The sequence below is a fragment of the Janthinobacterium sp. SUN033 genome, assembly GCF_030397595.1.
In the GTDB taxonomy this organism is placed as follows: Bacteria; Pseudomonadota; Gammaproteobacteria; order Burkholderiales; family Burkholderiaceae_D; genus Janthinobacterium; species Janthinobacterium kumbetense.
Window position 1 is genome coordinate 1,423,068 of record NZ_JAPQNV010000001.1, and the last position, 57,671, is coordinate 1,480,738.

General features: G+C 65.0%; 46 protein-coding genes (2 of these 46 cut by a window edge). 16 read left to right on the forward strand and 30 right to left on the reverse strand.

Annotation, left to right across the window (positions count from 1 at the left end; all coding sequences use genetic code 11):
* Window positions 1-563, forward strand: partial view of a serine hydrolase domain-containing protein gene (locus tag OX460_RS06560; RefSeq protein ID WP_251348961.1) — the 3' portion only. The gene continues 628 nt to the left of window position 1, outside the view; 563 of the gene's 1,191 nt are visible here — the last part of the coding sequence; its start codon lies beyond the left edge, outside the window; its stop codon occupies window positions 561-563.
* Here OX460_RS06560 and OX460_RS06565 read toward each other — a convergent pair.
* Window positions 560-943 carry a DUF1232 domain-containing protein gene (locus tag OX460_RS06565; protein WP_099664192.1) on the reverse strand — a complete coding sequence of 128 codons (384 nt, stop codon included), beginning with the start codon at window positions 941-943 and terminating at the stop codon, window positions 560-562. The genes OX460_RS06560 and OX460_RS06565 overlap by 4 nt on opposite strands.
* A gap of 92 nt (window positions 944-1,035) precedes the next feature.
* Here OX460_RS06565 and OX460_RS06570 point away from each other — a divergent pair, with 92 nt between their 5' ends.
* The gene (locus tag OX460_RS06570; protein ID WP_289898127.1) at window positions 1,036-2,085 is read left to right on the forward strand and encodes a DNA topoisomerase IB; all 1,050 of its coding nucleotides are present in this window, start codon (window positions 1,036-1,038) and stop codon (window positions 2,083-2,085) included.
* A 5-nt stretch (window positions 2,086-2,090) separates the two neighbouring features.
* Here OX460_RS06570 and OX460_RS06575 read toward each other — a convergent pair whose 3' ends face one another.
* On the reverse strand, window positions 2,091-2,321 hold the full coding sequence (locus OX460_RS06575) for a hypothetical protein (RefSeq protein ID WP_289898128.1): 231 nt from the start codon (window positions 2,319-2,321) through the stop codon (window positions 2,091-2,093).
* 264 nt (window positions 2,322-2,585) lie between these two features.
* Here OX460_RS06575 and OX460_RS06580 point away from each other — a divergent pair, with 264 nt between their 5' ends.
* A complete protein-coding gene (locus OX460_RS06580; protein WP_289898129.1) occupies window positions 2,586-6,008 on the forward strand; it encodes a hypothetical protein in 3,423 nt (1,140 codons plus the stop codon).
* A 26-nt stretch (window positions 6,009-6,034) separates the two neighbouring features.
* Here OX460_RS06580 and OX460_RS06585 read toward each other — a convergent pair whose 3' ends face one another.
* From OX460_RS06585 to OX460_RS06630, 10 genes are all read right to left on the reverse strand, one after another.
* A complete protein-coding gene (locus tag OX460_RS06585) occupies window positions 6,035-6,847 on the reverse strand; it encodes a ferritin-like domain-containing protein (RefSeq protein WP_289898130.1) in 813 nt (270 codons plus the stop codon).
* Between the two features lie 43 nt (window positions 6,848-6,890).
* On the reverse strand, window positions 6,891-7,814 hold the full coding sequence (dsdC, locus tag OX460_RS06590) for a DNA-binding transcriptional regulator DsdC (RefSeq protein WP_289898131.1): 924 nt from the start codon (window positions 7,812-7,814) through the stop codon (window positions 6,891-6,893).
* The gene (locus tag OX460_RS06595) at window positions 7,814-9,133 is read right to left on the reverse strand and encodes a D-serine ammonia-lyase (RefSeq protein ID WP_289898132.1); all 1,320 of its coding nucleotides are present in this window, start codon (window positions 9,131-9,133) and stop codon (window positions 7,814-7,816) included. The genes dsdC and OX460_RS06595 overlap by 1 nt, the downstream gene beginning before the upstream one ends.
* A 121-nt stretch (window positions 9,134-9,254) precedes the next feature.
* Window positions 9,255-9,686, reverse strand: a complete 432-nt coding sequence (locus tag OX460_RS06600) for a hypothetical protein (RefSeq protein WP_289898133.1) — start codon at window positions 9,684-9,686, stop codon at window positions 9,255-9,257.
* A 284-nt stretch (window positions 9,687-9,970) separates the two neighbouring features.
* A complete protein-coding gene (locus tag OX460_RS06605; protein ID WP_289898134.1) occupies window positions 9,971-12,058 on the reverse strand; it encodes a TonB-dependent receptor in 2,088 nt (695 codons plus the stop codon).
* Between the two features lie 88 nt (window positions 12,059-12,146).
* Window positions 12,147-12,542 (reverse strand): DUF2946 domain-containing protein, encoded by a 396-nt coding sequence (locus OX460_RS06610; protein ID WP_251348970.1) that lies wholly within the window; start codon window positions 12,540-12,542, stop codon window positions 12,147-12,149.
* Window positions 12,543-12,597: 55 nt separating this feature from the next.
* Window positions 12,598-13,605, reverse strand: a complete 1,008-nt coding sequence (locus OX460_RS06615) for a substrate-binding domain-containing protein (protein ID WP_289898135.1) — start codon at window positions 13,603-13,605, stop codon at window positions 12,598-12,600.
* On the reverse strand, window positions 13,602-14,627 hold the full coding sequence (locus tag OX460_RS06620) for a substrate-binding domain-containing protein (protein ID WP_289898136.1): 1,026 nt from the start codon (window positions 14,625-14,627) through the stop codon (window positions 13,602-13,604). Before OX460_RS06620 ends, OX460_RS06615 begins: the two co-directional genes overlap by 4 nt.
* Window positions 14,617-15,312 (reverse strand): hypothetical protein, encoded by a 696-nt coding sequence (locus tag OX460_RS06625; RefSeq protein WP_289898137.1) that lies wholly within the window; start codon window positions 15,310-15,312, stop codon window positions 14,617-14,619. The genes OX460_RS06620 and OX460_RS06625 overlap by 11 nt, the downstream gene beginning before the upstream one ends.
* Window positions 15,312-17,456 carry a TonB-dependent siderophore receptor gene (locus tag OX460_RS06630; RefSeq protein ID WP_289898138.1) on the reverse strand — a complete coding sequence of 715 codons (2,145 nt, stop codon included), beginning with the start codon at window positions 17,454-17,456 and terminating at the stop codon, window positions 15,312-15,314. Before OX460_RS06630 ends, OX460_RS06625 begins: the two co-directional genes overlap by 1 nt.
* A gap of 255 nt (window positions 17,457-17,711) precedes the next feature.
* Here OX460_RS06630 and OX460_RS06635 point away from each other — a divergent pair, with 255 nt between their 5' ends.
* Window positions 17,712-21,164, forward strand: coding sequence for a DUF748 domain-containing protein (locus tag OX460_RS06635; RefSeq protein WP_289898139.1), 3,453 nt, complete (start codon window positions 17,712-17,714; stop codon window positions 21,162-21,164).
* 21 nt (window positions 21,165-21,185) lie between these two features.
* Entirely contained in the window at window positions 21,186-22,277 is a 1,092-nt protein-coding gene (locus OX460_RS06640; protein ID WP_289898140.1) for a hypothetical protein, read from the forward strand.
* A gap of 64 nt (window positions 22,278-22,341) precedes the next feature.
* Here OX460_RS06640 and OX460_RS06645 read toward each other — a convergent pair whose 3' ends face one another.
* Window positions 22,342-24,792: a membrane-bound PQQ-dependent dehydrogenase, glucose/quinate/shikimate family gene (locus tag OX460_RS06645; RefSeq protein ID WP_289898141.1), complete on the reverse strand. Its 2,451-nt coding sequence runs from the start codon at window positions 24,790-24,792 to the stop codon at window positions 22,342-22,344.
* A 312-nt stretch (window positions 24,793-25,104) separates the two neighbouring features.
* Between OX460_RS06645 and OX460_RS06650 the strand changes: the two genes are divergently transcribed.
* The 7 genes from OX460_RS06650 (at window position 25,105) to OX460_RS06680 (ending at window position 33,788) form a co-directional block, all read left to right on the forward strand.
* Window positions 25,105-26,784 carry a methyl-accepting chemotaxis protein gene (locus tag OX460_RS06650; RefSeq protein WP_289898142.1) on the forward strand — a complete coding sequence of 560 codons (1,680 nt, stop codon included), beginning with the start codon at window positions 25,105-25,107 and terminating at the stop codon, window positions 26,782-26,784.
* 49 nt (window positions 26,785-26,833) lie between these two features.
* Window positions 26,834-27,478, forward strand: a complete 645-nt coding sequence (locus OX460_RS06655; protein WP_099664208.1) for a hypothetical protein — start codon at window positions 26,834-26,836, stop codon at window positions 27,476-27,478.
* A gap of 139 nt (window positions 27,479-27,617) precedes the next feature.
* Entirely contained in the window at window positions 27,618-28,244 is a 627-nt protein-coding gene (locus OX460_RS06660) for a response regulator (protein ID WP_099664209.1), read from the forward strand.
* 34 nt (window positions 28,245-28,278) lie between these two features.
* Window positions 28,279-28,641 (forward strand): Hpt domain-containing protein, encoded by a 363-nt coding sequence (locus OX460_RS06665; RefSeq protein ID WP_289898143.1) that lies wholly within the window; start codon window positions 28,279-28,281, stop codon window positions 28,639-28,641.
* Window positions 28,638-30,101, forward strand: a complete 1,464-nt coding sequence (locus OX460_RS06670) for a response regulator (protein WP_289898144.1) — start codon at window positions 28,638-28,640, stop codon at window positions 30,099-30,101. Before OX460_RS06665 ends, OX460_RS06670 begins: the two co-directional genes overlap by 4 nt.
* A gap of 84 nt (window positions 30,102-30,185) precedes the next feature.
* On the forward strand, window positions 30,186-33,629 hold the full coding sequence (locus tag OX460_RS06675) for a response regulator (protein WP_289898145.1): 3,444 nt from the start codon (window positions 30,186-30,188) through the stop codon (window positions 33,627-33,629).
* A gap of 33 nt (window positions 33,630-33,662) precedes the next feature.
* On the forward strand, window positions 33,663-33,788 hold the full coding sequence (locus tag OX460_RS06680; RefSeq protein WP_257218626.1) for a hypothetical protein: 126 nt from the start codon (window positions 33,663-33,665) through the stop codon (window positions 33,786-33,788).
* A 3-nt stretch (window positions 33,789-33,791) separates the two neighbouring features.
* Here OX460_RS06680 and OX460_RS06685 read toward each other — a convergent pair whose 3' ends face one another.
* The 9 genes from OX460_RS06685 to OX460_RS06725 all read right to left on the reverse strand — a co-directional run bounded on the left by OX460_RS06685 (window position 33,792) and on the right by OX460_RS06725 (window position 46,215).
* A complete protein-coding gene (locus tag OX460_RS06685) occupies window positions 33,792-35,003 on the reverse strand; it encodes an NnrS family protein (protein WP_289898146.1) in 1,212 nt (403 codons plus the stop codon).
* 110 nt (window positions 35,004-35,113) lie between these two features.
* Window positions 35,114-35,776, reverse strand: a complete 663-nt coding sequence (locus OX460_RS06690; protein ID WP_034781594.1) for a response regulator — start codon at window positions 35,774-35,776, stop codon at window positions 35,114-35,116.
* Window positions 35,777-35,800: 24 nt separating this feature from the next.
* Complete coding sequence (locus OX460_RS06695; RefSeq protein WP_354669818.1) at window positions 35,801-37,687, reverse strand: type IV pili methyl-accepting chemotaxis transducer N-terminal domain-containing protein; 1,887 nt, start codon at window positions 37,685-37,687, stop codon at window positions 35,801-35,803.
* Between the two features lie 41 nt (window positions 37,688-37,728).
* Window positions 37,729-38,715, reverse strand: a complete 987-nt coding sequence (moaA, locus tag OX460_RS06700; RefSeq protein ID WP_251348986.1) for a GTP 3',8-cyclase MoaA — start codon at window positions 38,713-38,715, stop codon at window positions 37,729-37,731.
* A gap of 88 nt (window positions 38,716-38,803) precedes the next feature.
* Complete coding sequence (locus tag OX460_RS06705; protein WP_289898147.1) at window positions 38,804-39,550, reverse strand: peptidylprolyl isomerase; 747 nt, start codon at window positions 39,548-39,550, stop codon at window positions 38,804-38,806.
* A 15-nt stretch (window positions 39,551-39,565) separates the two neighbouring features.
* Window positions 39,566-40,252: a respiratory nitrate reductase subunit gamma gene (gene narI, locus OX460_RS06710; protein ID WP_289898148.1), complete on the reverse strand. Its 687-nt coding sequence runs from the start codon at window positions 40,250-40,252 to the stop codon at window positions 39,566-39,568.
* A gap of 34 nt (window positions 40,253-40,286) precedes the next feature.
* Window positions 40,287-40,943: a nitrate reductase molybdenum cofactor assembly chaperone gene (gene narJ / locus OX460_RS06715; protein ID WP_289898420.1), complete on the reverse strand. Its 657-nt coding sequence runs from the start codon at window positions 40,941-40,943 to the stop codon at window positions 40,287-40,289.
* A gap of 21 nt (window positions 40,944-40,964) precedes the next feature.
* Complete coding sequence (gene narH, locus OX460_RS06720; RefSeq protein ID WP_251348990.1) at window positions 40,965-42,515, reverse strand: nitrate reductase subunit beta; 1,551 nt, start codon at window positions 42,513-42,515, stop codon at window positions 40,965-40,967.
* A gap of 1 nt (window position 42,516) precedes the next feature.
* On the reverse strand, window positions 42,517-46,215 hold the full coding sequence (locus OX460_RS06725) for a nitrate reductase subunit alpha (protein ID WP_289898149.1): 3,699 nt from the start codon (window positions 46,213-46,215) through the stop codon (window positions 42,517-42,519).
* Between the two features lie 245 nt (window positions 46,216-46,460).
* Here OX460_RS06725 and OX460_RS06730 point away from each other — a divergent pair, with 245 nt between their 5' ends.
* On the forward strand, window positions 46,461-46,832 hold the full coding sequence (locus OX460_RS06730) for a ribonucleotide reductase subunit alpha (protein ID WP_099393481.1): 372 nt from the start codon (window positions 46,461-46,463) through the stop codon (window positions 46,830-46,832).
* Here the strand turns inward: OX460_RS06730 and OX460_RS06735 are convergent.
* The 3 genes from OX460_RS06735 to OX460_RS06745 all read right to left on the reverse strand — a co-directional run bounded on the left by OX460_RS06735 (window position 46,818) and on the right by OX460_RS06745 (window position 50,201).
* Window positions 46,818-47,513 carry a carbonic anhydrase gene (locus tag OX460_RS06735; RefSeq protein WP_077403725.1) on the reverse strand — a complete coding sequence of 232 codons (696 nt, stop codon included), beginning with the start codon at window positions 47,511-47,513 and terminating at the stop codon, window positions 46,818-46,820. The genes OX460_RS06730 and OX460_RS06735 overlap by 15 nt on opposite strands.
* A 61-nt stretch (window positions 47,514-47,574) precedes the next feature.
* Complete coding sequence (locus OX460_RS06740) at window positions 47,575-48,960, reverse strand: NarK family nitrate/nitrite MFS transporter (protein ID WP_289898150.1); 1,386 nt, start codon at window positions 48,958-48,960, stop codon at window positions 47,575-47,577.
* Complete coding sequence (locus OX460_RS06745; RefSeq protein ID WP_289898421.1) at window positions 48,957-50,201, reverse strand: nitrate/nitrite transporter; 1,245 nt, start codon at window positions 50,199-50,201, stop codon at window positions 48,957-48,959. Before OX460_RS06745 ends, OX460_RS06740 begins: the two co-directional genes overlap by 4 nt.
* Window positions 50,202-50,484: 283 nt before the next feature.
* Here OX460_RS06745 and OX460_RS06750 point away from each other — a divergent pair, with 283 nt between their 5' ends.
* Together OX460_RS06750 and OX460_RS06755 are read left to right on the forward strand one after the other, a co-directional pair.
* A complete protein-coding gene (locus OX460_RS06750) occupies window positions 50,485-50,931 on the forward strand; it encodes a GNAT family N-acetyltransferase (RefSeq protein ID WP_289898151.1) in 447 nt (148 codons plus the stop codon).
* An 87-nt stretch (window positions 50,932-51,018) separates the two neighbouring features.
* Window positions 51,019-51,396, forward strand: coding sequence for a SirB2 family protein (locus tag OX460_RS06755; protein WP_289898152.1), 378 nt, complete (start codon window positions 51,019-51,021; stop codon window positions 51,394-51,396).
* Between the two features lie 4 nt (window positions 51,397-51,400).
* Here the strand turns inward: OX460_RS06755 and OX460_RS06760 are convergent, their stop codons facing one another.
* The 3 genes from OX460_RS06760 to OX460_RS06770 all read right to left on the reverse strand — a co-directional run bounded on the left by OX460_RS06760 (window position 51,401) and on the right by OX460_RS06770 (window position 55,435).
* Complete coding sequence (locus OX460_RS06760; RefSeq protein ID WP_289898153.1) at window positions 51,401-53,863, reverse strand: TonB-dependent receptor; 2,463 nt, start codon at window positions 53,861-53,863, stop codon at window positions 51,401-51,403.
* 85 nt (window positions 53,864-53,948) lie between these two features.
* Window positions 53,949-54,923 carry a FecR domain-containing protein gene (locus OX460_RS06765; RefSeq protein ID WP_289898154.1) on the reverse strand — a complete coding sequence of 325 codons (975 nt, stop codon included), beginning with the start codon at window positions 54,921-54,923 and terminating at the stop codon, window positions 53,949-53,951.
* A complete protein-coding gene (locus OX460_RS06770) occupies window positions 54,923-55,435 on the reverse strand; it encodes a sigma-70 family RNA polymerase sigma factor (protein ID WP_289898155.1) in 513 nt (170 codons plus the stop codon). The genes OX460_RS06765 and OX460_RS06770 overlap by 1 nt, the downstream gene beginning before the upstream one ends.
* A 247-nt stretch (window positions 55,436-55,682) precedes the next feature.
* On the opposite strand from OX460_RS06770, the gene OX460_RS06775 reads away from it, so the two are divergent.
* Window positions 55,683-56,195, forward strand: a complete 513-nt coding sequence (locus OX460_RS06775; protein WP_289898156.1) for a hypothetical protein — start codon at window positions 55,683-55,685, stop codon at window positions 56,193-56,195.
* 10 nt (window positions 56,196-56,205) lie between these two features.
* On the opposite strand, the gene OX460_RS06780 is transcribed toward OX460_RS06775, so the two are convergent.
* Both OX460_RS06780 and OX460_RS06785 read right to left on the reverse strand, forming a co-directional pair.
* Window positions 56,206-57,522, reverse strand: coding sequence for a DUF3472 domain-containing protein (locus tag OX460_RS06780; protein ID WP_289898157.1), 1,317 nt, complete (start codon window positions 57,520-57,522; stop codon window positions 56,206-56,208).
* A gap of 127 nt (window positions 57,523-57,649) precedes the next feature.
* Window positions 57,650-57,671, reverse strand: the final stretch of a protein-coding gene (locus OX460_RS06785; protein ID WP_289898158.1) for a Gfo/Idh/MocA family oxidoreductase. 1,370 nt of this gene lie beyond the right edge of the window; the window shows 22 of its 1,392 coding nt (coding positions 1,371-1,392); its start codon lies beyond the right edge, outside the window — the gene reads right to left on this strand; its stop codon occupies window positions 57,650-57,652.

Genomic DNA, 57,671 nt, shown 5'->3' on the forward strand with positions numbered 1-57,671 from the left:
CCGATGGCCTCGACGCCTTTACGCACGAGCACCTGTTCGAACCGCTGGGCATGGACCATACGGCGTGGAGCCTGGCAGGCTTGCCGCGGCGCGCCGTCGTCGCCCAGCCGTATGTGCACAAGGAGCCGGGCCTGCAAGTGCTGCCGCCCGTCGGCTATCCGGACTGGCCGGCCGGCCTGCTGCGCAGCTCGGCGCATGACTTCGCCCGTTTCCTGGCCATTTTCAGCAATGGCGGCCGGGTCGATGGCCACCGCTACCTGCAAGATGCCACCCTGCAACTGTTTTTCGCCCCGCAAGCGGCCCCCGTCGTGCCCGCCGATTCATCCGTGCGCCAGGCCTTGGTGTGGCTGCTGCGCGACGTCGACGGCAAGCCGCTGGCCACGCACAGCGGCGGCGACCCGGGCGCCGCGTCCGTCGTCTGCGTCGACCGCGCCAGCAAGACGGCCGTGCTGGCCTTCGCCAACGTCAGCGCGGACAAGGAATTTCGTTCATTCCAGAAAGAAGTCGTGCTGCGCCTGCTGGCCCATGGGGGCAGCGGCGCGCCGGCGGCAAAGAAAGCCTAGGCGCCGAACCAGCCGCGCAGTTTCTCGGCGGCCCGTTCCTTGACGTCGGCCGTGATGTAGGTGGCGACCGTGGCGACGGCCGCCGCCAGCACGGCCAGGTCATCCGCATAGCCGACGACGGGCGTGATGTCGGGAATCGCGTCGATGGGCGAAATGAAATAGCCGAGCGCGCCGTAGATGGCCGTCTTGGCCCACAGCGGGGTGTTCGGCTGCTGTGCCGCGTAGTACAGCCACAGGGCTTTTTCGATGACTTCGCGCCCCGCCGTCTTGGCAAACTTGACGACCTTGTCCCAGAAGCTGTCATCCGTGTATTTCTTTTCATACTGCTTGTCGGCCTGGGGGGCGTGGTCTTCTTCCAGATTCTTTTTTCTGCCAAACATCTGCTGCTCCTGTCTGCCGCGCACGGCGTTACGAATGCGCACCTTAGCATAACGGCGCGCCGGGCGCGCGGCGTGCAAGGTAAGCTAGCGTCATGGAAATATCCGCCACCACCACGGCCCGCGCCGCCGGCCTGCGCTACACGGGCGACCACCAGCGCGGCATCGCCCGCCTGGGCAAACCCGGCAAATTCCGCTACCGCGACGGGGACGGCCAGTTCCTGCGCGATGCCGCCGCCTTGACGCGCATCAAGGCACTGGCCATACCGCCCGCCTGGACGGACGTGTGGATCTGCCCGCACGCGACGGGACACCTGCAGGCGACGGGGCGCGATGCGCGGGGCCGCAAGCAATACCGCTACCATGCGCGCTGGCGCCAGGTGCGCGATGAAGTGAAATATGAGCGCATGCTCAGCTTTGGCCGCGCCCTGCCCGCCATCCGCGCCGCCGTCGCGCGCGGTATGCAGCTGCCCGGCTTGCCCCGTGAAAAAGTGCTGGCCACCATCGTGCACTTGCTGGAATTGACGATGATGCGCATCGGCAACGAAGAATATGCGCGCACCAATAAATCGTTCGGCCTGACGACCCTGCGCACGCGCCACGTGCAGCTCGACGGCAGCGCCGTGGCCTTCCGCTTCAAGGGCAAGAGCGGCGTGCGCCACGATATCCGCCTGAGCGACCGGCGCCTGGCCAGGGTGCTGCAGCGCATGCGCGAGCTGCCGGGGCAGGAACTGTTTCAATATATCGATGAAGATGGCGCGCGCCACGGCGTCGATTCGGGCGACGTCAACGATTACCTGCGCGAAGTGACGGGCGAAGACTACACGGCCAAGGATTTCCGCACCTGGTCCGGCACCCTGCTGGCCGCGCTGGCCCTGCAGGCGTTCGAGCAAGTCGATTCCGAGGCGCAAGCGAAGAAAAACATCGTGCAAGCGATCGAGTCGGTGGCAAAAAAACTGGGCAACACGCCGACGATCTGCCGCAAGTGCTATGTGCACCCGGCCGTGCTGGAATCGTATCTGGATGGTAGCTTATGGGAAGGCATGCGCGCGCGGGCGCGGCAGCAATTACAGGACGACTTGCCGGCGCTGGCGCCGGAAGAAGCGGCCGTGCTGGCCTTGCTGCAGCAGCGCCTGCAGGCTTGACCCCATCAAGCCTGGCGGGCCGGCTGGGGCTGGCACTGGGCCGACAGTGTGAGGGCGTCGCTGCGGCAGACGGGCAAGGCGCCGTGGCCAACGTCGCGCGCCACGGGCGCCGGGGCGGCATCGTCCGTCCGCGCCTCGTCCGTATTCATCAAGGTGGCCGCCAGGGTCGAGAAAGTAAACAGGCAAATCAGCAGGAACGGCTTGTTCACGTGGATGGACTGGACTGGCTTTTGCATCGCATACTCCGTCGGACTGGTTGGCTGTTGCAGCATGAACATCATCATCGCGTGTTTCCGCAGGGCATACAATCAGACAGTTTCGACAAGATAAGTAGGACAGCGCTGACAGACTCAGCCATAAAAACCCGTGTCGGCGGATTTGACACCGGCACCACCCCGCCTCAGCCAAGTCATTGTTTTTACAGCACATTTTGTACGGGAACGCTTCCTGCTTGACCTCTTGCCTGGGCACGCTTGGCGCCAGTCAACGGGGGAACGATCATGGGTTTTATCAAACAGGCGCTGCTGGCGCTGCTGCTCTGCGCCATGTCCGCCGCGCACGCCACCCACATCGGCTACACGGCAACCGCGCTGGGCGGCACGCAGTGGCGCTACGACTATACCGTCAGCAATACCACCCTGGGCGTGCCCATCGGGGAATTCACCTTGTTCTTCAACGTGGGCCGGTATGCCAGCCTGCACAACGTTTCCACGGCGCCCGGCTGGGACGTGCTGCTGGTGCAGCCCGATCCCGCCATCCCCGCCAGCGGCTACCTCGACGCGCTGGCGCTGGCCGGCGGCATCAATCCCGGTGCCACGGCCACGGGCTTTTCCGTCACCTTCGACTACCTGGGCGCGGGCAGCCCCGGCGCCCAGCCGTTTTCCATCCTCGACCCCGTTTCCTTCATCGAACTCGACTCCGGCAGCACGCAGCCGGCCGCCATCACCCTGCCCTCCACGCCCTGGCTGCTGCTGGCCGGCGTGCTGGCCATGCTGTGCCTGCGGCGCCGGCAGCTGGCCGCCGCCGTGCTGGCCCCATTGCTGACCCTGAGCCTGTGCGCCTGCGGCGGTTCGAACGATCCGACGCAGCCGCCTACGCCGAAAGTCATGCTGGCGGCGGATGCGGATACGCTGGGGCCGGACACGGCCGTGCCCCTGGCGGCCAGCGCGGACGCCGGCCAGGCTGCCGGCCCCTTCACGGTGACGGCACTGCGCAAGGTGGGCGAGCAGCGCATCAACCGCCGCACCTACGACTACACGTTCCGCATCAGCATCCGCAACAATGGCAGCGAAGCGGCAAGCAACGTGCGCGCCATCCTGGCCAGCGTGCCTGCCGGCGCCAGCATCGTGGACGACAGCGTCCTGGCCGGCGGCATCGACGCGGGCGCGACGGTCACTCCCGACGACACCATCACCCTGCGCATCGACCGCACGCGTCCGTTCGAGCTTGGCGGCCTGGCGTGGAACATCACGTCCGGCGCCAGCGTGGCGCTCGACCCCGTGCGCCCGGCGCAGGTGGTCAGCTTGCCGCTGGCCGAACTGGGTTTTCCCGCCGGCGCCGACAAGGTCGCGGCCAGCGGCGCCGTGACGGACGTGCTGCTGAAAGATGGCAGCCTGCGCTTTTCCACCCCGGGCGACACGGGCGAAGACCAGCACGCGCAGTTTTTTGTCACCAAGGGCAACATCGTCACCACCCTCGACCTGCTGATCCAGAGCGAGCTGCCGACCGCCCTGCACGTGTATGTCGAGCCGCTCGAGAACGGCTCGCTGCCGCCCGCGCCGCCGAAGCTGGCCATCGGCGGCCTGGGGCAGAACAATACGCTGCAGCCCGGCGGCCTCTCCTTCCGCCTCGAGGGCGTGGCGCCGATGAACCTGCGCAACGACAGCGGCGGCTTCCTGGCGGCGCAGAGCGGCGCGACGGTGGCCATCCATTCCTACTGGGTCTTTCATGCGGACACGGGCAGCTTCAGCATCAGCGCCACGGCCATGCAGCAGCTGCTGAACGTGCTGCCGGCCGGCGCGCTGCAGCTGCACCTGAATTTTGTCACGCAGGATGGCGAATTTGCCGTGTCGTACGCGCTCACCGTCATCAAGGCCGCCACCGTGCTGCAGGGCCAGATGCGCACGCCGGCAGGCGGCAACGCCAGCGGCCTGGCCGGCAAGAAAATCTTGCTCACAGGCTATAACTTCCACCTGCGCCGCGTGGCCGTGATCGACGCGGCGGGCGCCTTCCATTTCGACAGCGTCATTCCCGACACCTACCAGCTGACCCTGAACGATCTCGACCATCCGAATGTCGTCGGCATCAGCACGGCCATCTTCCCCACCAGCACCATCGTCAACGTCAGCATCACCTACCCGTATGCCGCCGGCCCCGGCTTGCAGGCGGCGACGGCGCCATGGACCGCCGCTCCCGTGACGCAGGATGGCGCCGCGCCGCCGGCGCGGCAAGCGGCGCAGGCCATGGCCGTGCCGGCGCCGGCCACGCCGCAGGATGAGGACCTGGACGGCACGCAGTCCTTCACCGCCACGGCCGGCCCGCAAAACCAGACCGTCGTGCGGCCCTTCAGCTACACGGTACCGAAAGGCACGCAGGACGTGGGCGTGAAAATCACCGTCAGGACGGCGGAATATCCCACCTATACGACCCAGCAAAGCCAGTACAACGACACCTGGTCCTACGTCGTGGTCGGCTTGCCGGGCGTCGACCTGGCAAACATGGGCGCCGTCAACCAGTCGCATTTCACGCAGGGTACTACCGTCAGGACGGAATGCGTGGATGTCAGCCAGGAAACCAGGGCGGGGCCGCTCCTCATCACGGGCGCCGCCAGCGCCACGAATATCGGCGACAGCCTGCTGGCCACGCTCACTACGGTGGAACTGAGCCTGGCCTGCAAGGGCTTGAAGATCACGCGGGCGCGCTTGTTCCCCATCAATGCGGACCTGCATCCCGTGCTGCAGCCGCGCAATCTCGCGCACAACCTCCCCGGCCCCTACGTGTCCGTGCCGCAGAACACGCCCGACCGGCACACCATCTCACTGGAAGTGCGCTATTCGCCGGAGCGGGTCAACTTGACCGAAGTGAATATCGGCATGTCGGCCGACGGCGCCAACCCGGCCTTCAGCACGGTCAATCTGCTCGACCAGGCCAACATCCGCGGCAAGGACAGGATCACCTTCCCGCGCCTGAAACTGCCCGACTTCCCGGGGCCGAAAATCGACAGGAAAGCCGTGCTCACCGTCCGCCTGAAGGGACGCGTCGGCAATGCCAACGCCGTGTCCGACCCCGCGGAAGGGGGGCAAGTGGCGCTCAAGGGCGACACGGCGTTCATCCCGCTGTATCTTGCCAACAACGAAGCGGCGCTGGCGAAGCGGCGCTACGGGCCGCGCGATGACGGCGGCGATTCGTGGGCCACGCGCCTGACCATCGCCTGGCTGGCGGGAAAACCCTACCGTTTCAACGATATCAGCGGCCAGCACGTGACGCAGGAGGCGTCAGGCCGTTCCATCCTCGACCACGACGGCCACAGCGATGGGCAGCAGATCGACATGCGCTACGCGGATGGCGCGGGCGGCTATTCGGACGAGCTGGGCGGCCTGGGCAATGGCGCCGCCATTCTGCAGCTGATCAACGATGCGGAAGCGGAAGTGGCGGCCGGCTTGCCGAAAAAGCCGAAACTGGCCAGGCTGGGCGCGTGGATCACGGCCAACCGGGCCATGCTGACCCTGGAAGCGGGCGCCGCCAGCACGCGCGTCGTCTACATCGGCCACCGTTTCATCAAGCTGGCCCTCATCGACGGCTGTTTCGCCAGCCCGCCGCACGCGCGGATACCGGGCGTGCCGGTGTGGACCAAACCCCTCAAGGTGAGCATCGACCCGTCCCACTTGCACCACTGGCATCTGAGCATGACGGCCCATCCTTGAACAGCCGGGCGGCGCCCCGGGCGTGTTCAGGCAGGCAAGTCGGACAGTTCCAGCTCCGAAAACCCCGCCCGGCGCCGCGCTTCCAGATTGAACGGGCCGCGCAGGGTGGGCGCTTCGTAGCGCAGCGCCAGCTCCGCATAGGTGGCGCGCAGTTCCAGCCCCCGCTGATCGCACAGGTAGCCGTACCAGCGGTTGCCGATCTCGACGTGCCCCACTTCATCGCGCAGGATGATGTCGAGGATGGCGGCGGCGGCCATGTCTCCCGCCTGCGCCAGCTTGGCGCGCAGCGGCGGAATCGCGTCCAGACCCCGCGCTTCCAGGGTGCGCGGCACCAGCGCCATGCGCGCCAGCACGTCGCCGCGCGTCTTGTCGACCATTTCCCACAGGCTGTCGTGGCCGGGAAAGTCGCCATACGTGTGGCCCAGCACCTGCAGGTGCGCCTGCAGCATGGCGAAATGCGTCGCTTCCTCCTTCGCCACGCGCAGCCAGTCCGTGTAGTACTCGGCCGGCAAATCAGGGAAGCGCCACAGGGCGTCGAGCGCCAGGTTCATCGCATTGAATTCGATGTGCGCCAGCGCGTGGACGAGCATGGCGCGTCCTTCCGGCGTGATCATCGAGCGCCGTCCCACCAGGCGCGGCGGCACCAGCTCCGGACGTGCGGGCCGGCCCGGCACGGCGCCGGACGGCGCCAGCGGCGCCTTGACGTCCAGCGCAAGCTCGGCTGCGGCCATGGCCGCCACCATCGCCACCTTCGTCGCCGGGTCGGGTTCGAGCAGGCAAGCGAGCGCAGATGCACGCAATTCCGCTGGCGCGGTGGAGGTCAAGGGAGATGGTTGCATGGGGCTGCTTTCTGGCGCGTTGCTTGGTAAGGGGCGCAGTGTATCAAATAGCCTGCCCCACGAGCCAGTCGGACAGCGCCTGCACTCGTGCCGGCAACGGTGTGCGCGCGGCGTGCACGAGGTAATACGCCTGCGGGCTGGCCAGGTTGAATCCGCCGAACGGCAAGACCAGCTGACCGCTGGCCAGCCACGGTTGCACCAGCTGACGCCGGCCCATGGCCACGCCCGCGTGGTGGATGGCCGCCTGCGCGCACAGGTCGGCGCGGTCGAAGCGCAGGCTGCGCGCGGGCAAGTCCACGCCGGATGCCTGCCCGTCCAGCCACAGGCGCCACTCGGCATCGGGCGCGCAGGCGGGCCAGGCCAGGGTGTCGTGCAGCACCGTCGCGCCGGACAAGTTGTGTGGCGCATCGAGCAAGCCGTGCTCGCGCGCATACTGCGGGCTGCAGACGGGCGCCAGCCATTCATCCATCAGCTTGCGCGATACGAGGCCGGGAAAGTGGCCGTCGCCATAGTGCAAAGCCAGGTCGACCTGGCCGGCGCGAAAGTCGACGGCGTCATTGCCCACGCGCAAGTCGATCGACACATCCGGATACTGCGCAGCGAAGCCCGCCAGGCGCGGCACCAGCCAGCATTGCGCGACCGACGGACGCGCATGCACGGTGACGCTGCCCGTCAGCGCATCGCCGCCGGCAAGGGCCGCATGCAGGCTGTCCCAGCCCGTTTGCAGGGCCGCGAAGATGCGCTCGCCGTCTTGCGTCAGCCTGACCTGGCGCGTCAGGCGTTCGAACAAGCGCAGACCCAGCCCCGCTTCCAGCCGCGCGATGCGGTGGCTGACGGCGCTGGGCGTGAGCGCCAGTTCCTGCGCCGCCAGCGCGAAACTGGCATGGCGCGCCGCCACGAGAAAGGTATGCAGGTTGGCGAACTGGCTGGCCGTGAGCGTGGCCCTGATCGGCGCGCCGGCCGGCATCAAGCGGCTCCGGCCGCCAGCAAGGCGCGGCCGCGCGCCACGTAGGCGGCCATCTCTTGCTCCGGCACCATGCTGCCGCCCGTGCCCCACACCAGATGCGTGGCCGTTTCCAGGTGCTGCTGGTATTGCGGCGCGGCCAGCACGGGCTGGATGCCGGCGAAACCGGCCACGGCGGACGGTTCCAAACGCAAGCCTTGCGTTTGCTCAAGCGTCGCCAGCAAACGGTACAGTTCTTCATCCGTGACGGTGGCGTAGCCGTCGATCAGCCTCTGCATGGCGCGTCCGACGAAACCGGACGGGCGTCCCACGGCCAGGCCATCGGCGGCCGTGACATTGTCGATGCCGATCTCCTGCACGCTGATTCCCTCGTGCAAACCCGTGTGCACGCCCAGCAGCATGCACGGCGAGTGGGTCGGCTCGACGAAGACGCAGTGGACGGCATCGCCAAAGGCCAGCTTCAAGCCGAAGGCCACGCCGCCGGGGCCGCCGCCGACGCCGCACGGCAAGTACACGAACAGGGGGTGGGCCGCATCGACCGCGACGCCGCTTGCGGCAAACTGGGCTTTCAGGCGCTGGCCCGCCACCGCGTAGCCGAGAAACAGGTCGTGCGAATTTTCATCGTCGACGAAGTGGCAGGTCGGGTCGTTCTCCGCCTGCTTGCGTCCCGCTTCCACGGCCACGCTGTAGTCGGTTGCGTATTCGACGACGGTGACGCCGTGGCTGCGCAACTTGTCCTTCTTCCATTGCCGCGCGTCAGCGGACATGTGCACGGTGGCGCGAAAGCCCAGTCGCGCGCTCATGATGCCGATCGACAAGCCCAGATTGCCCGTGGAGCCGACGGCGATCGCATACTGGCCAAAGAAGGCGCGCACGGCGTCGCTGGCCAGCACGCTGTAATCATCGCCCTTCTGCAGCAAGCCGGCGTCGAGCGCCAGCATTTCCGCGTGCTTCAGCACTTCATAGATGCCGCCGCGCGCCTTGATGGAACCGGAAATGGGCAGATGGCTATCCTGCTTGAGCCATAGCTGACCGCTCGTCATGCCAAGCGCCGCCTGCATGACGGGCAGCGGCACGACGGGCGACTCGATGACGCCGCCGCTGGCCTGCGTTTCCGGAAACGCCTTGGCCAGATATGGCGCAAAGCGCGCCAGGCGCGCGCTGGCCTGCGCCACATCGTCCGCCGTCAAGCCCACGTCGTGCAAGGCCTCGGCCGCCGGCGCAATGCGGGGATTGAACCAGCTCAAGGGCTGCAAGGCCATCAGTTCTGTAATCAGGGGAAATTTTTCGCACAGCGCGGCGATGGCGGAAGTGGGCAGCATGGCAACCTCGGAAAGGAACAAGCCATGATTAGACCGCATCCGGACGCGCCTGGCAAAGGATGGTTGATCAGCCAACAGGTGACGGGAGATCACCTGTCATGCCGCAATAGAAAAAACAAGGCTATTCGCCAGGAGCAAGTGCCCTGGATTTTTTGCTGTTTAAGAACGAGGCGATGAACACGGCTGGAAAACAGGCCAGCCAAAGATAGCATCCGGCGCCGAATCCCAGCACCGTGTAGGAAGCATTATCACTGGGAATTTCTTTAATGCCAAAGGTGGTCAGTGCCAGCACAAAGCCAAAAAAAACGGCCAGCATCGCGGCACTGGGCTTCTCTTTCGAAAAATACATGGCAAAAATAAGCAGCGGATTGGCAAACCAGGCAAAACTGCCGGCCAGCGGCCCTAGCCAGCCGAGCAATAACACGCCCCCGCCCAGCAAGACTTCGTGGGAGTCCACGATTGCCCTTAAAAACAGGGATGTCACATATGCAACAACGCTCAGGGACAGCACGATGGCGGCGGCATCTTCGCCGAGTATTTTTTGATATTTCACAGGTTTCCGATGGCATGAACGGGTGAAACAGGACGACGATGAATTAACCAGGAAAAGTAATCCCCTTACGGCTTTAGCGGCACGGCGCCCACTTCCGACCACCCCCGCAAGCCTCGCCATCGCCCGCCTGTGCGGCAAACGCCGAAAACCGGACGCCATGCAGCATAACAAATTACCAAGAAGAAACATGCGCACATTGTCACAAGCACCTGGCCAGCGCCGATGCGGTGCACTTGGCAGGCGCCTTCCCCTCCCGCGCCGGCAACGGGAAGGCGCCATTGCTGTTAGAACTTCAGCTGCAGCCCCAGATCAATCGACCGGCCCTCGGCCGGCAAGGCTTGCAGCGCCCCGCCATTCGCCTTCAAGCCCGACAGGTACACGCCGCCCAGCGGGTCCGCGTAGGCGCGGTTGAACAGGTTGCTCACGCCCGCGCTCAGGCTGGCCATCTTGTTCAATGCCACGCTGCTGCGCAGGTTGACGAGGGCATAGCCGCCCGTTTCCGGTTCGAAGCGGCGCGCATCGACCTTGTCCTTGCGGGCCACGATCTTCGTTTCGATGCGGTTGCTCCAGGCGCCCAGCTTGTGCTCGACGGCCAGCAAGGCGTTGAACGGCATCATGCGGTACAGGTCGCCGCCATCGCTGCGCTTGCCCCGCGTATAAGCGGCATTGCCCATCGCCATGAAACGGCCCCAGCGGGCACTGCTGGCCAGCGGCAGCTGCCATGCCACATTGGCGCCGTACAGCTTGGCGTCGTGGTTGGCAAAGCGCAGCAAGTTGCCATTCGCACCCATTTTCATGTACGGATGGAAAGACGCCAGCACGTCGACATCGATGTAATTGTCGACCTTGCTGTAATAGGGATTGACGCGCACGAACCAGCCTTCCTCGCCGCCGCCATGCCAGTCGACCGTCAATGCTGCCGTGTAAGCCGTCTCGGGCTTGAGGTCGATGTTGCCCACATAGCCGTTGCCGTCGCCAAACCAGTTGGTCATGGTCATGGCCATCGAACCGCGGCCCCAGGAATAACGCTCGTACAGATTGGGCGAGCGCACCTTGCGCGCCAGCGCGAATTCATAGCTGCTGGCCGCATCGGGCGTGAAAGTGGCTTGCGCCGAGGCATCGATATTCGTGTCGCGCTGGCTGCGGCTGCGCGCATTGAAAGCCTTGGCGGCCATCAGGTCCGGCATGTTCATCATGTTGGTGCCATACGATTGCACGTCGCCCGTGTCCATGCGCACGGATTCGCCGCGCACGCCCAGCACGCTGGTCCAGCGCGCATCGTGGCGCGTTTCCAGTTCGCCAAACAGCACGGTGCGGTCGCGCTTGCCGTCGTTGATGTTCAGGTAGGTGCGCGGACCCATCATCATGGAGCCGGGCACGGCCGGCCAGTAGTCGTCGAGGCGGAAGCCGTGCCACTCCTGGCCCAGGCGCAACTCGCCCGCCGCCGTCGGCAAGCTGGCCATCAGCGCATAGCCCGTGTTGCGTCCATGCGTGAGCATCGGCATCGAGCCCTTGCGCTCGCTGCTGAAAAAGCCCATCTCATGGTCCGTCTGCTGCCAGTAGGCGCGCGCGTCCAGCACGCCCCAGCCGAATTCGCCCTTGTACGCGAGATTGGCGAACTGGCCGTGGTTGTCCGTCATATCCATGTACTGGTTGGGAAAACCCTGGTACGGGATGTGCTGCACGCCGGCGCGCAGGGTCAGCTGCTGGCCCTGGCCTTTCGCCGCCAGCACGATGGACTGGTTGATGCTCTCGAACATGCTGGCCAGCACGGTGTTGCCATGCCCGTCTTCATAGCTGTGGCCGCGCGTGTAAGCGCCGCTGTAGCCGACGCTCAAGGTATCGCTGGCGGCCGACGCATTCACGCTGGTCGCCACGCTGTTGTTGACGCTGCGTCCCGAGACGGCAAAGCTGCCTTGCGTCAGCAAGCCTGCGCCGGGCTGGGCGAACACGGGCGCGTTCGACTGCACCTCGATGGTGCCGGCGATGCTGTCGCCGCCCGCGCTGACGGGCGTCACGCCCGCGATCAGGCGGATGCGCTGAACTTGTTGCGGATCAATGTAGGACAGCGGCGCATTCATATGATTGGCGCAGGCCGACGTCAGTTCCATGCCGTCGATGCGAATCTTGATGCGGTCATCCGCGAAACCATTGACTACGGGCAAGCCGGACACGCCGCCACCTGCCGCCACGCTGTAGCCGGGGGTGCTCGACAGCATCAGCGCCGTGTCGGCGGCAGGACGGTAGCCGTCGCCTATGGCCGTGACGATGACTTTCATTTCCGGCAGCACGGTGGTGCCGGCTTCGCTACGCGTTTGCGCCACGGCAGGCATGGCGATGGCGAGGGAAATCAATAACGGTAAATGTTTCATGGTGCTGCTTTCAGTTTCTGTATGGGCAAGACGAACAGGCGCCAGCGCACGACAAGTGCGAGGCAAGGCCGTTCAGGGAAAGGACAGATCAGAAAGCGGCGGGCGGGCCACGGGGCTGGACGGGCGTCCAGGCGAACAATGGCGTGGCGGATTGGTAGAACAACTCGGGCAGCAAGCCCGTGATGAGTTCGCCGGAAGCGAGCACGAGGGAGGTGGGCGGTATCGCCAGGGTATCGGCATGCATGCTGCAGCACGGGCAATCGCCCATGCGCATGCCGTCCTTGGCGGGATCGGGTGTGTCCGTGGACAATTTCACGGGCAGCATGTTCATGCCGCCCGCCACGGAACAGATCTCGAAGCTGGGCACGGCCTGCCCGCTGGCGACCGTGAACGCGCGCGACAAGGTGGGGGCGAGCGCGGCCATGAGGATGGCGAGGCACGCGATCCACAGGACGACGACGGCGCGGCCTTGGCGAATAAACATGGCGGCATTATAGCGGCCGCCCTGCCCTGCAGCCAGCCATGTGGTCAAAGAAACTTTACAAAGCGTCCAGTTTCTTGATCTCGGCCTGCAAGTCCTGTTCGCTGAGCGGCAAGTAGCCCTCTTCGCTATCCTGCTGGGCCAGAATGATGGCTTGTCCCTGCGGCGACAGGGCCAGCTGCAGGTACGCTTTCACCAGCGGATCGAGCCTCTTCCCCGGCGCGCGGTTCACGTACAGCTGCACGGGCATGGTCAGCGGGTAATTGCCGGCGCGCACGGTGGCCTTATCGGGACCGTAGTATGGCGCGCCCCGGGCCGCCGCCAGCGGCAGCACGCGCACCTGGTCCGAGATGGGTGCCGCATTGACCCAGCCCAGCACGGCAATACCATAGCGGTCGGCGGCCACGGCGCGGATCACGGCTTCGCGCGAGGCCAGCGCCTCGTACCTGGCGGCAAACGGACGCTTGCCGAAACGCGCATGGCGCAAGCCCGTGGCGAAGCCGCCATCGTCGCGCAAGCCGTAGGCGTGGATGCGGCGCGGCGCCCAATCCCCTGTCGCGCCCAGCTGCGACCACAGGTTGGCGTCGCCTCCCGGTGCGCCTGCCGTGAATACCTGACCCAGCTGCTCCATCGTCAAGCCCGCCAAGGGGTTGTCGCGGTGCACGTACACGGCGGGCGGCGTCTTGGCCGGCGGACGGGGACCGTGGCCGTTGTAGCCGATGCGCACGGGAGTGGCGTCGTAACCGAAGACTTGCCGGAAGGCCGCCTGGTCGCCCGGCCACATGTCGCGCGTCAGCGGCGCAAACGCCGTGGCGCCCGCCGTCAGTGCGGGCATGCCGGCCGACGAGCCTTCCATGCGCAAGCTGAAGCGCACCTGCGGATGCTGACGCGTAAACAGCGCGTTCAACTGCGTCATCACTTCTTCCAGGCCATCATTGCCGACGATGGCCACCGTGCCGTCACGGTTCACATAGGTTTGCGCGGGATCAACGCCCAGGGGCGCGGCCTGCACGGCGGACGCCAGCACGCAGCAAGCGGCCAGTGCGGTCTTGTTCAACAGCGTCATTCGAGTTTCTCCAGTTCAGCCCTGGCTTGCGCGGCCGTCAGGGGCAGATAGCCGCCCGGCTGCGCGGCGATGATGGCCTGTCCCTCGCGCGACAGCACCAGGCGCAGGTATTCCTTTGCCAGCGGATCGACGGCGTGGCCCGGCAAGCGGCGCACGTACAGGTACACGTAGCGGCCGTACGGGTAGCGTTGCGCGACCACTTCCTCGTCCGTGCCCGTCGTCGCCCGGCCATCCGCGCCCACGATGGCCACCTGGCGCAGCTGCGGGTGCTGCACACCGAGCGCGGCCACGCCGATGCCGGCCGGGTCTTGCGCGATGCGGCCCGTGATGGCGGCCGTGTTGCCCAGCTCTTCGTGATTGAGTGCCAGCGCCCTGCCCTGGAAATGTTCACGCTGCAAGTAGTCGCCAAAGCCCGTGTACGCGGCCGTGCCGTACGGGTGGATCGCGCGCTCGCGCCATTCGCCGCTCAAGCCCAGCTGCCCCCAGCGGCTGAAGTCGCCGCCTGGATTGCCGACAGATAAAATTTGCGACACTTGCGCCGCCGTCAGCCGCATCAATGGATTGGCGCGGTTCACGTACACGGCCAGGGACGTGGCCAGGTGCTCGCCCGGCGTGGATGCCGTGTGCGCGATGCGGATTTCCAGCGCGTCGCGCCCCACGATCTTGCGGTATGGCACCAGCTCGATGGGATTGATGGCGCGGCCCATGGCGCCGAACAACAGCTTGTCGTGCATCAATAGCGGCACGGCGCTGCTGGTGCCCTTGCCGTCAAACCCCAGGACGATGCCCGGGTGGCTGGCCGCAAACAGGGCATTCCACTGGCCAACGACGGAAGCCACGTGTTCGGCGCCGCCTATCATGGCCGCGCCCGTCTTGCGGTCCAGGTAACCGGCCGTGGCCGGCACCTTGACGGGCTGCGGCACGTAGGCGGGCAAGGCGGGGTCGAGTGCGGCTGCGCCCGCTGCCGGTGCGGACATGGCCAGCATCAGCGCCGCCAGCGTCAAGGATGGGCTATTTGCCATCGCTGGCCCAGTCCACGGCCGCGTCGAACAGGCGCAAGCCGGCCGGCGACAGATTCGTGAAGGTTTCATTGTCGAGGAAGAAGCTGACCCGGCGCGCAGGCGCCAGGCTGTCGTAATCCATGGTGGCGCCCTTTTCATAGCCGAAGATGGCAGCTTTTTCCGGTTCGCCATAGATGGTGGCGATGGTCGTCGCGCCCAGGCCAGGCTTGCCCCAGCTCATGGTGGCTTGCTTTTGATAAATATCTACCGTGCCGGCCGGCAAGCCGCCCGCCAGCGCGTGGGGAGCGTTGACCAGCCACACATAGCGCGACTTTTCCACCGTGCCATAGTCCACGCCGGCCCGCTTGCCCGTCATCGACAGGTCGTCATACAAATCGTTTTCCCACGTCAGCACGGGCACCGTGACGTTGCGGTAAGCGCCCAGCAAGTCGCGGCCCCGGATGGTCGACGACAGGATCACCAGGTCCTTGCCTTGCGCGCCGGACACGGGCGCGTACTGGCTGTGCAGCGTGACGGCATAGCCGCGCGCCTCCAGGTGTTCCCTGATTTTCTCGTCAAAAGGCAAGCTCTTGCCTTCCAGGCGCACCACCAGCAACACTTGTTTGCCAGCAACAGCCTCCGCCGCCTGCACATGCAACGTTCCCGCCAGCAAGGCCGTCGCCAATGCGGTGTTGAGCAGGCGCATCACAGGTCCACCTTCATGCTCAGCTTGATGGCGCGCGGCGCACCGGACGCCAGGCGCGTGCCGGCGCCAGCCCAGTAGCGCTTGTCGGCCGCGTTTTCCACGTTGAGCTGCCACACGACGGATTTCTGCATCAGCGTGCTGGCATAGCGGGCGCCGGCGCTGAACAAGGTCACACCGCCGAGGAATGCCTGGTTCAGGTCGTTGACGGGACGGGCGCTGTAGTAATACGCGCCGCCATTGACGGACAGGCCAGGCACGGCGTCGAGGGCGTAGGCGAGGAAGGCGCTGGCCGTGCGCTTGGACGCGTTTTCAGGCGCCTTGCCGTTGTAGTCGGCGTTGATGTGCTCGAATTTCGGGTCGAGGAACTGGGCCGACGTTTGCCACGACAACTGGCGCGTCAGCTTGCCCTGGGTCGACAATTCCAGGCCGCGGTAGCGCTGTTCGCCATCCGAGGTGAACACATTGCTGCTGTTGGTGTAATAGCCGGGGCGCGTGATGTCGAACAGCGCGGCCGACACCAGGGTGCCGCCCGGCGTCAGCCAGCGCGCGCCCAGTTCCTTCTGTTTGCTCACGCCGGGCGCCATCTTGACGTTCTGGTTGACGGTGCCCGTCGGGCCCGTCTCGCCCTCTTCCAGGCCCCGCGCCGACGAGGCGTAGAACGAGATCGCCGGCGTCAGCTTGTAGACCAGCGATACCATCGGCGTCGTCTTGCTGACGTCATAGTGGCTGGCACCCTGGTCGCTTTGATAGCTGGTGCGGCGCACGCCGATGACGCTTTGCCACTGCGGGCTGAAGACCATGCGGTCGAGCGCATACAGGCCCGTGTCGCGCGTGTCCAGCGCGGCCGTCGTCGGCGAAGTCGGCTTCGGGCCGAACACGACATTTGTCACGGGCACGGGGTTGTACAGGTTTTGCGAGGCGATCGTATAGTTGCTCTGGTAGATAGGATCTTGCGACTTGTCCGTGCGCGAGGCGCCCAGGGTCAGTTCATGGGCAATGAAACCCGTATTGAACGTGCCGGCCAGTTCCGCGCGCAGCAAGTCCGACACCGTCACGTGATGCTGCATATTGCCCGTGATGCGGCCCGCTCCCGTGGCCAGCGCCGCCGCATTGTTCAGGCGGAAGATGGCCAGGCGGCGGTCGCGCGCCGTTTCCGAGTGACCCGCCTCGACCGTCAGGGCCCAGCCATCCGTGATGGCGTAGTCGGCGCGCAATTGCGCGTTTTTCGTCTGCGCCTCGAAATTCGACCAGTCGGGGCCGATCAGCTTGCGCGGATCGACGGCGCGCGGCAAGCTGATCACGCCTTTCACGGCGGCCGGCAAGGCCACGCCCGCCTGCTCCGTCACCCGGCGGCGGTCGTATTCCAGGTCCGCTTTCAGCAGCAGCTTGTTCGTCACGCGCCAGTCCAGCGCCGTGGAAATGAAACTGCGGTTGCCGTTGCCGACATTGTCCAGCCAGGAACCCAGGGTGCCGCCGGCTGCATTCACGCGCACGCCGAATTCCTGCTCCGCGCCAAAGCGGCGGCCGATGTCCACGTTTGCCACGGCACTGCCCCGGTCGTCGAGACTCAAGCCCATGCTCGTGACGGGCTTGCTGCCGGCGCGCTTGGTGACGAAGTTGACGACGCCAGCCGGCGAGGTGAAGCCGTAATACAGGGCAGAAGCGCCCTTCAGCACTTCCACGCGCTCCTTGTTTTCCATGGGTACTTGCGAAAAGTTCATGATGGGCAACGAGCCATTGAGGCGGTAATTCGTGCGGTTTTCCACGGCGATGCCGCGCACCACCAGCTGATCCCAGGTATCGCCGCCGTTTTGCTGGCGCGTCACGCCAGCCGTATTGCGCACGGCGTCATACAGGCCGGACACGGCTTGCTGTTCCAGCAGTTCGCGCGTGATCACGTTGACGGTCGATGGCACGTCCATGATGTTGGCGCCACGGAAGCTGCCCGCCTCGGTGGTGGTGGGCACCAGGCCTTGCGCGCGCGCACCCGTCACCTGCACCGCCTGCATGACTTTCTCATCGCCAGCCGTCAAGTCGTCCTGCCCGTTGGCGCCATTGGCGGCGCAGGCCGTGTGGGAAGCGAAAGCCAGCGACAAGGCGGCTGCCACTGGAAGTAGTTGCAAGGAAGGAAAAGCTGCGCGCATATAAACGGGTCTTTCAACAGAGAACAGTGATAGAAGGAAACTTCAAGTTACCGCGCATAATATCCGTAACGAGAATCATTCGCAATAAATAAGTGACAATTCGTGAGAATCTGAGAATTTCATAAGATAAACAGTCCGCCAGGCCGCCTGTTATCACTTGAACACGTTTGGATTTTGCAGACACAGCCGCAAAGAGGCATACTGACAGTCACGGCGTGCAAGATGTGCCGCCCAACAAGATCAAAAGGTAAGTTCGTGAATACAATCGACAACAAAAGCGTGCAGACGAAAACATTTCGCTGGAAACGCTGGCAGCGCTGGGCCGTTGGCACAGGCTGCGCCCTGGCCGCCTACAGCGCGGCCGGCTTCTGGCTGGTGCCCTACGTCATCAAGCACCAGCTGCCCAAATTTGCCGAGAAAGAACTCGCGCGCCAGGCCAGCATCGCCGACGTGCGCTTCAATCCGTTTACCCTGCGCCTGGAAGCGGACCAGATCGCTTTCAAGGAAGCGGCCAGTGCGGATGGCAAGGGCGGCGCACCGCTGCTGTCCATCGGCGCCCTGGCCGTGCAGCTGGAATGGAAATCCATCGTGCGCCGCGCCTGGAGCCTGGCGGAAATCCGCATCACGGCGCCGCAAGCCCAGCTGACGATCACGCCGGACGGCAAGTTCAACCTGGCCGAAGTGCTGGCCACCTGGCAACGCAACCATCCGGAAAAAAGCGAAGGCGGCATGCCGCGCCTCGTCATCGCCCACTTTGCGCTGGAACAAGGCAAAGTGGATTGGCACGATCAGAAGGCGGGCTATGCGGACAACTTCACGCCCATCAACTTTACGCTCGACAATATTTCGACCCTGCCCGACGCCAACGGCAGCTACAGCCTCAGCGCCGACGCGGCGCGCGGCGGCAAGCTGCACTGGCGCGGCACGGCCTCGCTCAGCCCGATCCGGGGGGAAGGCGAACTGATACTGAACGACGCTTCCCTGCCCGGCCTGGCCGCGTATCTGAAAGCCTATACGCGCGCCACGGTGACGAGCGGACAATTGTCGGCGCGCCTGCCCTACGCCTTTTCCTATGCGGACGGCAAGCTGGAAGCGAGCGTCAAAGGCGCGGGCCTGGCCCTGCACGACCTGGCGCTGGTGCGCGACGGCAAGGGAGAAGCATTTACTTCGCTCAATACTTTGGGCGTCGCCGGCGTGAACGTGGACCTGGCGCGCCAGAGCGTGACCGTGGATAAAATCAACTTGTATGGCGGCAAAGTGGCCGTGCGCCGCGACAGCAAGGGCGAGATCGACGTGGCGAACCTGATGCTGCCGGGTAATCCCGCGCCCGCCGCCACCGCGCCAGCCGCACCAGCCAAGCCTGGCAAATGGAAGGTGGACTTGAAACAGCTGGCACTGGCCAATGTGGACGTGTCCGCCATCGATGAAACCATCTCGCCAGCCTTGCAGCTGAGCGCGAAACAATTGCAACTGCAGCTGCAACTGGGCTTGCAACAAGGTCCAGCGGGCATGGCCACCGTGATCGACGGCGCGAGCTTCAGCCTGGCCGACCTCGCCATGCAGCGGGGCGCACAAACGCCGTTCAAGCTGGCCCAGTTGGGCTTTACAGAAGGCAAGATCGACCTGGCGGCGCATGCCGTGCACCTGGGTTCCGTGACGGCCAGCGGCGCGCAAATCGACCTGGCGCGCAACCGCCAGGGCGAATTTGCGATTGCGCAAAAGCTGCCCGTGTTTGCCTCCGGCAAAACCGACCCGGCCAAGGATGCGCCATCCGCGCCGTGGTCCACCAAAGTAGACAAGGTAGAGCTGAGCAAGTTCGGCGCCCGTTTCGATGATGCGGGCACGGGTATCAAGGGTAATCTGCAGGATGCCAGATTGTCCCTGCAGAACGTCAGCAACGACATGCAGCAGGCGCTGCCGTTCGAGCTGGGCGTGGGCCTGCGCGAAGGCGGCTTGCTCACTGCCAACGGCAAGTTCGTGCCGGGCACGGGCGCCGTCGATGCGCAATTGAATTTGAAACAACTGACCCTGGCCCCCGTGCAACCCTTGCTGGCGCAGCATCTGAAACTGAAACTGGCGGGCGGCTCGCTCTCCGGCAGCGGCCGCCTGACGACGGGCGGCGGCGCGCCGAAAGCGCCGAAAGTGCGCTATGTGGGCGGCGTGGACATCGCGGGCCTCGTGCTCAATGAAACGGATGGCAAGCGCTTTGCCTCGTGGAAAAGCGTGCGCGCCGACAAGCTGACGGCCAGCGTGGGCCCCGATTTTGTCGACATCCCCGAATTGCGCGTGGTCGAACCGAACGCCCAGCTGATCATCGAAAACGACCGCAGCCTGAACGCGCAGCGCTTGCTGGTGAAAGCGCCGGAACCGGCCGCGCCCGCGCCGTCGGCCACCGCCACGCCGGCCGCCGATGCCGCCTTCCCCGTGCGCGTGCGCCGCGTGCGCCTGCAGAATGCCAAGCTGGACTTTGCCGACCTGAGCTTGCGGCCCCAGTTCGCCGCGAAGATATATGAATTGAATGGCGTCGTCACGGGCCTGTCGACGAAGCGCGATGCGCGCAGCCAGATCGAACTCGACGGCCGCATCGACGAATTCGGCCTGGCCCGCGTGCGTGGTCAATTAAATCCGTTCGCCCCGACCGACAATACGGACTTGAACGTGGTGTTCAAGAACGTCGACATGGTGTCCGCTTCGCCGTACACGATGAAGTTCGCCGGCTACAAGGTGGCTGAAGGCAAGATTTCGCTGGACTTGCAATACAAGGTGCGCAACCGTCAGCTGGACGGCACCAACCAGATCGTGCTCGACAAGCTGACCCTGGGCGAGCGCATCGACAGCCCGGACGCCTTGAAACTGCCGTTGGAACTGGCGCTGGCCATCCTCAAGGATAGCGACGGGCGCATCGACCTGGGCTTGCCCGTGTCGGGCGACATGAACGACCCGCAATTCAGCTACGGCGCCCTGATCTGGAAAGCCGTGGGCAATGTGCTGACGAAAATCGTCACGGCGCCGTTCCGCGCGCTGGGCAACTTGCTGGGCATCAGCGCCGACAAGCTCGAAGCCATCGATTTCGATGCGGGCAGCGCCGTGCTGCTGCCGCCGGAACGGGAAAAGCTCAAGCAGGTGGCGCAAATCCTCGCCAAGCGCGAACAGCTGAAGCTGGCCGTGCCGGGCCAGTACAGCGACACGGATGCGGCCGCCCTGCGCGCCCAGGCCGTGCGCCGCACCGTCGCCGCCAAGGCCGGCATCAAGCTGGAAGCGGGCGAGGAACCGGGGCCGTTGAACTTGGGCGAACGCAAGATACGCGGCGCCCTGCGCGACCTGTACGGCGAACGCTTCGGCAAGGCCGAGCTGGACAAGCAGAAAAAGGCGGCGGAATCATCCGTACCAGCCACAGCGGCGGCAGCCTCCGCTCCGGCGGCGGCGAAGATTCCCGTCTTCCAACGCCTGGGCAAGCTGATCGAGGGCGAGCCGCAAGTGGCCGACACGGGCGCCTTCTACAACGGCTTGCGCGAGCAGCTGGAAGCCAAACAGCCCCTGCCTGCCGACGCCTTGAGCAAGCTGGGCGCCCAGCGCAGCGCGGCCATCCTGGCGGCCCTGCAGCAGGACGGCACGCCGGCGGCCAGGGTCAGCGCGGGCGCGCCGGAAAAAACGGAGGCTGCGCCGGGCAAGCTGGTGGGCTTGAAGCTGGGACTGGCCACGCAATAAGACACGGAGAGAATCTGACGCATGAAAAACCTCGACAAGGTAGCGCCCTATGCATCGTCTGTTACACAGGGCGACTTGTGCACCATGACAACGCTCGTCGCTGAGACACAGGTATCGGCAAAAGACAGCATTGCATTTGCTGAAAAGACGCTGCTGGCGAACTATGTATACGGGAAAAATGGCACGTACAAGCTGATTTATACGGTGGTCGAGATTGATGGCAATATCGACAACTACATCGAGGATGACGGCATCTTGCCGACACTGTTCCTGAGTCCGGATCAGGACAACTATGTCTCCGTCATCCCTTATCATCCTGACAATGAACTGGAAATCAGCATTCCCATCTTTAATCGTGAAGACGTGGAAATACCGAAGGGCAGCCGTCCATTGACAGGAACCTTCATTGGAACAACGGAAACCTGTTCGATATTTCACGATGTGGATTTCTATGACAGCAAACCCGATAAGATCCTGGCCATCGAATTTATCAATGGAAAACTAAAAAAGAAAAACAATATCAAGATCCCATTGCCCGCAAATAACAGAATCAGCATTGCCAACAAGGCGATTCATTTGCTGGCCAATGAAGACAGCCTGCTCCTGCACCGGGAGCTTGATGAAAAAGGCAATGTGATTCGCCATCGCGAAATCGACTCGGATGGCATCTATGTCTTGCAGATATTAAGCGCTTCCTTCGATGGGAATTCTTATCTGCTGGCGCAGGAAAAAGACAAGCTCGTTATCCAGAAAATAGATGAGAATGGTGCAAGTGCCGTCATTGAATTGGTGGATTTTGCTGACCCATTGTTCAATACATGGCAACCGGTCAACATCGGCGACGACACTTTCATCACCCGCTTCAATAGCGAGTTTGGAAATGGCTGGCTGACCACGAAAAATGATCAGTTATTGGAAATCTTCTATAGCAAAGATGAGCAAGGCTACAGGAACTTGCTGACCAACGAGCTTTTGTCTATACCCCGTGACAACTTGATCATTTCAAGCATCAACAAGACGAGCGATCGTGCTTATGCGGTAGTGCTCTACCCGATGGCAGACGATAACGCGGGCAATGCCGAACTGATCGTCTTGAATCGCCGCTTGCAATAAGGTCGAACGCTTCAATGGCAGCGCATCCGCGGCATGGCCGATCCATGCCGCGGATGCGTAGCGCTTACTTCCCTTTCCCCGCCTCCTTCACCGCCTCGTCCGGCAAGGCAAACGCCACCAGGCTATCGCCCATCTTCGTGCCCAGCGAACCGTGGCCGCCGGCCATCACCACCACATATTGCTTGCCCGTCTTGTCGGAGACATAACTCATCGGCGTAGCCTGGCCGCCGGCCGGCAGGCGGGCTTTCCATACGGTCTTGCCGTTGCGCACGTCGTAGCCGCGGATGTAGTAGTCGAGCGTACTGCTGAGGAAGGCCACGCCGCCGCCCGTGGTGCTGATGCCGCCCAGGCTGGGCACGCCCAGCGGCAAGGCGATGGGCACGGGAGCGCTGTCGCGCGTGGTGCCGTTCTTGTGCATCCACACTTTTTTCATGGTGCGCAAGTCGACGGCGGCGATATAGCCCCAGGGCGGCGCCTGGCATGGGAAGCCCAGCGGCGACAGGAAGGGCTTGATTTCCACGGCAAACGGTACGCCCGTCTGCGGCTGCAAGCCCATTTCCGTGCCCGTGCCGCCCGGCGCATTGGCTTGCGCGCGCGGCACCAGGCGTTCCAGGAAGCCCATGTAGTCGGGGTTGACCAGCAGCAACTGACGCACGGGATCGACGGCCGCCCCGCCCCACTCGAAGATGCCGAGCGGACCGGGCGAAATGATGGCGCCCTTGATCTTGCCTTCGGCCACCGTTTGCGGCGTGAACGGCCCTTCATAGCGGTGCTGGCGGAAGATGATGCGGCACGCCAGCTGGTCGAACGGCGTCGTGCCCCACATATCCGTTTCGCTGATGTTTTTCTCGGGCAAGAACGTGAGGGCCGAGAATGGCTGCGTGGGCGACAGCTTGTCGCCGGGGGCCGCGTTGGCCGTCGGCACGGGTTTTTCCGGCGCCGGCACGACCAGGCTGCCGTCGCGCCGGTCGATCACGTAGATGTCGCCCCGTTTCGTCGTGGCCACCACGGACGGTACCTTGCCTTTCGGCGTGTCGATGTCGACCAGGGTCGGTTGGCCGCCGATATCCATGTCCCAGATGTCGTGGTGCACGGTCTGGTACACCCAGCGCACCTTGCCCGTCGCCAGGTCGAGCGCGACGATGGCGCTGTTGTATTTCTCGCCATGGGGGTTGCGGTTGCCGCCCCACGTATCGGGCGTTTCGTTGCCCATCGGAATGTAGACCATGCCCAGCTTTTCATCCACGCTGGACACGCCCCAGGAATTCGGCGAATTGTTGGTGTAGGTTTTCCCCTCGGCAATCGGCGCCGTGTCGTCCGGGTTCGAGGCATCCCAGTTCCACATCAGCTTGCCCGTGACGGGGTCGTAGCCGCGGATCACGCCAGACGGCTCTTCCGTGGAAAAATTGTCGGTCACGCTGGCGGCCATCACCACCACGTTTTGCGCCACGGCCGGCGGCGACGTCGGCATCAGGAAGCCCCGCTTCTTCATGCCCATGCCGTGGTACAGGCCGATGACGCCATTTTCGCCAAAGCTCTTGCACGCTTCGCCCGTATCGGCATTGACGGCGATCAAGGTCGCATCCATGGTGGGCGCGAAGATGCGGCGCGGGCATTCCATGCCGGCCGCTTCCGGCGCCGGGCTGTCCTTGGCGCGGCCCGCGTTGACGTCCCAGTAGGCGACGCCGCGGCAGATCATGTGCTGGTAGCTGGAGGCGTCGCGGTTGATCTTCGGATCGTGGCGCCAGAGCTCCTTGCCCGTGTCCGGATCCAGCGCGATGACGATGTTATGGGGCGTGCACAGGTACAGCATGCCGTTCACTTTCAGCGGCGTGACTTCGTTGGCGATCTCGCCCGGATCCGTCGGCCCCTTGAAGTCGCCCGTGTTGTAGACCCACGCCTGTTTCAGCTGCGCCGCGTTGGCCGGCGTGATCTGCGCGGCCGGCGCATAGCGGTCGCCATAGCCGGAGCGGCCATACGCAGCCCAGTCGTTGGGCGCCACGCCGGGCGCGAAATCGCCTGCGGGCACGGCGGCCATGTTCTCGGCCGGCACTTCGCCGTGCAAGGTGTAATAGTCCTGGAACAGCGAGAACACGCCCACGGCGGCCGTCAGCACCACGGCGGCGGCCAGCGCGCTCTTGCCCGCGTCGCGCGGTTTCGCCCCGGCCGTCAAGGGCGGATCGAGGCGGCGGTCGATGAACGGCAGCAGCAGCCAGACGGCGGCGGCGAACCAGATATCGAGGCGCGGCAGCAATTGCCACCAGTCGAACTTCACTTCGATCACGGACCAGATCAGGGTACCGAACAGCAGCAGCGCAAGGAAGAGCTGGGCGCTGCGCCGCCTTTTCCACACGAGCGCACCGGCAACTATCATGCCGATACCCGCCACGACGTAATACCAGGAACCGCCAAGGCTGACGAGCCAGGCGCCGCCGCCAACGAGCGCCAGGCCCAGCAAGATAAAGATGACTGCGGTGATGACAAGCAAGGGTCCAGGCCGGGCAGAGGCAGTCATGATGCTCCTTTACAAGAGTCAGTCGGCGGCACGCGCCTGCGCACCGTATTTGATGGCAATCAATGAAATTGCATTTTTTCACTAATTGTCAAAGCGTGCCACACGCCAGAACGCCCGCCGCGTGCCGTGTGGCTTTTTATACACGACATGCGCGTTCAGACAGCTTCTGTGATGCGATTTTGATGAAAAACATAAATTAAAATAGATAAACAACAAATTTCTCGAATAAAACAAATTTTTGTCGTAAAATGAAAAAACTCATCCAGGCAAAGTATTTTTCTTGAATTTCACTTCATTGGAGCGGCGCCCATCATGACCATCGCTAAACGGCTGTACGTCTTGATCCTTTCCGTCGTCCTGGGACTGGCCGCCCTGGCGGGCTTCGGCATCTACCAGATGGACCGCGTGTACACGGCGGCCAGCTATGCCACCGTCAACACGGTTCCCAGCCTGCTGACCCTGAACCAGGCATTCGTGCCGTTCACGCAGATGCGCACGGCCGTCTGGCAGCACATGGCCAGCAAGGACGCCGCCAGGCGCGACAAACTGGAAGCGGGCATCAACGAGGCGCGCGCGGCGGTCGGCAAGGCGCTCGACCAGTATGAAAAGGAAAACATTTCAGATGAGCAAGACAAGGCGCTGCTGGCCACGGACCGCGCCGTGCTGCTGCGCTACGACGCCGTGCGCGACAAGGTGCTGGCGCTGTCGAAGGCGGGCGAACTCGACGCCGCACGCGACTTGCTGATGGCAAGCCAGCCCCTGATCAAGGAACTGGTCGACGCCCTCGCCGCTCATCACCGCTACAACGAAACCCTGGCCGCCAGGGGGGCTGCCGACGGCGCCGCGGCCGCGGCCAGCGCGCGCTGGATTTCCAGCGGCCTGGCCCTGGCCGTGACGACCCTGGTGGCCGGCATGGGCCTGCTGCTGGCGCGGCGCATCGCCGCCTCGCTGGCCGACGCCATCGGCGTGGCCCGCACCATCGCAAGCGGCGACCTCAGCGTGCAGGTCAGCGCCGCCTCGCACGACGAGGTGGGCCAGCTGATGACGGCCCTGGCGGAGATGAGCGGCAGCCTGGTGCGCATCGTGGCCGAAGTGCGTGCCGGCACGGACACCATCGGCACGGCGTCAAGCGAGATCGCGGCGGGCAACCTGGACCTGTCGGCGCGCACGGAGCAGCAAGCCGGCTCGCTGGAAGAAACCGCGTCGGCCATGGAAGAATTGACGGCCACCGTGCGGCAGAATGCGGACAACGCCCGCCAGGCCCGGCAAATGGCCGTCAGCGCCTCGGACCAGGCGCAGCGGGGCGGGCAAGTGATGGGCGACGTGATCCGCACCATGCAAGCGATCGACAGCTCGTCCGCCAAGATCGCCGACATCATCGGCGTCATCGACGGCATCGCCTTCCAGACCAATATCCTGGCCCTGAACGCGGCGGTGGAAGCGGCGCGCGCCGGCGAACAGGGACGCGGCTTTGCCGTCGTGGCCACCGAAGTGCGCAACCTGGCGCACCGTTCGGCGGCGGCCGCCAAGGAAATCAAGGCACTCATCGGCGACTCCGTGCAACAGGTGCAACAAGGCGGCAAGCTGGTCCGGCAGGCCGGCGCGACCATGACGGAAGTGGTCGACACGGTGCGCAGCGTCACCGGCATCGTCAGCGAAATCTCGGCCGCCAGCGTGGAGCAAAGCACGGGCATCGAGGAAATCAACCGCGCCATCGCGCAGATGGATGAAGTCACGCAGCAGAATGCGGCCCTGGTCGAAGAAGCGGCGGCGGCATCGCAATCGCTGCAGGAACAGGCGGCCAAGCTGGCCGACGTGGTGGGCACCTTCAAGCTGGCGCAAGGACAAGCCGGCGCGGCGCCCCGCGCGCCTGCCGCCCGGCGGCCCGCACAGCACAAGGCCACGCTCAGGCTGGTCGCCACGCGCCACGCGGGCCAGGCCAGGAACACGGCGCCGGCCGGCGCCGATGCCGGCGACTGGGAAGTATTTTAGGTCCGCCCTCACGCAGGATCACGCGCATCGTCCGCACCGGAGCACCGCCATGAACGCCTTTCTCTCCATCCACCCCTTCCTGCGCTGCGAAGACCTGTCGCTGATGCGCCCGGCGCTGGCGCTGGCAGGCTTGCTGTTGCTGCTGGCCGCCCTGCTCTGGCGCCGCACCCGCTGGCGCCAGGCCGGCCGCGCGCCAGCGGCCGGCAGCAGCACGCCGTCCGACCTGCATCAACTGCTGCAGATGCGCAAAGCGGCCCCGCCGGCCAGGGGGGCTGACAGCGCACCGCCGCCGCAAGCGCCCAGGGCGCCGGGCGCGCCGCCATTCGAACTGGCCCGCCTGGACGCCATGTTCGGCCACGACCGGCGCCTGCAGGGCGAGATTCTGGCCCTGTTCGTGGCCGAGACGCGCGACCGCCTCGCCGGCATCGCCCATGCGCTGCGCTGCGAGCGGACCGCCCCGGCGCGCGTGCTGGCGCAGGAAATTCTCGACGGCAGCCTGGCCATGGGCCTGCTCCCCTTGCAGGCGCTGGCGCGCCAGGCCGTGCATGCGGGCTTTGCCAACGATATCGGCGCGCTGCGCCGCCTGCATGCGGAACTGCTGATGGCGCTCGACACGCTGTCGCAAGCCGTCACGGCCCTGCAAACGGGCGCGGTGCTGGCAGAGGAGCGCAGCGGCGCAGGCAGCCGGCCATGAGCGCGCATCCACCTGGCGCGCCTGCCCGGCCCTGAACCAGCCAGGTTTTTATTGAATTCATCTAATTCGTTAAAATTGATTTTTTGAGCGCGATTGCGTATCATCTCCTTCAACTTCATCCGCAACCAGACAGCCCATCATGCACACTGCAGACGTTTGCACTACCCAAAAGGCCGCCGAAATCCTCGGCATCTCGGTCACATCGGTGCAGCAACTGGTCGAGGCCGGCGTGATCGAAGCCTGGAAGACCAAGGGCGGCCACCGCCGCATTCCCCTCGCGGCCGTCGAAGCCTACAAGGGCAATCCCGGCCAGCCGGGCCAGGACCAGCGCGCCGCGCGCGCCGGCCGCCCCGCCCCGTCGGGCCGCCCGCCGTCCATCCTCGTCATCGAAGACAATCCGATCGAACGGGCGCTGTATGAAAAGCAGATCGGTTCCTGGGGCTTGCAGGCGGACTTGCGCTTTTGCGAAAACGGCTACCAGGCGCTGATGGAAATCGCCCGCGACCAGCCCGACATCTTGCTGGCCGACATCATCATGGAAGGCATCGACGGCTACGAGGTGATCCGCACCATCCTGGCCGACCCGCTGCTGGCGGACATGCACATCGCCATGCTGTCTAGCCTGACGCCGGAGGAACTGCAAGAACGGGGCGGCGTGCCGCCCGGCGTGGTGTTCTTTGCCAAACCCGTCAATTACGACGAGCTGCGCGGCTATCTGCGCGCCTGCTGCGCCGGCCATGCGCGGCGCAACAGCCTGGCCGCCTAGCCGGCCACCGCCTTCCCCCCGCCACGGAGCCGCCATGCCAGCCTATCGCCACATCGATCCTGCCGTGCTGTTCCAGGCCACCGGCCGCGACCTGGAGATGTTCCGCGCCCTGTCGCAGACCTACCTCGATACGGCGCCGGCCATGTTTGCCCGCGTCGAGCAGGCCGTGCGCGGCGGTGCGGCGCAAGCCATCGTGCACAGCTGCCATACCTTGCGCGGCACCGTCGTCCTGCTGGGCGCCAGCGCCCTGGCGGCGCGCCTGGCGGAATTCGAGCAGCTGGTGCGCCACCAGGGCGTGCCGGCAGCGAACTGGCTAGCTGAAACGGCGGCGCTGGTCGGCGCGGTGGAGCAGGAGGTACGCCGCAGCATGCTCGACTACACGGGCGCGCAGGCATGAACGCGCGCCAGGCCGCCCTGCGCCTGGTGCACCGCTATCGGCCACGCACCACGGCGGCCGTCGTGGGTCTGGTGCTGGTGGGCCTGCTGGCGCTGCGCATCGTCGTCTCCGGCGTGCTGCTGCACCGCGAAGCCGTCGATGACTGGAAACAGGACCTGTCCAACCTGTCGCTGCTGCTGGCGGAAAACACGGCGCAGAGCATGACGGCGGCCAGGCTGGTGCTCGACGGCGTCAGCCGCGACATCGATGCCGCCGCCCCCGCGGACGCGCAAGCGCTGGCCGCCGCCGTCGGCACCCCGGCCATGCAGCAGATGCTGCGACACAAGATCGGCGGCGTGCCGCAAGTGGACGGGGTATCCATCATCGGCGGCGATGCCAAGGTGCTGGCCTTCAGCCGCGCCTTTCCCGCGCCGCCCATCCGCCTCGACGAGCGCGATTACTTCGAGTATCACCGGCGCCACCCGGACGGCGGCATGCATGTCAGCGCGCCCGTGCAAAACAAGGGCGATGGCGCCTGGACCTTCTATATCAGCCGGCGCATCAGCGGCACGGACGGCCGCTTCCTGGGCGTGGTGCTGGTGGGCCTGTCGTGCGACTTCTTCAGCAAATTCTTCCAGAACACCAGCATCGGCGAACACACGGCCTTTTCCCTTTACCGCAGCGACTACACGCTGCTGGCCCGCTGGCCGGCCGTACCCTCCATGATGGGCAAGCGCAACCTGACGGGCAGCACCTACCGCCTGCTGGAACAGGGCAAGTCCGATGGCGTGCTGCAGGTGGACACGCCGCGCGCGGCCGACCAGGGGCGCGCGGTCGACCGCCTGGCCGCCATACGGCTGGTGCGCGACTATCCGCTGGCCATCAACGTGACCGTGACGGACGACGTCTACCTGGCGGGCTGGCGGCGCATGCTGCTCACCATGGGCGGCGCGGCCGTCGTCAGCCTGCTCGTGCTGGCCGCGGCCGTCGCGCTGATCCTGGCCCTGCTGCGGCGCCAGGAGCGCGACGCGGCCACGGTGCTGGCGCTGCAGGAGCGCGCGGCACCAGTGGATGCCGCCAAGCCGCCGGAACAGGAGATAGCGCAGGGCGCGCGCATCCTGCTGGTCGAGGATACGGTGCTGAACCGCCAGCTGGTGTGCCTGCAGCTGGGCACCTGCGGCTACGCCATCGACACGGCGGAGAACGGCGCGCTGGGCCTGCAAGCGCTGGCCGGACAGCAGTACGACCTGGTCCTGATGGATTGCATGATGCCCGTCATGGACGGCTACCAGGCGTGCCAGGCCCTGCGCGCCCGCGAAGCGGCCAGCGGCGCACGGCGCCTGCCCGTCATCGCCCTCACGGCCGGCGTCACCGACGACGACCGGCAGCGCTGCGCGGCGGCCGGCATGGACGATTACCTGTCCAAGCCCTTCACGGCCGCCCAGCTGCGCGCCATGGTGGAACGCTGGCTGGCGCACTAGCCTGGCGGCAAATTGGCCACACTATCACCTGCGTAGTCATGCGCAAAAGTTGTTCTCCGTGCATATCGGGTATAGCATCGCCACATGACCTACCACACAGACGCGGCGGCAGTGCACAGGCGATTGATCGAATGGCTGTTTTTGCTCCTCGGGCTGCTGATCGTGGCTGCCGCCCTCGCCTACGCGCACCTGGCCGAAGCGTCGCGGCACGATGCGGCCGAGCGCGAACGGCTCAGCGTGCTGACGGCGCTGCTGGCAAAAAATATCGAAGTCGACCTGGCGTCGACCAACCTGGTGCTCGACGGCGTGATCCGCGACTACCTTGCCGCCGGCGCCGCGCCCGACGCCGGGCAAGCGCTGCCCCGGCGCCTGGCCGCGCTGGTCGACGCCATGCCGGGCGTGCGCACCATGCTGGTCATCGATGCCGGCGGCAAGCCGGTCGCCACCAACATCCCGGAACTGGCCGGCCAGGATTTTTCCCGCCGCGGCTACTTCCAGACGGCGCGCGACGCCCCCGATGCGCGCATGCTGTACATCTCGGCGCCTTTCCTGTCCTTCAAGCGGGACCTGGTCATCACGGCGGCGCGCATGGTGCAGGACCGGCAAGGCCGCTTTGCCGGCGTCGTCGTGGCCACCTTCGACCCCGAGTATTTCACGGCCAAGTTCCGCACCGCCATGTATGCGCCCGACGTCTGGGCCGTGGTCGTGCATGGCGACGGCCGGCAATTCCTGAACTATCCCCCCAGGAACGCCAATGGCGGCAATGTGGACGCGCCCGGCAGCTTCCTGCGGCGCTTTCGCGACAGCGGCTTTCAGGCGGGCGTGCTGAGCGGCGTCGAGATTGCCGGCGCCGGCGGGTCCGCCTCCCCCCGCGTCATGGCGATGGCAACCATCGCCCCCGCCACGCTGCACATGGACCGCGCCCTGATCATCGGCCTGAGCCGCGAAGAAGCGGCCATCGCCGCCCCGCTGCGGCGCCAGGCGCTGGGCTACGTGCTCGGCTTTGCCATGCTGGCGCTGGCCGCGGCCAGCCTGCTGTTCTGGAGCCAGCGGCGGCGGCGGCAGCAGGCGGCCTGGCAGGTGGAACAGGAAAGGGAGCGCCAGGCCATGCAAGCCGTGTCCGACAGCGAAACGCGCTTTCGCACCCTGATCGAAGATGCGCCCGTGGCGATCGCCATCCTGCGCCATGGACGCTTCGTGTATTCCAATCCGCGCTACCGCCACCTGCATGGCTATGCGCCCGAGGACGACCTGAGCGGCCTGGCCTGGCGCACCATGCTCACGGCCGACTCGCAAGTGGCGCTGGCAAGCAACGAGGCGCTGATCGAGGCCGATTCGGCCAGCGAACAGGTGTTTGAAGCCGTCGGCCTCGACAAGCAGGGCCGGCCCGTGCCCATCCTCAAGACCAGCACGCGCGTGATGCTCAAGGATGGACCGGCCACCTTGATCTTTGCCCAGGATATTTCCGCACAAAAGCAGGCCGAGGCGGCCATGCTGCTGGCGCGCGACGGGGCCGAAGCGGCCAACCGCAGCAAGGCGGAATTCCTCGCCAACATGAGCCATGAAATCCGCTCGCCGCTGAACGCCATCCTCGGCATGGCCTGGCTGCTGGAAAGGGGCCGCCTGGATGAAGAGGGACTGTTGATGACGCGCAAGATCCGCGCCGCCGGCCAGTCCCTGCTGGGCATCATCAACGACGTGCTGGACGTCTCGAAAATCGAGGCCGGCCACATGCGCATCGAGCAGGCGCCGTTCCGCCTGGCCGAAGTGATCGAAAAGATTGCCGCCAGCATGGGCGTTGCCGCGCACGACAAGCCGATTGAGGTGCGGATCGGGCCGCTGCCCGACGGCATCGACCACATGCTGGGCGACGCGCTGCGGCTGGAGCAAGTGCTGGTCAACCTGGGCAGCAATGCCATCAAGTTCACGCCACAGGGCACGGTCGAGCTGCTGAGCACGCTGGACAGCCGCGACGGCGACGCCGCCGTGCTGCGCTTTTGCGTGCGCGACACGGGCATCGGCATCGCCCCCGAGGTGCAGGAAGCGATCTTTTCCGCCTTCGCCCAGGCCGACAGTTCCACCACGCGCCGCTTCGGCGGCACGGGACTGGGCTTGACCATCTGCCGCCAGCTGGTCCGTCTGATGGGCGGCACCCTGCAGCTGAAAAGCGGCCTGGGCCTGGGCAGCGAATTCAGTTTCACGGTGCCGGTGCAATTGATGCCCGCCGGCGCCCTGTCCTCGCCCGACATGCAGGGCCTGCATGTCTTGCTGGCCGATGGCAACGCCGGCACGCGCGAGGCGGTGGGCGCCGTGGCGCGCGGCCTGGGCTGGAACGTGCATGCCGTGTCCGGCGGCCAGGCGGCACTCGATTATGCGCTGGCTTGCGCCGAGGGCGAGCGGCCCGGCGTCGTGGTGCTGGCCGCGCACATGCCGGACCTGGACGGCGAAGCGACGGCGCGCGCGCTGCGCGAATACCTGCCGCCGCAGGACTGCCCCGTCGTCATCCTGGCCGCCAGCGGCGTGACGGCGACAGCGCCGGCACGGCGGCACACCGACCCGGCCTATGCCGCCGATGCCATCCTCAACGAACCGGTGACCGCTTCCAGCCTGTACAACGCGGCGATGGATGCGCGCCAGCAGCGGGCCAGGGACGCCGGCCTGGACGCCAGTCTGGTTCCGCTGGAAGAGCGCCAGCTGGCCGGCGTGCGCGTGCTGGTGGTCGACGACAGCGAAATCAACCGCGACGTGGTCAGGCATATCCTGTGCGACCAGGGTGCCGTGCCCTCGTTCGCCTGCGACGGCCGGCAGGCGCTGGACTGGCTGCTGGCCCACCCCGCCGACGTCGACGTCGTGCTGATGGATGTGCAGATGCCCGTCATGGATGGCTTGCAGGCGACGCGCGCGCTGCGCCAGTTGCCTCAGTTCCAGGACTTGCCCGTGGTGGCGCTGACGGCCGGCGCCTTCCAGACGCAGCGCACGGCGGCACTGGAAGCGGGCGTGAACCATTTCATCAGCAAACCGTTCGACGTGCCGCAGACCATCGCCCTGGTGGCGCGCGCGCACCGGCGTCATGCGCAAGTGCTGCCTGCCCTGCCGCCTGTCACGGCCGAAATGGCAATGACCGAGCCGCCGGCCGGCGCGGCGCCCGCGATCGACCTGGCGCAAGGGATGGCGCAGTGGCTCGATGAAGCGCCCTACCGCCAGCATCTGTTGCGTTTTAGCAACATCTACGGCAACACGGTCGGCGCCATGCGGGCGCTGCTGGCGACCGATGCGCGCGGCGATGCGGCCGCGCTGGCGCACAAGCTGGCCGGCGAGGCGGGCAGCCTGGCCCTGCCCGCCACCCTGCATGCGGCCCGGCATGCCGAACAGCTGCTGCACGCCGGCGACGATGCGGCCGCCGCGCTCGACACACTGGAGCAGGCGCTGGCGCACGCCATCGAGGCCGTCGCGACCTTCACGGCACGGACGCCGCCGTCCGACCAGGCGGCCGTACCAGAAACGCAACATGGCCGGGCATGCCAATGATAAACTTGCCAATATGAAAATTTGGGAGACGCCATGATCTGGTGCAGGGATTTACTGCTGAGAGCCTTGATGCTGGGCCTGCTGCTATTCGTCGTGGGCGAATCGCTGTCCTACTGGACGCCGGAAATCAGGAAACTGCTGGCCTGGCGCCCTTTCTGACGCTTAGCCTTCGCGGCCATCCACCCTGGCGCGCCACAGGTACGGCGCATACACGCACGCATACAGGCCAAAGGCCAGCGACCAGCAGGCGCCCGCTGCCAGCAGCAGCGGCATGGCCAGCGTTGCGGGACCGACGGCGGCCAGCAGGCGCGCCAGCGCGCCCAGCTGGATCAGCCAGTACATCGCCGCTTCCGCCCTGCCGCCTTTCAACGGCCGCCCCGTGTGGCCCAGGGTGGTGCGCGTCATCATGCCGATGATCAAGCCCGCCATCGAGCCCACCGTCAGCGCGTGAAACGCGGCGCTGGCTGGCAGCAGGCCCAGGCTGGCGGCCGCCAGCAGCGCAAAGCCGATGCCTATCCACGCATACGACAGGTGCAGGATCCACAGCAACGGCACGCGCAAAGTGCGCTGCGGCTGCCAGGCCAGCAGGTTGGTCAGCGAGACGCCGGCAGCACAGAAGGCCAGCGCCGCAGTCAGCCAGGATGGCGCGCCGGCCAGCCATGCGATCGCGGCCGCCGCCATGCAGGCCACGGCGATCAAGGCCCGCTGCGGACTGGCCACGGGCGTGCTGCCTGGCGCGCCATTGCGGGTGAACATGGGAATCACGCGCGCGCCGATCACCGATTCGATCAGCACGATGATGAAGATGGCCGCCTGCACGGGCAGGAACAGCGACAGCGGCAGCCAGCCCAGCGCGGCCGCGTGGAACAGGCCATTGGCCAGCGCCAGCAGGGCCAGCAAGCCGACGAGGAACAGGTTGCGCGTATTGCCCGAGCGGCGCAGCACCCGATACAGGGGCCAGGCGGCCAGCGGCAGGAACAGCCAGTCGACCAGCGCCGCCAGCAGGCTCGGGCCGCACAGCATGGCCACGCGCCCCGCCAGCCACAGCGCCGCCAGCGCCATCAGCGGCGCGCCGTGCGGCGTGGGCAAGCCCGTCCAGTTGCGTCCCGCCGTGTACAGGAAGCCCACGACGACGGCCAGCGCGAAGCCGAACACCATTTCATGCATATGCCAGCCCAGCCCCACGTGCAAGCCGCCCGCCAGCACGCCGAAGTAGCTGGCCAGCCACAGGGGAATGCTGATGGCCGCAAACACGGCCGCCAGCAGGTAAAACGGGCGGAAACCCAGTTGCCAGACGGCGTGGCCGGCATGCCAGGGCGCAGCGCCGGGGGCGGAGGGAGAAGGAGATGGTTCGCTGATCGGGGTGATGGCCATGATGGGCTCGCATTTAAAGATATATTCAATATACTACTTTAAAAGCGCAGCTGCCGCCATCGGCAAAAGGATTAGACGGCTAGCCCGCAAGGACTAGCCGCCGGCGCAGGCTACTTGCCCTGGCGGTGCTCGACCGCGTACACGGCCGCCTGCACGCGGCTGGTGAGGTTGAGTTTTTTCAGCACGTTCTGCACGTGGATCTTGACTGTGCTTTCGGCCAGGTCCAGCGTGCGGGCGATGCCCTTGTTGCTCTCGCCGCGCGACAGGCAGTCGATGATTTCCTTTTCGCGCGGCGTGAGCTTGTCCAGTTCCGACACGGGCTCCTCGCGCCGCGTGCCCGCCTGCAGCTGCGCCACCAGCTTGCCCGTCATGGCTTCGGCGATGACGACTTCGCCGGCGGCCGCGCGGCGGATGGCCCGCACCAGGTAATCGGCGTCGATATTCTTGATCAGGTAGCCGCAGGCGCCCGCGCGCAAGGCCGTCGCCAGGTCTTCCGCATCTTCGGACACGGTCAGCATGACGATGGCCGTGTCCGGGCAATCGTGCTGCATCAGCTGCAGCGCTTCCACGCCGGACATGCCGGCCATGTTCAGGTCCAGCAGCACCACGTCGGGCTGCAACTGGATGGCGCGCTTGATGCCTTCCACGCCATCGGCCGCCTCGCCCACGACGGAAAAGTCCGTATGCCGCTGCAGCAGCGAGCGTATGCCGCTGCGGAACAGCGCGTGGTCGTCCACCAGCATGACGGTGATCGGTTTATCGGGTGTCTCCATTTTTTTGTACTTTCAGGTGGTTACTTAGGCGGCGCGGCGCTGCTCGCGCGACAAATGCAGTTCGACGGTGGTGCCGCCGCCAGGACAGGCGTGCACGTCGAACGTGGCGTCGATGCGCTGCGCGCGCTCGCGCATGATGTGGATGCCGACATGGCTGTCGCCCTTTTCCAGCACGGCGCAGGCGTCGAAGCCGACGCCATTGTCGCTGATCGTCAAGGTAAAGTCCTGGTGGTCGGCGAGGCGCACCTCGACGTGGCTGGCCTGGGCGTGCTTGCGGATGTTCGACAGCGCTTCCTGCACGATGAATAATAACTGCAATTGCTGCTCGCGGGGGAATGGCGCGCCGTCGACATCGGCCAGCAGTTCGGCGTCGATGCCCGTCTGGCGGCGGAATTTGTCCACCGCGGCGCGCAGGGAGCCGATCAGGTCATCTTCCATCAGGCGGCTGCGGAAATTGGCCAGCAGTTCGCGCACGTCTTCATAGCTTTCCTTCACGCCCGCATGCAGGGCCGGCACGATGCCCGCCACCTCGTCGAAACGGGCGTTGCGTACGGAGTCGTCGAGCATCTGCACTTGCAGGTTGAGGAAATTGAGGCTTTGCGCGATGCTGTCGTGCAGCCCCTGCGCCACCAGGTTGCGCTCTTCGGAAATGGCCATTTCGCGTTCGCGCGCGGCCAGGCGCAGGTTTTCCAGCGCGATGCCCAGCAACTGGCCCAGCGTTTCCAGCAAGGCCAGCTCGCGCGCGGAAAACACGCGCGCATGGCGGAAATGCAGGTTGAAAAAGCCCAGGTGCTGTTCGTGCGCGTGGATATGGAAGACGGAGACGGTGGCAAAGCCCTCGCGGTGGCAGCGCAGCTCGTGCGCCTTGTCGATGCGGCGCATGTCGTGCACCTTCGCCACCTTCATCTCGACGGCCGTGCCGCACAGGCAGTCGCCCACCTTCAGGCAATGCTCGGACGCCACCAGTTCCTCGGACAGGCCGTGGTGCACCACCATGTGCAGGTTGCCCCGCTCGGCGTCGAGCACGCGCACGGTGGAGCCGTCGGCCTCGAAATAGTCGACGATGCGCTGCATGAAACCGCCACAGATGTCTTCCAGGGGCTGCGGGCGCTGCAGGAAGGCGGCGCTTTCGTACAGCAGCGCCAGTTCGCGGTTGCGGTATTCCAGCGTGGCCGTCTTGCTGCGCACGCCCTCTTCCAGGTTGCCGTACAGCGCCTGCAGGCGGTCGGCCATCTGGTTGAAGCCACTGGCCAGCTGGCCGAATTCGTCATTGCTCTCCACTGCCAGGCGCACGCTGAAGTCGCGTTCCTTCATGCGCTGCATGCCCAGCCGCAGGCGCGTGACCGGTTCGATGATCAGCATGAACATCAGGTAAATCATGCTGACCGTGCCGATGACGGCCATCCCGACCAGGATCAGTTGCGAGGCGCGCAGCCAGAAGGTGCGCTGTTCGCTATCGTGTTCGATCAGGCGCACCAGCTGGTCGACCTGGCCGACGAAGGTATCGGCGTCATGCTCGAACTGGCGCGCGCGCACGCTGGAATCGGCGGCCAGGGCGGCCGGACGCAGGGCGCCGCGCCAGGCGGTGCCGATGCGCTCGAATTCGGATTTGATGGCGCTGCTGGGCGGCAGGAACAAGGGGCGCTGCGGGTCGCCATGGCCGATCTTGGCCAGGGTCTCGTCGATCAGCAGCACTTGCTGGCGCGCCTGCTCGCCCGCATCGCTGGCAAGCAAAAGGGTCAGGCGGTAAGTCTGCATGCGCAGCCGGCCCGTCTCGTTGATGGCGGCCGAACTGCCTTCGAGCTGCCACGACAGGAACAGAGTGCAGCCGATGGCACTCAGGGCCAGCACCAGCATGAGCAGCAGCGCGCCGACGATTTTGGTCGACAGCTTCTGCCAGGAGGAAAACATCGCTTTAAATTTCATACACCCTTTACTTGGCACCGCCCCGTTCAGCCTCCGGTTTGGGCCATAAAACGGATAATCTTGTCCGGCTGCGTATTGAAATCATGCTGCTGCGGCTTGAGTTCGATGGCGGCACGGATCGCCGCCTCGATCTCCGCATCCGTGGCCCCGCCGCGCAGCATGGGGCCAAAGGCGAATTTTTCTTCCTGGCCCAGGCACAGGTACAGGGTACCATCGACGGACAGGCGCACGCGGTTGCAGGTGGCGCAAAAATGCTGCGACATGGGCGTGATGAAACCGATGCTCGAGCGTCCATCGGGTGTCGCCATATAGCGCGCCGGCCCGCCACCGAGCTCCATCGCCTGCGGCACCAGGCCAAAGCGGGCCGCCAGGCGCTCGCGCACGGGACCGAGCGGCATGTAGCGGGCATTGCGGCCCGTGCTGCCCATCGGCATGGCTTCGATCAGGCGCAGAATGAACTGCTGCTCGATGCAGAAGGCCGCCATGGCCTCGATCTGGCTGTCATTGACGCCGCGCATGGCCACCATATTGATCTTGATCGGATCGAAACCGGCCCCCTTGCCCGCCATCAGGCCATCGAGAATCGGCTGCAGGCTGTCGCGCCCCGTGATCTGCTGCATGCAGGCGCGGTCCAGCGAGTCCAGGCTGACGTTGATGCGGTCCACGCCGGCCGCACGCAGGGCCACGGCGTGCTTGCCCAGCTGCGTGGCATTGGTCGACAGCGACAGGTCCTGCAAGCCGGGCAGCGCGGACAGCCGCTGCGCCAGCTCCGGCAGGTTGCGCCGCAACAGGGGCTCGCCACCCGTCAGGCGCACGCGGCGCGTGCCGAGGCGCACAAAAATACCCAGCAGGCGCTCGATCTCGTCGAACGTCAGCCAGTCCTTCGGCTCTTCGAAACCGCGAAAGCCCTTGGGCATGCAATAACTGCAGCGCAAATCGCAGCGGTCGGTGACGGACAGCCGCACATAATCGATCGAACGGCCAAAACGGTCCTGCAACTTGACGCTACCCATGACGCTACTCCTGTTTCTTCCTTGATTGTAAAGGCTAGGGCACGATCTGGCTGTGCCCCAGAAGGCCTAGCGGCCTACGCCTTCCGGTCTATTGCACTAACGGACTGGCTGTGCCTTCCAGTTCGACGCCGGCGATCTCCGCGCGCCCCACCAGCAAGTGCAGATACTGGTGCACGGCGCGCTGCCACGCGGCCCGCGACAGGCGGTCGGCGATCTGCGCCTGCACCGCCTCGTAGGCGATGACCTGGCCTTCGACCCGGCGCAGCACCTGCACGATGTGGTAGCCGAAGCGCGTTTCCAGCAAATGGCCGGCCAGCGCGCCCTCTTCCAGGCGGAACAGCAGCGCGTCGAACTCCGGCACGCTCTGGCCCGGCGACAGCTGGCCCAGGTTGCCCCCCAGGGCGCCCGAGGGGCAGTTCGAATACTGCGCCGCCAGTTCGCCGAAGCGCTCGGGCGCCAGCTTCAGGGCGTCAAGCACAGCTTGCGCCGTGGCCCGCAGCAGTTCCAAAGGCGCCTCCGGCGTCACCTGGAACAGGATATGGCGCGCCTCGACCAGCGCCCCGCTGCTGAACAGCTGCGGGCGCTGCGCATAAAAGGTGCGGCAAGCCGCATCATCGGCGGGCGGCACGCGCACTTCCTGCGCAAACAGCGCTTCGATGCGGTCGTCCAGGCTGCCGCCCTGCACGCCGAGGCGTTCGACCTCGTCTTGCAGCAGCCGGCGCAGCACCAGTTCATGCACGGCCTGTTTCAGCGGATTGCCGGCGCCGTCGTGATGCGGCAATTCCTGCGCGATGTCGGCATCGTCGATATCGATGCCATTGACGGAGATTCCCATGATGTAGCTCCTTTCTTAACGGCGGCGCACCAGTTGATAGGCGCGGCCCAGATATCCGATGGCGCCAAAGCCGCTCCACACGTGCACCAGGCGGGTGAACGGGAAGATGACGAACAGCGACATGCCCATGAACAGATGCAGCTTGAACACCAGCGGCGCATCGACGATGAAGCTGGCGGCGTCGCCGCGGAAAGTCACGATGTGCTGCGCCCAGTTCATCAGCAAGACCATCATGTGGCCATCCATGTGCAAAGCCGAGACGAAGATCGACGACAGGCCCAGCAGCAAGGTCAGCAAGATCCAAAGCATCACCAGCTTGTCGCCGGCCGTGGTGACGGCGCGCAGCCGTTCATTGCCGAAGCGGCGCGCCAGCAGGATCAGGATGCCGATCAGGCACAGGCCGCCCATCACGCCGCCGGCCGCCATGGCCACGCCCTGCTTCAGGCTATGCGACACGCCCAGCGTATCCCACACCCAGACGGGGGTGAGCAAGCCGGCCGCATGGCCGAACAGCAGGCCGATGATGCCGATATGGAACAGAATATTGCCCAGGCGCAGGCTGCCGCGGTGCAGCAACTGGCTGGAATCGGACTTCCACGTGTATTGCTCGCGGTCGAAACGGATCAGGCTACCCAGGAAAAAGATGGCCAGCGCGATGTATGGATAAACACCATACACAAATTGATGCAAGTAATTACTCATGATGTACTCTCCTCATGCGGGCGCAGGCGGCCAATTAAGCGGCACGCCGCGGCTGCGGGTGAAAATGCACGGGATGGACGCCGCCCGCGACCTGGCCCTGACCTTGGCGCAGCAACGGCTCGACGCCGTCCGCACCGGGACCGAAGGTTTCCAGCGCTTCATCCATGTCGCGCACCGGCGGTTCGGCCAGCATTTCTGCCGCCACTGGGCTCAGGCGTTCGAGCAGCGTGAAGACGGGCGCATACGGGCTTCCGTTGGCCGTCAGCTTGCGGCCGATGTGCGCCAGCACGTGGACGGCGTCGCCCAGCAGCGGCGCCGAAACCGCCTCGTCGAGCTGCGCCAGGAACTCCAGGAACAGGGGCACGAAGTCGGGCAAGTCGTCGCCCACCATTTGCAGGCCGTGGCGCTTGTATTCCTCCATCAGGTCGACCATGGCCTGGCCCCGGTCGCGCGATTCGCCGTGGATATGCTCGAACAGGTGCAGCGAGTGCGAGGGATTGCGGTCGAAGGTGGCCACGTACTGCTGCTGCAGGTCGATCAGGCTGCTGCTTTCCAGATGCGCCAGCAAGGGCCGCAGCAGCGCGTGCTGCTCCGGCACGGCCGCCAATGCGGCGTCCAGTTGCGGCAGGTGTTCGATCAGCTCGGGCTCCGGATACAGCAGCAGACGAGAAAGGACTTGGTAGTGATGCATAGCGTGTTCCATATGAGCTCCTTAAGCGCCGGGCGCCGTTTTGCGCGACTTCGGCATCTGCATGAAGATGGCCGAACCGTGTTTTTTCTTGCCGAACAAGGTCGGCTCGCTGGTGCCGTCCGAGCAGCCATTGCCGAAACTGAAGCCGCAGCTGCCCTTCTCGTTGAAGCTGTCCTCGGCCATTTCCTTGTGGCTGCTGGGGATGACGAAGCGGTCTTCGTAATTGGCGATGGCCATGATGTGGTACATGTCCTCCACCTGCGCCTTGGTCAAGCCCACCTGCTTCAATACCGTGAGGTTTTCCACCTTCTCGACGGTCTTGCTGCGCATGTAGGCACGCATGGCCAGCATGCGGTCCAGCGCCGAGACGATGGGCGGCTGGTCGCCGGCCGTCAGCAGATTGGCCAGGTACTGCACGGGAATGCGCAGGCTTTGCGTATCCGGCAGCATGCCGTTCACGCCCAGCTTGCCCGATTCGGCGGCCGCCTGGATCGGCGACAGGGGCGGCACGTACCACACCATCGGCAAGGTGCGGTATTCGGGATGCAGCGGGAACGCCACTTTCCACTCGACGGCCATCTTGTAGACGGGCGACTTGACGGCAGCTTCCAGCCACAGGTCGGGAATGCCCTGGCGGCGCGCCTCGGCGATGATGGCCGGATCGTGCGGATCGAGGAACAGGTCGAGCTGCGCCTGGTACAGGTCCTGCTCCTGCGGCACGGAGGCGGCAGCCTCGATCTTGTCGGCGTCATACAGCAGCACGCCCAGGTAGCGGATGCGGCCCACGCACGTTTCCGAGCACACGGTCGGCTGGCCAGCTTCGATGCGGGGGAAGCAGAAGGTGCACTTCTCCGCCTTGCCGGACGACCAATTGTAGTAAATCTTCTTGTACGGGCAACCGGAGATGCACATGCGCCAGCCGCGGCACTTGTCCTGGTCGATCAGCACGATGCCGTCGTCTTCGCGCTTGTACACGGAGCCGGACGGGCAAGAGGCCACGCACGTCGGGTTCAGGCAATGCTCGCACAGGCGCGGCAAGTACATCATGAAGGTGTTTTCGAACGTGCCGTACATCTCCTTCTGCATGTTGTCGAACAGTTTATCTTTGCTGCGCTGGGCGAATTCGCCGCCCAGGTCATCTTCCCAATTCGGACCCCACTCGATTTTCTCCATCTTTTTCCCCGTCAGCACGGAGATGGGACGGGCCGTCGGCGGCGTCTGCGACAGCGGCGCGCTTTGCAGGTGCTCATAGTCGTAGGTGAACGGCTCGTAGTACTCGTCGATGGCGGGCAGGTTCGGGTTGGCGAAGATATTCGCCAGGATTTTCAGACGGCTGCCCTGGCGCGGCTCGATCTTGCCCGCGTCCGTGCGGCGCCAGCCGCCATTCCACTTGTCCTGGTTTTCCCACTGCTTCGGATAGCCGATGCCTGGCTTGGTTTCCACGTTGTTGAACCATGCGTACTCGACGCCGTCACGGCTGGTCCACACGTTCTTGCAGGTGACGGAACAGGTGTGGCAGCCAATGCACTTGTCCAGGTTCAGCACCATGCCGATTTGCGCTCTGATTTTCATACTATGCTCCTTCTTCCTGCAACGGGCCTTCGAGCCAGTCGACCTTGTTCATCTTGCGCACCAATACGAATTCATCGCGGTTGGAGCCCACCGTGCCGTAGTAATTGAAACCGTACGCCAGTTGTGCGTAGCCGCCGATCATGTGCGTCGGTTTGGGCACGGCGCGCGTCACCGAGTTATGGATGCCGCCCCGCTTGCCCGTCATCTCCGCGCCAGGCACGTTGATGATCTTTTCCTGGGCGTGGTACATCATCGTCATGCCGGCCGGGATGCGCTGGCTGACGATGGCACGCGCCGTCAGGCTGCCATTCACGTTGAACACCTCGATCCAGTCGTTGTCGACGATGCCGGCCGTCTTCGCGTCGGTTTCCGACAGCCACACGTGCGGTCCGCCGCGCGACAGGGTCAGCATGCGCAGGTTGTCCGAATACGTGGAGTGGATGCCCCACTTCTGGTGCGGCGTCAAAAAGTTCAGCGCCAGTTCCTTGTTGCCGTTCGGCTTGGTGCCCAGCAGCGCTTCCGTCGTCTTCGTGTTGATGGCCGGCTTGTACACACACAACCCCTCGCCAAAATCACGCATCCACAGGTGATCCTGGTAGAACTGCTGGCGGCCCGTCAGGGTGCGCCATGGGATCAGTTCATGCACGTTGGTATAGCCGGCTGTGTAGCTGACTTCTTCGCTTTCCAGGCCCGACCAGGTGGGCGAGGAAATGATCTTGCGCGGCTGCGCCTGCACATCGCGGAAGCGGATGCTGTCATGCTCGCGCGGCAGCGCCAGGTGGGTGTGCTCGCGTCCCGTGATGGCGGACAGCGCGGCCCAGGCTTTCACGGCCACGTGGCCATTCGTTTCCGGCGCCAGCGACAGAATCATTTCGGCCGCATCGATGGCCGTATCGAGGCGCGGCTGGCCCTTCGACACGCCCTCGTCGAGCACCGTGCGGTTCACGCCGCGCAATACCTCGACTTCATGTCCCGTTTTCCAGGAGATGCCCTTGCCGCCGTTGCCGATGGTTTCCAGCAGCGGGCCGATCGAGGTGAATTTCTTGTAGACGTCGCGGTAATTGCGCTCGACCACCGTCATGTTCGGCATGGTTTTGCCGGGAATGGCGTCGCATTCGCCCGCGCGCCAATCCTTGGGATCGAAAGGCTGCCCCAGTTCACCCGGGGTGTCGTGCATCAGCGGCGTCAAAATGATGTCTTGCTGGGTGCCCAGCAGCTCGCCGCCGATTTCCGAGAATTTCTCGGCGATGCCCTTGTAGATTTCCCAATCCGATTTCGATTGCCACAAGGGTTGCACGGCTTCCGACAAGGGGTGGATGAACGGATGCATGTCCGACGTGTTCAAGTCATCCTTTTCATACCAAGTGGCCGTCGGCAGCACCACGTCGCCGTACAGACACGTGGTCGACATACGGAAGTCCAGCACCACCAGCAGATCGAGTTTGCCTTCGGCGGCCGGGCGCACTTTCACCTGCTTCGGCGTAAGGCAGTCCTCTTCATCGCTGAGCAAGCCGTTCTGCGTACCGAGCAGGTATTTCAGGAAGTACTCGTGGCCCTTGCCCGAGCTGCCGAGGATGTTCGAACGCCAGACGAACATATTGCGCGGGAAGTTGGCCGGGTTGTCCGGGTCGTCGCACGAGAACTGCAACTGGCCCGCCTTGATCTGGTCGAGCGCATACGCGGCCGGCGCCTGCCCTGCCGCCTTCGCGGCCTTGGCCACTTCCAGCGGATTGGTTTGCAGCTGCGGCGCCGATGGCAGCCAGCCCATGCGCTCGGCCTTGGCGTTATAGTCGAGCAGGGTCAGGTCGCCCGTGCCGCCGGCCGCCGATGGCGAGGCGATGTCGCCCGTTTCCAGCTTTTCGTGGCGCCATTGGCTCGTGTGGGCATAGAAGAACGAGGTGCCGTTCATCTGGCGCATCGGACGCACCCAGTCCTGGGCGAAGGCCAAAGGCGTCCAGCCCGTTTGCGGACGCAGTTTTTCCTGGCCCACGTAATGGGCCCAGCCGCCGCCCGACTGGCCGATACAGCCGCACATCATCAGCATGTTGATGATGCCGCGATAGGTCATGTCCATGTGGTACCAGTGATTCAGGCCGGCGCCCACGATGACCATGCTCTTGCCGCGCGTCTGGTCCGCGTTTTCCGCGAACTGGCGCGCCACGGTGATGACGTCGGCGCGCTTCACGCCCGTGTGCTTCTCCTGCCATGCTGGCGTGTACGGCACGTCGTCGTCATAGCTTTCGGCCACGTTTTCGCCGCCCAGGCCACGGTCGATGCCGTAGTTGGCCAGGGTCAGGTCGAACACGGTGGTCACCAGGCCCGTGCTGCCGTCGGCCAGGCGGATGGTTTTCACCGGCACCTTGCGCAGCAGCATGTCGGACGCATCCTTGCCGCCGAAGTAGGCGAAACCCACTTCCGTGACGGCGTCGCTGTCGTTGATCATGGAGAGCATCGGCACGATGGGCGCGCCGCTGCCGCCCGCCTTCTGCTCCAGGTTCCACTTGCCCGACTCGCCCCAGCGGAAGCCGATGGAGCCGGCCGGTGCGGTGATCGCACCCGTGGTTTCATCGATGACGAGGGTTTTCCATTCCGGGTTGTTGGTTTCGTCGAGGTTGTTGTCGAGGTGCGAAGCGCGCAGGAAGTAGTCGGGCACCAGGGTGCCGTTATGCTCCTTGAGCAGCACCAGCATCGGGAAGTCCGTGTACTGGCGCGCATAGTCGCGGAAGTAGGCGCTCTGCCCTTCCGAGTGGAATTCCTTGAGGATGACGTGACCCATGGCCAGCGCCAGCGCGGCATCCGTGCCCTGCTTGGGCGCCAGCCAGATGTCGCCGAACTTCACCATTTCGCCGTAATCGGGCGAGATGGCCACGGTTTTCGTGCCCTTGTAGCGTACTTCCGTGTAGAAGTGGGCGTCCGGCGTGCGCGTCATCGGCACGTTCGAGCCCCACACCATCAGATAGGTCGAGTTGTACCAGTCGGCCGATTCCGGCACGTCCGTCTGTTCGCCCCACACTTGCGGGCTGGCGGGCGGCAAGTCGCAGTACCAGTCATAAAAGCTCAGGGCCACGCCGCCGATCAGCGACAGGTAGCGCGTGCCGGAGGCATAGCTGACCATGGACATGGCGGGAATCGGCGAAAAGCCGACGACGCGGTCCGGGCCGTATTTCTTGATCGTCAGCGCATTCGCTGCGGCGATGATTTCATTCGATTCGTCCCACGTGGCGCGCACGAAGCCGCCCAGGCCGCGGATGGATTTGTACTGCTGCGAGCGCACGGGGTCCTGGCTGATCCAGTCCCAGGCCGTGACGGGGTCCATGGTCTTGCGCGCTTCGCGCCACATTTCCATCAGGCGGCCGCGCACCATCGGGTATTTCACGCGCTGCGCCGAATACACGTACCAGGAATAGCTGGCGCCGCGCGGACAGCCGCGCGGTTCGTGGTTGGGCAGGTCGGGCCGCGTGCGCGGGTAATCGGTTTGCTGGGTTTCCCAGGTGATCAGGCCATTCTTGACATACACCTTCCAGCTGCACGAGCCGGTACAGTTCACGCCATGCGTGGAGCGCACGATCTTGTCGTGCTGCCAGCGTTGGCGATAGGCGTTTTCCCAGGTACGGTCTTCATCGACCACGGTGCCATGGCCGTTTGAAAACGGCTCGGCGGGCTTGCTAAAAAATTTCAGGCGGTCCAGAAAGTGACTCATGCTACCTCCACATTGCGCCGCAGACAGCGGCGCCAGGTCTTAAAAAACGCTGCAAGCAGGATGGCTCAAGCGTCGATACAAACAGTCTATCGATGCGCCCTGCCCGGCGGTATTGGCAAGAAGTCGTTTTCCGGCACCAGGAATGCATAGGCGCGTAGTCACCCGGATAGTCACTATTGCCTATGGGCGGCAAGGCGGCGCTGCGGTATACCTGTCGTCATCGTTCAACACAGAGAAAGAGCACCATGTCGATTACCGATTACGCCAGCCTGCTGCGCAGCGCCCGCAACCAGGAACAGCCGCAACGCCTGCTGTTCACCTTTACCCAGGCGCAAGCCCAGCCTGGCGGCCAGGGCAAGTCCCTCACGCCCGTGATGTGCGCCGACAAGCTGCCCGAGGAACTGGACAGCTTCGAGACATTGAAGGAGGAGTCGAAACAGATGCAGACGCACTGGGACGTGGTCTTCGTGGCGGGACTGGCGGGCCAGGACGGCCAGCCGCCGGCGGCGCAGGAATGCGAGGCGCCCCTGCGCGCCATGGTGACGGCCATCGAGCAAGGCCGCATCGACAGCCTGCTGGCGTTTGACCGCAGCGGGGATTTGTTACGTTTTAGCTGAATCCGGCCAAGGGCGCTCGTGCAGATGACGCGCCCGTTCGATCGGGCAGACCAGGGGCAGGAACTGCTGCTGGCGCGCCGAATACGCCATCAGCGCCCCGCTGTCGATATCGAAATACCATCCATGCAATTTCAATAATCCCTGCTCCACCCGCCGTTTCAGCCATGGGTAGGTGAGCAGGTTGTCCAGCGACTGCAGGATGCTGGCCAGTTCGCACGCGTGGTGCTGTTCTGCCGACGAACGGTGCGCCAGTTCGCGCCGTACGCGCTGCGCCACCGGTTCAGCGATGCGCATCCACTGTCCCACGAAGTCCGTTTCCTGGCCTTCCGCGCGCGGCTGCGGTTCGAGCAGCGCGCGGATGCCGCCGCAGCGCGCATGCCCGAGCACGATGACCCTGGCCACTTCCAGCTTGCAGACGGCAAACTCGATGGCCGAACTGACGCCGGGCGGCGCATCGGGCGTGCACGGCGGCACCAGGTTGGCGATATTGCGCACGACAAACATGTCGCCCGGATCGCTGCCCGTCAGCAGCATGGGATCGACCCGCGAATCGCAGCAGCCGATCAGCAAGGTCGAGGGACGCTGCCCGTCGCGCAGGCTGTCGTACAAGGTCTGCGGCTCGCTGAAATACTGCTGCTGAAACAGGCTGAAGCCGTTGACGAATTTTTCCAGTTCTTCCATGACTACCTCTTACTGAATACAACGCCCGGCAAGCAGGACTTGCCAGGCATTCTGACGCTAACTAGCAAGGCATCGGCGCGTTTTTACGGGCGTAGCACCACCAGGTGATGGCGATGCAGCTGACATAAAAGCCGATGAAGCACCACAGGGCCGCGTCGGGGCTGCCCGTCAGCGAGATCGAGGTGCCATAGCTTTTCGGGATGAAGAAGGCGCCGTAGGCGGCCACGGCCGACGTGAAGCCCAGGACGGCCGCGCCTTCCTTGTTGGCGTCGACGATGGCTTGCTCCTGCGCCGCCTTGCCCTTGCCGACCGCCGCGCGCTGGTGTTCCGTCAAGAAGATCACGGGGATCATGCGGAAGGTCGACGCATTGCCGATGCCGGTGCCGGCGAACAGCAGCATGAACATCCAGAAGAAGCCGTTAAAGCTGCCACCCACACCGGCTTGCGGCATGAAGTACAGCACGCCCAGCACGGCGCCGATCATCAGCAGGAACGACCATAAGGTGACGCGGGCGCCGCCCAATTTGTCAGAAATCACGCCGCCGGCCACGCGCGCCAGCGCGCCGACCAGGGGACCGAGGAAAGCGTAATCGAGCGGGTTCACGTCGGGGAACTGGATCTTGATCAGCAGCGGAAACGCGGCCGAATAACCGATGAAGGAGCCGAAGGTGCCCGTGTACAGCCAGCACATGAGCCAGTTGTGCTTGCGCTTGAAGATCACGGCCTGTTCGGAAAACGAGGCCTTCGCCGACGCCAGGTCATTCATGCCGAACCAGGCCAGCAAGGTACTCAAGGCGATGAACGGCACCCAGATGAAGCCCGCGTTTTGCAGCCACATGTCCTTGCTCACGCCATTCTTGACCCAGGTGAGCGAATCGCCGCCCCAGGCGCCGAAGACGGCGAAGGTGATCACCAGCGGCACGACGAACTGCACCACCGACACGCCCAGGTTGCCCAGGCCCGCATTCATGCCCAGCGCGAAGCCCTTGCTCGCCTTCGGGTAGAAAAAGCTGATGTTGGCCATCGACGAGGCGAAATTGCCGCCGCCAAAGCCACACAGCAGCGCCAGGATCAGCATGGTCGGATAGCCCGTGTTCACGTCCTGCACGGCCAGGCCGATGCCGATGGCGGGAATCAGCAGCGAGCCGGTGGAAATGGCCGTCCAGCGGCGCCCGCCGAAGATCGGCACCATGAACGAATAAAAGATGCGCAAGGTGGCGCCGGACAGGCCCGGCAAGGCCGTCAGCCAGAACAGCTGGTTGTTACTGTAGGTAAAACCGATGTTGGGCAGGTTGACCACCACCACGCTCCACACCATCCACACGGCGAACGCCAGCAGCAGCGCGGGAATCGAGATCCACAGATTGCGCGCGGCCGTGGCCTTGCCTGTCGATTGCCAGAAACTGGGAGTCTCAGGCTCCCAGGTGTTAATCATATAGCGGCTCATGCTTTTGCTCCTGCAGGTTGAGGGATAGGTGCCGCGCGCAGCGGCTTGAACGAGAAATACATCCAGACGAGGGAAACGCAGACGGTGCCGTACAAGAGCATGAAGGAGCTAGAACGCACGCCGGTGAGGTCCACCAGGGCACCGAACATCACGGGCAGGATGAAGCCACCGAGACCGCCGGCCAGGCCGACCACGCCCGAGACGGCGCCGATGTTGTCGGAAAAATCATCGCCGATGAACTTGAAGACGGACGCCTTGCCCACGGCCATGGCAATGCCGACGATGAACAGCAGCACGGTGAACCACAGCGGCGACAGGCCGATATGGAAGGCCAGCGGTCCCGTGACGGTTTCCACCACCATCTGCGTTTGCGGATACGACAGCAGGAAGAAGCACACCCAGCACACCCACATCACGGCCCAGGTGACTTTCGCCGCACCATATTTGTCGGAGATCCAGCCGCCCATCGCGCGCAGCACGCCGCCCGGCAGCGAGAAGCAGGCCGCCAGCAGCGCCGCGTGCTTCAAATCAAAACCGTATTCGGCCACGTAGTACTTCGTCATCCACAGGGCCAGCGCCACGTAGCCGCCAAACACCACCGAGTAGTACTGGCAGTAGCGCCACACGCGGGGATCCTTCAGCACCTTCATCTGCGCCGAAAAACTTTCGCCCGACGGCGCCAGATGCGATTTGTCCGTGTACGAAAACAGCCAGAAGATGATGGCCGTGGCCAGCATGGCGACCGCATACACCTTGGGCAGCATCTGCCAGCCGAAGGCGGCGACGATGCCCGGCGCGACGAACTTGGTCAGCGCGGAACCGGAGTTGCCTGCGCCGAAAATGCCCATCGCCAGGCCGCGGCGCTCCTTTTCATACCAGCGCGCCACGTACGGCGTGCCGACGGAAAACGAGCCGCCCGCCAGGCCGACGAACATGCCCAGCACGAGGAAATGCCAGTAGGCGGTGGCGTAGGAGATCAGGTAGATCGGCACCACGCTGGCCAGCATCAGCCAGAAGAAGACGCGGCGTCCGCCGTATTTGTCCGTCCAGATGCCCAGGGGCACGCGCACGAGAGAACCCGTCAGCACGGGCATGGCGGCCAGCAGGCCGAATTGTGTTTCAGTCAAGCCCAGGCTGGTCTTGATGGGAATGCCCAGTACGGCAAACATCATCCAGACTGCAAAGCAGATGGTAAATGCGAAGGTGCTGCTGACCAACACGGAAAACTGCTTGCGCCGCATGCCGGGTTCGACTGCCTTGTTACTACTGTTGTTCTTAGTGCCATCTAGGGTAGCCACGATGTTTCTCCATGAATGCACTGGCCGTCTGGCCAGCCGTCCCGACCAGCTTACGTGGCAGAGGGGAAAGGCACTATCGGTCACAGGGTGATTCTGGAAAGGCAATCTGGATAGCCGTATCGGCAAAAGTGACTAGATGGCGCGGCGCAAACCTAGCCTGGATGGCGGGTGTTTTACAAGCGGAGGGATTTTTGGCACACTCGGCGCCTGGAGAAAAAGGAGCGGCATGCAGAACAGGCACGAAACAGACCCCATCATCACCCGCGTGGCCCGGTCTGGCGACGTGGCAGCCATGCTGGCCTGCGATGCGTACGCGCAGGCGCACGCCAGCCGGGGCGATGCAATACGCGCCGCCGTCTGCCAGGGACACTGTCTGGTGGCCATGCGGGCGGGCCAGGTGGCCGGCTATGCCCTCCTGAACGGCGACTTCTTTGGCTACGGCTTCGTCTCGCTGGTGGTGGTCGCCCCCGGGCAGCAGCGGCGCGGCGTGGGGCGGCGCCTGCTGGCGGCGGCCGAAGCCGCGTGCCGCACAGGGAAAATATTCACCTCGACGAACGAGAGCAACCTGGCTGCGCAACGGCTCTTCGCCAGCGCCGGCTTCGTGCGCAGCGGCCAGATCGACCATCTCGACGAAAACGATCCTGAACTCGTGTATGTCAAATTCCTGCGCTAGGGCCGCCTCATCCCGACGACGTATGGCGCGGCGCGGCAAAGGCGGCTATGCTGGCGCCATCGTCAATCAACGCCCACCACATCACGCATGGATTATCTGAGCCTCAAGCATTTCCACATGGGTTGCGCCGCCGCCAGCGGCTTTCTTTTCCTCTTGCGCGGCGCGTGGATGCTGCGCGCCTCGCCCGCCTTGCAGCAGCGCTGGGTGAAGATATTGCCGCACCTGGTCGACACAGCCCTGCTGGCCAGCGCCATCGCGCTGGCCGTGTGGAGCGGCCAGTCGCCGGGCAGCCAGCCGTGGCTGGCCGCCAAGCTGTGCGCGCTGGTGGCTTACATCGTGCTGGGCACCATCGCCCTGAAACGTGGCAAGACGCCAGCCGTGCGCGGCGCCGCCTTCGCGCTCGCCGTGCTGGTATTCGCCTACATCATCGCCGTGGCCGTGACCAAACAGGCGTGGCCACTCTGATACATCAGAAGAGGTAGCGCAGCGTGACGCTGGCATTGCGCGGCGCGCCCCAGTAACCCTGGTTGTACATGCCAAGCTGGCTGTAGTAATGCTTGTCGAACAAGTTGTTGACGTTCGCCTGCAGCGACAGCTGGCGCGACAACGCGTATTTCGCCATCAGGCTGGCCACGGCATAGCCGCCCTGCTCCACGCGCTCCGTGCCCTTCGGCCCGGTGGCGTCACGGTAGGCGCCGCTCTGCCAGTTCACGCCGCCTCCCACCGATAACGCGCGCCAGTCGCCACGCAGCTGATACGTGGAAAACACGCGCGCCAGGGTCTGCGGCACATAGCTGTTCAGGCGTGCGCCCGTGTTGTCCTCGGCCGCCGCGTGCGACACGCTGGCCGACACATTCCAACCCTTTGTCAGCTCGCCCGAGACGTCCAGTTCCACGCCCTTGCTGGTGGTACCGGCAGCCGCGTAATACGCCTGCGTCAGCGAATTGCCGACGAAATGCCCCGTGTCCTCCTGCGCCAGGCCGTCTTGCGCGATGCGAAACACGGCCAGCGCCGCGTTCAATCGGCCGCCGAAATACTCGCCCTTCACGCCCGCTTCCACATTCTTGCCCTGCACGGGATCGAGGTAGCGGCCGAGCCGGTCCTGATAGCCCTGCGGCTTGAATATCTTGCTGTAGCTGGTGTACAGCGCATGCTGCGCGTCGATATCCCACACCAGGCCCGCATACGGCGTGACGGCATGCTTGGCATAGGCGTAGCTGCCGCCCCAGTCATCGACGTGGTCCGCCTTGTAGCGGCTGTAGCGCGCGCCGACGATCAGTTTCAAGGGATCGGCCAGCGAAAAGCGCGCCGTGCCGTAGATGCCGCGCTGCTGCACCGTGTCGAGCAACTGCCAGCGCGAGAAACTCGGGGCGTTCCAGTCCGGCTCCGGCGCCACGCCCTGCCACTGGTAGAAATTGCCGTAATCGACGCTGCTGCCGGCAATACCCGGATTGCTGGAGAACTGGTTGCTGCCCGAGACGCCGAACGCCAGGTCGTGCGTGCGCCCCAGCAGTTGCACGGGGCCCTGCACATAGGCGTCGACGCTGTCCTGGCGCCGCGTGCCCGAGTAAAACCCGGCGTAGCCCGTCACGCCTTGCCCCGTGACCTTGTCCGGCCAGGTATTGGCGAAAAGCTCGGCAGCCGAATAATTGCCCCAGCCGTGATTCAGCATGGCCGTCAGGTTCCAGCCCTTGCCCAGGTCCTGCTCCAGGCGCAAAAAGGCCGTCTGGCTGGTGCTGAACCAGCGGCTCCAGGTGGTTGCCGTGGTGGCGGAACGGGGCAAGGTGGCCCGTTCGCCATCCGCATACCACAGCGGCAAGCCGCCATACATGCCGCCGCGCGGGCGATTATCCTGGTACTCATAGCCGGCAATCAGCACGCTGCCGGGCGCCAGGTCCGCTTCCACGGTGGCATACGCCATGGCCTTCTTGGCGTGATACAGGCGCACATACGATTCGCTGTCCTGGTAGCTGGCCACGACACGCCCGCGCACCTTGCCATCGCTGCTCAATGGCGAGGAGACGTCAGCGCTGGCGCGCGCATTGTGCCAGGAACCCAGGCTCAGGGCAGCATTCCCGGCGAGCTGACTCGATGACGCGCGCTTGCGCACCAGGTTGATGGTGGCCGACGGCTCGCCCGCGCCCGTCAGCAGGCCCGTGGCGCCGCGCACGATCTCGACCCGGTCGTAGGCCGTCATGTCCAGGGTGCTGTCACCCACACTGAACGCATTGTCGACCGTGGTGGGAATACCGTCGTACTGGTAGCTGGCGATGGAAAAGCCGCGCGCGAAGAACGAGGTGCGGTCGCTGTCGTAGCGGTTGATGGCCACGCCGGCCGCGTTTTGCAGCACCTCTTCCACCGTTTGCAGGTTCTGGTCATCCATCTGCTGGCGCGTGACCACGCTGACGGCTTGCGGCGTCTCGCGCACGGACAGGCCCAGGCGCGTGGCCGAGCGCATGGTCTGCGTCGTATACGAACCGCTGCCTTCCGTCGCGCCGTTCGCATCAAAGCTGGCGCTGACCTTCATCTCGGGCATGGTCTGGCCGCCATCGGCCGCCGCCACGTCGAGCACATAACCGCCGTTCGCCTGCGGTACGGCGCGCAAGCCCGAGCCGGCGACGATGGCGCTCAGCGCTTGTGGCACGCTGTAGCTGCCCGCCAGGCCGGCACTGCGCTTGCCCGCCACGGCGGCGGCCTGGTAGGAAATCATGGTGCCCGTCTCCTGGCCGAAGCGCACCAGCACCTGTTCCAGGGTACCGGCGGGTATCGCCAGCTCGATGCGCGCCGCATTGGCTGCCTGCGCAAGGGGTGCGGCGGCCGAGGCGCCGCCGGCGGCGAGCAGCCACAGGGCGTGGCTGACGGCCAGCGCCGCCACGCTGCGGCGGCATGTGCTGGAAACGGAAGAGGCGTAAATAGGTATTGTGCTGGGCATGCGGACTGTTTTCCTGAAAGTGAATGAAGGGTTCACTCGCTATGTCACGCGAAAATCGAAAACCCCTCACTTTTTCGGAAAATAATCACGGGTGCTTCCGATGCGGCACCACGCTCACCCAGAAGCGCGTGCTCTGGCGCACGTCGACGGGCAAGGTGCGCGTCAGCATGTCGAGCACTTGCGTCGTGTCGGCCAGCGGATAGATGCCCGACACGCGCAGGTGGGCGATGGCGGGATCGCAGGCCAGGCGCCCTTGGCGATAGCGGGCCAGCTCGCCGACAAAATCGGCCAGCGGCATGTCGTGCGCCACCAGCATGCCGGCCGTCCACGCATCCGCACCGGCAGGCAAGGTTTGCACGCTACCGATCTGCGCCGCCGTAAAGCTGGCTTGCTGGCCGGCCTGCAGCCTGCGCACGGCGGCGGGCGCCTGTTCCGGCAGAATATCGACGGCGCCCGCGAACACGCCCAGGTGTGTGTGCCCCCCTTCCGCGCGCACGGCAAAACGCGTGCCCACAGGCTGCAAGCGGCCTTGCGCCGTGCGCACGAAAAAAGGACGGCCAGCCGCATCGCGCGCCGTGCTGACCATGATCTCGCCTTTTAACAAGGTCACCAGGCGCTGGCCCGCATCGTAGCGCACGTCGATGCTGGACGCCGTGTTGAGCGCGATGCGCGTGCCGTCTGCCAGCACGATGTGGCGCAGCTCGCCCGTGCCGGTGCGGTAATCGGCCAGCCAGAAGGCCGCCTGTTCGTCGCCGCCCGCCAGCCAGGCGCCGCCGCCCACGGCCAGCAGCGCCAGCAGCTTGAGCGACTGCCGGCGCGCCGCGTTGGCCTGCGCATGCGCGGGCTTGCGCGCCAGGGTGCCGTGCGCCAGCGTCGCCGGCAAGGCTCGCATGCGCGCCATGCAGCCTTCCACATGCTGCCACGCCTGCTCGTTTTCCGGGTCGCTGCCGCGCCAAGTGCGCCAGGCCTGCTCCACTTCGGGCGTGGCGTCTCCGGCCTGCAAGCGCACCAGCCATTCGACAGCCTGCAAGCTGGCCGCTTCCGGCCTCAGGGCGCCCATCACGGCGCCGACGGGGAAAAGAAGCACTGGTGCATGGCTTTGACCAGGTGGCGCTGCACGGTGGCCAGCGAGATGTTCAGTTCCAGCGCGATGGCCGCCTGCGGCATGCCATCGAGCTGCGACAGCAGAAAAGCGCGGCGCACGGCGGGCGCCAGGCCATCGAGGCGGCGGTCGATGTCGAACAGGGCTTCGAGCAGGATCGCCTGCGCCTCGGGATCGGGCGCGCACTGCACGGGCAGGCTGGCCAGTGTTTCCAGGTAGGCCGCTTCCAGGTCGCGGCGGCGGTACAGATTGCCCAGCACGCCCTTGGCCACGGTGGTGAGGAAGGCGCGCGGCTCGCGGGCGGCGATGGCCTCGTCGCGGTTCAGCAGGCGCATGAAGGTGTCGTGCGCCACGTCGGCCGCGTCAAACGCGTTGCCCAGCTTGTGCCGCAGCCAGCCTTGCAGCCAGCGGTGGTGATCGTGGTACAGGCTGCCCACCTCCTGGTGGACGCCGGGTTGGGCTGCCGACACGTCGCATGCTCCCTGGGTCGCAAATAATAATGATTCGCATTCTATATCTAGGCGGTGCTGCGGCGCAAGCGGCCTGCAAATGCCAGTTTGACGCGATTCTTTCCAAAATTGCCAGGCTGGCCGCATCCGCCGGCGCAGTGCACGGTGCAAGTTCTACCGGGCGCGCCTCGGCACGCGGAAATGATAGTATTGACAACATCACCCAGCCGACCATCCTGGCCTGGCGTCCCTCCATTGAAAGGCAAACATGCTGTTATCTGAACTGCTGACCAAGCTGACCTGCGGTGACCTGGAAGGCGAGGAGCTCGACGCGGCCGTCACCGCCATCACCAACGCGCCGTCCGCGCCACGCGACGAGTGGATCGACAGCGATGCGCATGCCTACGCGGTGGCGATCCTCTGGCACCTGGCTGGCTATACGGCGTCGGGCGACAAGCTCGATGAGCTGCACGAACAGATACAGGACATGTTCGACGAATTCCCCGACTTCCCGTACGCAATGCTCGAGGGAGGCGACGGTAGCGCGCTGCCCTATTTCGAGTGGCTGGACGCGGAACTGGCGCAGCGCGCCGTGGACGAAGGCGGCTATGACCTGATCCAGATCGACGGCAACGGCACCGACCAGATGGATGCGCTGGTCGTGTACCGGCGCGATACAAACGACATCATCCAGGCGGCGGCATTGATGGGAGTGACGATAGGCCGCCCGCTCACCTACTATCGCGGCATCGAAGCGATGGTGGGCAAGCGGCCGGGGTAAGGATCAACGCCTATTGCATCGGCAAGGCCGCCACATCGACGGACGGTGCCTGGCCCGTGGCCGGACGCGTGAAGTTCTGGCTGGTTTTCACGTAGTCGGCAAAGAAGCCGCCGTTACGCAGGTAAAACTTGCCGTTTTCCAGGCCGCCCGCGTAATCCATGCGCTGCGCATTGGTGGCCGTGGCGTCGCCCGTGAACCTCCCCGCCGTCACTTCCGACCAGGCGCCTGAAACGTTCCTCGCCCACTGGTTGCCGAACTGGACGCGGCGCTCCGTATGGCCCAGGGTGTCGATGAAGTTCTCGAGGAAAGAATGCAAGCCCGTCAGATACGTGGAAATCGCCGGGCGCTTCCACGTGGCGATATAGCGCCACTTGCCCGTCTCGGGCGCGAAGAACCAGGCCGAGTAGTCGCTGCCGCCCTTGCCGTCGGGCCGCGCGCGCGTGATGAAGCGGTACGTGGCGCCGGCCGCCCAGTTGTACGACAAATAGGTCTGGCCGCCCGTGCCTTCGCCGCCGAACGCGTTATCGACCACGCCGGCGCCCTTGCTGACCAGGGTGGTCTTCGCGCCATTGTCGGCGTCCCACACGGAAAACAGGATCCAGCGCTCGCTGGTCGATTTCACCTGGATACCCATGTAGCCCTGGCCAAAGCCGTTGGCCATGAAGTAGGAGCCGATGGCGTCCTGGCCCTTGGGGATCGTCATCTCGTTATAAAAATACTCGGTATTGGCCGGCACCGTGTAACCCATGTGCACTGACGGACCGCGCCGCGACCAGTAGTAATTGGCCGGGTCGTTAGCGTAATTAAGCGCCGCGTTCGCAGTCACCTTCAACGCGGCGACGTCGCCGAACGTGGCTTTTGCGCGCGTCACCCCCTGCAAGTCCACCTTCACATAGCCGGCCGCCGGCACATTGACCGTGCCCACGGCATAGGTCTTGCGGGCCTTGCCGGCCAGCTTGACGTCGAACGGCGCGCCATTGATCTTCACGCGGATGGTGCTGTTGCCGCCATCGGCCAGGCTGGCGTCGAGCGCCACCTGGACGGGGCCCGCGCCGGCCACGCGGAAATACGTGCTGGCGACGGCATCGGGATTGCTCCAGCCGGCCAGGCCATGTTCGCCGATGACGGCGCCCTTGTCTCCGTTGGTGATGAAGGCATTTCCGGCCAGTTCCACGGTGGCGGGCGTGACCGCTGTGGCCACGCCAGTGGCCAGCAAGGCGGTGCCGCCCATGTCTGGGGTAGCGGTGGCAGTGGCGCCGCCGCAGGCTGCCAGCAGCAAGGGCATGGCGGGAAGAACTGCGCAGAGTAATGAACTTCTGTGTTTCATCAACGTCTCCTGGTAGTACGGCGTGCAACAGGCGCAAGAAGTCCTGCGGCGTGCGCCGCGGTTGAAAAACGGATCGGGACAGAAAAAACCCGCTACGGCGGCAAGCGCGGTAGCGGGCGAATGGAGCTTAGTACTTGCCGTCGAGGGCG

Excerpts from the sequence above, each read along its gene's own strand:
- OX460_RS06755 (WP_289898152.1), top strand. The coding sequence starts at position 51,019 with ATGGATTATCTGAGCCTCAAGCATTTCCACATGGGTTGCGCCGCCGCC.
- OX460_RS06575 (WP_289898128.1), bottom strand. The coding sequence starts at position 2,321 with ATGCAAAAGCCAGTCCAGTCCATCCACGTGAACAAGCCGTTCCTGCTG.
- OX460_RS06570 (WP_289898127.1), top strand. The coding sequence starts at position 1,036 with ATGGAAATATCCGCCACCACCACGGCCCGCGCCGCCGGCCTGCGCTAC.
- OX460_RS06630 (WP_289898138.1), bottom strand. The coding sequence starts at position 17,456 with ATGCGCGCAGCTTTTCCTTCCTTGCAACTACTTCCAGTGGCAGCCGCC.
- OX460_RS06660 (WP_099664209.1), top strand. The coding sequence starts at position 27,618 with ATGCACACTGCAGACGTTTGCACTACCCAAAAGGCCGCCGAAATCCTC.
- OX460_RS06665 (WP_289898143.1), top strand. The coding sequence starts at position 28,279 with ATGCCAGCCTATCGCCACATCGATCCTGCCGTGCTGTTCCAGGCCACC.
- OX460_RS06620 (WP_289898136.1), bottom strand. The coding sequence starts at position 14,627 with ATGGCAAATAGCCCATCCTTGACGCTGGCGGCGCTGATGCTGGCCATG.
- OX460_RS06705 (WP_289898147.1), bottom strand. The coding sequence starts at position 39,550 with ATGGGAATCTCCGTCAATGGCATCGATATCGACGATGCCGACATCGCG.
- OX460_RS06645 (WP_289898141.1), bottom strand. The coding sequence starts at position 24,792 with ATGACTGCCTCTGCCCGGCCTGGACCCTTGCTTGTCATCACCGCAGTC.
- OX460_RS06605 (WP_289898134.1), bottom strand. The coding sequence starts at position 12,058 with ATGAAACATTTACCGTTATTGATTTCCCTCGCCATCGCCATGCCTGCC.
- OX460_RS06580 (WP_289898129.1), top strand. The coding sequence starts at position 2,586 with ATGGGTTTTATCAAACAGGCGCTGCTGGCGCTGCTGCTCTGCGCCATG.
- OX460_RS06565 (WP_099664192.1), bottom strand. The coding sequence starts at position 943 with ATGTTTGGCAGAAAAAAGAATCTGGAAGAAGACCACGCCCCCCAGGCC.
- dsdC (WP_289898131.1), bottom strand. The coding sequence starts at position 7,814 with ATGCCGGCCGGCGCGCCGATCAGGGCCACGCTCACGGCCAGCCAGTTC.
- OX460_RS06615 (WP_289898135.1), bottom strand. The coding sequence starts at position 13,605 with ATGACGCTGTTGAACAAGACCGCACTGGCCGCTTGCTGCGTGCTGGCG.
- OX460_RS06670 (WP_289898144.1), top strand. The coding sequence starts at position 28,638 with ATGAACGCGCGCCAGGCCGCCCTGCGCCTGGTGCACCGCTATCGGCCA.
- OX460_RS06675 (WP_289898145.1), top strand. The coding sequence starts at position 30,186 with ATGACCTACCACACAGACGCGGCGGCAGTGCACAGGCGATTGATCGAA.
- OX460_RS06685 (WP_289898146.1), bottom strand. The coding sequence starts at position 35,003 with ATGGCCATCACCCCGATCAGCGAACCATCTCCTTCTCCCTCCGCCCCC.
- narH (WP_251348990.1), bottom strand. The coding sequence starts at position 42,515 with ATGAAAATCAGAGCGCAAATCGGCATGGTGCTGAACCTGGACAAGTGC.
- OX460_RS06695 (WP_354669818.1), bottom strand. The coding sequence starts at position 37,687 with ATGTTTTCCTCCTGGCAGAAGCTGTCGACCAAAATCGTCGGCGCGCTG.
- OX460_RS06655 (WP_099664208.1), top strand. The coding sequence starts at position 26,834 with ATGAACGCCTTTCTCTCCATCCACCCCTTCCTGCGCTGCGAAGACCTG.
- OX460_RS06775 (WP_289898156.1), top strand. The coding sequence starts at position 55,683 with ATGCTGTTATCTGAACTGCTGACCAAGCTGACCTGCGGTGACCTGGAA.
- OX460_RS06625 (WP_289898137.1), bottom strand. The coding sequence starts at position 15,312 with ATGCGCCTGCTCAACACCGCATTGGCGACGGCCTTGCTGGCGGGAACG.
- narJ (WP_289898420.1), bottom strand. The coding sequence starts at position 40,943 with ATGCATCACTACCAAGTCCTTTCTCGTCTGCTGCTGTATCCGGAGCCC.
- OX460_RS06745 (WP_289898421.1), bottom strand. The coding sequence starts at position 50,201 with ATGCGGCGCAAGCAGTTTTCCGTGTTGGTCAGCAGCACCTTCGCATTT.
- OX460_RS06750 (WP_289898151.1), top strand. The coding sequence starts at position 50,485 with ATGCAGAACAGGCACGAAACAGACCCCATCATCACCCGCGTGGCCCGG.
- OX460_RS06780 (WP_289898157.1), bottom strand. The coding sequence starts at position 57,522 with ATGAAACACAGAAGTTCATTACTCTGCGCAGTTCTTCCCGCCATGCCC.
- moaA (WP_251348986.1), bottom strand. The coding sequence starts at position 38,715 with ATGGGTAGCGTCAAGTTGCAGGACCGTTTTGGCCGTTCGATCGATTAT.
- OX460_RS06690 (WP_034781594.1), bottom strand. The coding sequence starts at position 35,776 with ATGGAGACACCCGATAAACCGATCACCGTCATGCTGGTGGACGACCAC.
- OX460_RS06740 (WP_289898150.1), bottom strand. The coding sequence starts at position 48,960 with ATGAGCCGCTATATGATTAACACCTGGGAGCCTGAGACTCCCAGTTTC.
- OX460_RS06680 (WP_257218626.1), top strand. The coding sequence starts at position 33,663 with ATGATCTGGTGCAGGGATTTACTGCTGAGAGCCTTGATGCTGGGCCTG.
- OX460_RS06725 (WP_289898149.1), bottom strand. The coding sequence starts at position 46,215 with ATGAGTCACTTTCTGGACCGCCTGAAATTTTTTAGCAAGCCCGCCGAG.
- OX460_RS06595 (WP_289898132.1), bottom strand. The coding sequence starts at position 9,133 with ATGCTGCCCACTTCCGCCATCGCCGCGCTGTGCGAAAAATTTCCCCTG.
- OX460_RS06765 (WP_289898154.1), bottom strand. The coding sequence starts at position 54,923 with ATGGGCGCCCTGAGGCCGGAAGCGGCCAGCTTGCAGGCTGTCGAATGG.
- OX460_RS06760 (WP_289898153.1), bottom strand. The coding sequence starts at position 53,863 with ATGCCCAGCACAATACCTATTTACGCCTCTTCCGTTTCCAGCACATGC.
- OX460_RS06730 (WP_099393481.1), top strand. The coding sequence starts at position 46,461 with ATGTCGATTACCGATTACGCCAGCCTGCTGCGCAGCGCCCGCAACCAG.
- narI (WP_289898148.1), bottom strand. The coding sequence starts at position 40,252 with ATGAGTAATTACTTGCATCAATTTGTGTATGGTGTTTATCCATACATC.
- OX460_RS06640 (WP_289898140.1), top strand. The coding sequence starts at position 21,186 with ATGAAAAACCTCGACAAGGTAGCGCCCTATGCATCGTCTGTTACACAG.
- OX460_RS06735 (WP_077403725.1), bottom strand. The coding sequence starts at position 47,513 with ATGGAAGAACTGGAAAAATTCGTCAACGGCTTCAGCCTGTTTCAGCAG.
- OX460_RS06610 (WP_251348970.1), bottom strand. The coding sequence starts at position 12,542 with ATGTTTATTCGCCAAGGCCGCGCCGTCGTCGTCCTGTGGATCGCGTGC.
- OX460_RS06585 (WP_289898130.1), bottom strand. The coding sequence starts at position 6,847 with ATGCAACCATCTCCCTTGACCTCCACCGCGCCAGCGGAATTGCGTGCA.
- OX460_RS06650 (WP_289898142.1), top strand. The coding sequence starts at position 25,105 with ATGACCATCGCTAAACGGCTGTACGTCTTGATCCTTTCCGTCGTCCTG.